Origin of the sequence: Alcanivorax sp. (assembly GCF_017794965.1) — a bacterium.
Classification (GTDB): Bacteria; Pseudomonadota; Gammaproteobacteria; order Pseudomonadales; family Alcanivoracaceae; genus Alcanivorax.
Genome location: NZ_CP051240.1, coordinates 1,315,522 through 1,373,192 on the forward strand (window position 1 = coordinate 1,315,522; position 57,671 = coordinate 1,373,192).

Here is a 57,671-nt window from a genome sequence, read left to right on the forward strand (position 1 = left end):
ACGTCATTGTTGAGGCCACGGAACGACGCTGCCAGCACCGCCCCGATGATGCCCAGCGGTACCACCAGCATCACCGCAAACGGGATGGACCAGCTTTCGTACAGCGCTGCCAGGCACAGGAATACAACCAGCAGTGAAATGATGTACAGGGCTGGAGCCTGATCACCGGACTGACGCTCCTGATAGGACATGCCGGTCCACTCGAAGCTGAAGCCCGGCGGCAGTTGGGTCGCCAGTTCTTCCATGGCGTCCATGGCGTCACCGGTACTGTAGCCGGGGGCGGCATCGCCCTGGATGTTTACCGAGGAGACACCGTTATAACGCTCCAGCTTGGGAGAGCCGTAGGTCCAGTGCCCGGTGGCAAAGGCTGAGAAGGGCACCATTTCGCCCTGGTTGTTGCGCACAAACCAGTCGTCGATGTTCTCCGGCAGCATGCGGTAGGGCGCATCGGCTTGCACATAGACCCGTTTCACCCGGCCACGATCCACGAAATTGTTCACGTAGCTGGAGCCCCAGGCAATCTGCAGGGTGCTGTTGATGTCACTGATGGATAGCCCAAGGGCCTGGGCTTTCTGCTGATCGATGTCGATCTGGTACTGGGGGCTGTCTTCCAGGCCATTGGGGCGCACAGCGGTGAGGCGCGGGTCCTGGCTGGCCATGCCCAGCAGCTGGTTACGGGCATTGATCAGGGCTTCGTGGCCCAGGCCGGCCTGGTCAAGCAGCTGGAAGTCGAAACCACTGGCATTGCCCAGGGCTGGGATGGAGGGCGGGCTGAGGGCAAACATCATGGCTTCCCGGATGGTGGAGAAGTAGCCCATGGCGCGTCCCACCACCTGATTGGCCCCATCTACGGACAGGTCCCGCTCTGACCAGTCTTTCAGGTTCACGAACGCCATGCCGGCATTCTGGCCACGGCCGGTGAAGCTGAAGCCAGCCACGGTGAACAGCCCGTCCACGGCACCGGATTCCTCGTTGAGGTAGTAATCCTCCATCTTCTCCAGCACGTTCACGGTCTGCTCCTGGGTGGAGCCTGCCGGGAGGGTCACCAGGGTGAACAGAATGCCCTGGTCCTCATCGGGCAGGAAGCTGGAAGGCAGGCGCAGGAAACTGAAACCGAGCACACCCACAATCACCACGTAGATGAACAGATAGCGGCCCCGCTTGCCGAGGATCTTCTCCACGCTGCCCTGGTACTTGCGGCTGCTGCGATCGAAGCTGCGATTGAACCAGCCGAAGAAGCCCTTGTTGGTCTGGTGCTCCCCGTCCTTGGCCTTGAGCATGGTGGCGCACAGAGCCGGGGTGAGGATCATGGCCACCAGCACCGACAGCACCATGGCGGACACAATGGTGATGGAGAACTGGCGATAGATGGCACCGGTGGAGCCGGGGAAGAAGGCCATGGGGACGAACACGGCGGACAGCACCAGGGCAATCCCCACCAGGGCACCGGTGATCTGGCCCATGGACTTGCGGGTGGCTTCCTTGGGCGGCAAGCCGTCCTCGTGCATCACCCGCTCCACGTTTTCCACCACCACGATGGCATCATCCACCAGCAAGCCAATGGCCAGCACCATGCCGAACATGGTCAGGGTATTGATGGAGAAACCGAATGCGGCGAGTACCGCGAAGGTACCCAGCAAGACCACTGGCACGGCCAGGGTGGGAATCAGGGTGGCGCGGAAGTTCTGCAGGAACAGGTACATCACCAGGAAGACCAGGATGATGGCCTCAAACAGGGTGTGTACCACTTCTTCAATGGAGATGCTGACAAAGGGCGTGGTGTCGTAGGGAAACACCATTTCCATCTTGTCCGGGAAGAAGGGTTCCAGCTCGGCCAGCCGTGCACGCAGCAGCTCGGCGGTTTCCAGGGCATTGGCGCCGGTGGCCAGGTTAATGGCGATCCCGGCAGCGGGCTTGCCGTTGTAACGGCCGGCAATGTCGTAACTCTGTGCGGCCAGTTCTACCCGTGCTACATCATCCAGAAACACCTGGGAGCCATCCGGGTTGACCTTGAGCAGGATGTTCTTGAACTCTTCGGTATTTTCCAGGCGGGTTTGGGCAATGATGGTGGCGTTGAGCTGCTGGCCTTCCACGGCGGGCGCACCGCCCAGCTGACCACCGGCCACCTGGTTGTTCTGCACCTGAATGGTCTGGACCACATCCTGCGGGGTCAGGTCGAACTTGTTGAGCTTGTTGGGATCCAGCCAGATACGCATGGCGTAGGGGGCGCCAAACAACTGGATCTGGCCAACACCGGCCACCCGGCTGACAGGATCCTGCACATTGGACGCCACATAGTCCGCCAGGTCGGCACGGGTAAGACTGCCATCCTCGGAGGTGAAGCCCACTACCATGAGGAAGGAGTCGGAGCTCTTGGTCACCTGCATGCCCTGCTGTTGCACTTCCTGGGGAAGCAGGGGGGTGGCCAGCTGCAGTTTATTCTGCACCTGTACCTGGGCAATGTCCGGATCGGTACCGGGCGCAAAGGTCAGGCTGATCTGCGCATTACCGAAGGAGTCACTGCTGGAGCTCATGTACATGAGGTTATCGATGCCGTTCATCTGCTGTTCGATAACCTGGGTGACCGAGTCTTCCACGGTCTGTGCAGAGGCGCCCGGGTAGTTACCGGCAATGGTCACGGCAGGTGGCGCCACAGTGGGGTATTGCTCAATGGGCAGGGTGTAAATTGCCAGGGCGCCGGCCATCATCATGATGATGGCGATCACCCAGGCAAAAATGGGGCGGTCAATAAAAAATCGTGCCATGGGAATCCCGCTTCTCTTAAAGCTGCAATGCTGCGTTTATTGGGCTGCGTTGGCGGTGTTGTTGCTGGCGGTGGCCGGTGCTGATTCCTGCGCTGTATTCACCGGGGTGACTGGCATGCCGGGCTGGATGCGCTGCAGGCCATCGACAATCAGGCGGTCGCCGCTGCTGAGGCCACTGCTGATCAGCCACTGGCTTTTTACCGCGCGCTCGGTTTCCACCGGGACTTTCTTCACCATGTTCTCGCTGTCGATCAGCATGGCAAACGCCTGGCCAGTAGGGTCACGGGTAATGCTTTTCTGGGGGACCAGTATGGTGTTGCTGCGCTGACCTTCCGGCAGGCGGCCACGTACGAACATGCCGGGCAACAGGTCGCCGTCCGGGTTCGGAAACAGGGCGCGCAAGGTGACCGAACCGGTGCTTTCATCCACGGCGTATTCGGAGAACTGCAGGGTGCCGGATTCTTCGTAGCGGCTACCATCTTCCAGCAGCAGAGTAATGCGGGCCTGATCTTCACTGACTTGCTCCAGCTCGCCGGCGGCCATGGCCTTGCGCAGCTGACGAAGGTCATTGCTGGACTGGGTCAGATCCACATAGATGGGGTCCAGCTGACGGATAGTGGCGAGTGTTTGTGCCTGATTGGCGGTTACCAGAGCACCGGCGGTGACACTGGAACGGCCGATGCGACCATCAATGGGGGCAGTGATGGTGGCGTAATCCAGGTTGATCTGGGCACTTTGCAGGCTGGCTCGGGCGGCTGCAACGGCGGCCTTGTTCTCATCCAGCTGGGCGAGGGCTTCATCGTATTCCTGCTGGCTCACTGACCGCTTTTCCAGCAGCTGGCGAAAACGTTTCTCACGCAATTCATTGGAATGCAGGGTTGCTTGCGCTCGGGCCAGTTCGGCACGGGCAGTGGCGACGGCAGCACGGTAGGTGCGGTCGTCAATCTGGTAAAGGGGCTGGCCAGCCTTAACTTCCTGACCTTCTTCGAACAGCCGCTCCTTGATGACACCGCTAACCTGGGGCCGGACCTCGGCAATGCGATGTGCAGTGGTACGGCCGGGCAGTTCCCGATCCAGGGTAACCGTTTCGGACTGAACGGTGAGGAAGCCCACTTCCGGGGCTTGCTGCTGCATCTGATCCTGTTGGCCACCACCCTCGCTGCAACCCGCAAGCTGCAAACCGAGGATCACCGCCATGGTGGTAAGAATAAAACCGCTGCGCATAGTTACCTCTATTCCCTGCAATCACGCTACAGCTCGCCACGTTGAGGGGGCGTTAAGGCGGGCCGGCTGGTGTTGTAATAAAAATGAATCGAGTTCATTATAGATACATACATCCCTGAATGTATACAGCTGGCAACGCTTTTAGAACGATTTTTCTGATTGATTCCCACAGGTTCCCCTATGGTTCGGCGTACAAAATCAGAAGCTCTGGAAACCCGGGCCCGGATACTGGATGCCGCCGAACAGGTGTTTCTGCGCAAGGGCGTGCTGTCGGCCTCTCTCAACGATATTGCCAGTGAGGCCGGGGTAACGCGAGGCGCGATCTACTGGCATTTCAAAAATAAGCATGACGTCTTTATGGCCATGGTGGAGCGGGGCAGGTTGCCGTTCGACATGGTGTCAGAGAAGGCGGAGGATCCCCGCGAGCCAGATCCGCTGGGCAAGTTGAGCGAATTCATGGTGTTTATCCTCAGACGGGTGGTCAGTGATCCTGCCCAGCAGCGTCTTGTGGAGATCATGTTCCACAAGTGCGAGTTCAGTGGTGACAATCACAAGCTGTTACTGCTGCAGCGTGACAAGACCCGGGAATCCTGTGCCCGCATCGGCCGGATGCTGGGTAATGCGGTGAAGCGCGGTCAGCTGCCATCCAGACTGGATGTGCATCGCTCTGCGATCTGGCTGCACAGCCAGTTGACCGGCATCATCATGCACTGGCTGCTTGAACGGGATAGCGTGGACCTGGATCGGGAAGCGCCCGGAATTGTTGCCACCTCTCTGTGTTGCCTGCAAACCTCGCCGTATTTGCTGCGCCCTGACACGGTCTGATGCTCCAGGGGCAATACCGTCGGCTCCTGGTTCCTGATACCTGCGCAATCGGTCAACACTCTCCTCCTCATCACGCCTCTACCGGTCTGAAACTGAAACAAAATACAGTCGTTCCAGATTGCGGGATCAACTCAACGGCCGCTTGAGCCGGTGGAATGGCTGCAAACGGGCTGTTGAACTTCCTTCAATACTCAATCGGCATGAAATAATTCGTCATGCGACGGTTTTTTTTGTCAGTCTTTCGTTAAGCAATAAATTGATAAACGTATAAAGGCGCAAAAAAAATGCGGTGCGTCAGGGCCCCCGAGATTACTGGGTTTGTGCCCTGAGATAGATATAAAATTGCGTCTCACGATCTATGGGTGGTAGATAAAACACTGATTTTTATGGATTTATGAATTACAAACGATAACGCGTGGATACCTGCGCACCATCGAACCTGTGCACCCCTGTCAACGAGTATGTACTCCGAAAACAAGAACAGGGTGAAATGATGCGCACAAGAAAACTCCTCACCGCTTCCTCCATGGTCATGCTGCTTCCGCTGCTTTCCGCCTGCGAAGAAGACGCTGATGTATTCAATCCCCCGGATCCGGGACAGGCATTGATTTATACCTACCCTGCCGATGGCATGGTGGATCTTCCCACGGGCAGCAAGATGGTGCTCACGTTCTCTTCGGCGGTGAATGCGTCTGCAATCACCGCGGGCTGTGAACAGGACGGGGATAATTTTTCCGGACCGATCTGTCTGGCAGACAGTGACGGTGAATTGGTAGACCTGTCCTCGGCGGAACTGACCAACCGCAACCGCACGCTGACCTTTTCCATGAAGAATCTTCGTGAAGGGGAAGAGTACCGCCTGTGGTTGTCCAATAGCATTGCCCGCAATGTGATTAACCTGGGCGCCGATGAGCCAGTGATCACGTTCCGTACCCGCCAGTATGCGCCGGTGCCGAATGTGGCGCCGGAAGTCATGGTCATCAACATGGAACAGCCCGAGGTATACCTGCCCGATTCCGGGGTGGAAGGGCGTTTTCCGTTCATGGACTTTGCGCCAGTGCGCCTGACCTTCTCCGAGCCGCTGGTTCAGAGTTCGGTGAAGTACGGCTCTACGGTCAGCCTGGTTCATCTGTTGCGTGATGATCAGGGCGCGCTCACCGGCGAAACCGAGCTGGTAGACGTGAACATGCTGTCCGAGCGTCAGTACATCACCCTGGATCCGAAGGTGGATCTGATCGGGGGCGAGACCTATCAGGTGACCCTGAGCGGCATTCAGGATTTCGATGAAGAGCCGGTGGCAGACGTGACCTATGAGTTTGTGCCGCTGCTCTCCAAGGCGTCCGTGGATGACGAGAACCCGGAAATTCGCCAGCTCATGAAAGCGGATCCTACCCTGGGAGATACCGGTTATCCCTCCATTTCCCGTCTCCATGGCGAGCCACTGAACCAGTTCAATCTGGAAACCGTGGCCCTGGGTACGACCCGTGTGGATACCAAACCGGTGACGCTGGAAGGCTGGCTGGGGCGCCCCTCGCAGTTCCCCGATGCCACGCCAGTGGTGGCCCGCGCCGGCCAGCAGTTGCGCATTACCGGTATCGATCCCATCAAGTTGGGTGGGGAAGTGGATACCAAGATCAGCAGTGGTGACATCATCGGTACCTTCGTAACCGATGTGACCGGCTTCCTCACCAAGAACCCCTATCGTCCCAGGGGGGTGAACCCGGATGACGAATTGGCGCCCTTGCATGTTTACATGGACTTTGATCTGGCCATGCACGCGGAAAATGCCAACGGTAACGGCTCCATCAACCAGAACCTGATGCACATCCGTGCTGTGGGTGTGGTGGATGTGAAAGATGGCGCGTTGACCTTCGAAGTGTTCCGTACCCTGGAGCTGGATCTGTTCAGTGGGGCTACCACGGTGAGTGCAGACTTTGCACTGGGTGTCCGTGCGGATGTGGACTTCCAGTTCGACGAATCCAATGCCGATCCGCTGATTGTGACCGGTGCCTTGCCGGTGGATGGTGAGCCGGCTGCAGACCCGGCGGACAATATCATCATTACCTTCAATGAACCGGTGGATGTGAGCACGCTTCCCGGTATCACCCTGACCAACCTGACTTCTGGCGCAGATGTGCCGATCCTGGTTCGCAGCACAGGTTCTGCCGTGGTCGTGACACCACTGAGTCCCATGGCGCGGGGTGCAGACTTCCAGTTGAATCTGGGCTCCAGCCTGGCCGATATGGGCTTGTACGAGCCGTCGCCACTCATCCTTTCCCCTGACGATGCCACCCTCGGTGATGGCATGCTCAACTTCACCACGGCGAGCTACGAAGCCACCGCCATGCCGGATGCCGCTCCCGTGCTGATTGGCATGTACCCGGGTATTGGTTGTTCCCTGGTTGATACCGAGCTGGAAGAAGGCAAGGCCGGGCGTTGTGACGGCGGCATCAGTGCCGATGAAGCGGCCGAGGATGACACCTACGAGCCGGACTACCTGTACAGCGACTTCCTGTATGACGTGAGTCGTCCCATTGAGATGACGTTCAATCAGCCCATGGATCTGGACTCTCTGGCGCCCGGCACCCTTTCTGCCGATGGCCTGCAGTGTGATACCGGTGCCATCTGCATGGGTGAAAGGGCAGGCGGTAACTGGGAAACCATTCCCCTGTCACTGCAGAAGAATCCCCTGCGTGCCCGTGCCTATCCGGAGCCCAACCGTATCACTGTCGGTGAGCAATACCGCATCGTGATCAACGGTGGCAACGATGCGCCCGGTGTATTCCGCAACGATCTGGGCTACGCCCTGAACACCGATCCGCTGAATGGTATTGGCAACCCGGGTGATGACAGTGACGGCGGTCCCAATGCGGGTGGGCCGAATATTGTTCTGGATGTCACTGCCCAACCGGACAATGGCGCCATCTTCGCTACCGTGCTTACTCGTGATTACACCGACGTGAACGGTAACGGTTACCAGGATGATTCCGAGCTGCCGGCTGAGAAGAACAATGCCACCGCCAACATCAAGGAGTTCGGTGGCCTGGTAACGGACGCGTCGTTGGCCAATGGCGGTACAGCCTATACCTCTGCGGGTCTGCCCATGGCGTTCCTGGAAAAGGAGCCCATCGACCTGAGTTACTTCGGCTTGACGCTGGAGTCCCAGAACGGCGATGAGCGCACCTGGTGTGCGGATGAACGCTTCCGTGATGAGAACGACGAGGTGTACTGCATCACCACTGAGGGCGGCTTCATGATCCCGGTGGAGATCAATCCCGAGATCGTGATGGGGACCAACCTGGTGCTCACCGCTACGGTGGCGGGTGTGGTGCCGCTGGAGCTGGATACCGGGCCTCTGGTGCTCCGCTTCAGCCCCTACTTTGATGAAGACCTGCGCGACAAACCCCTGCGTGGCTATGTGCTGAACGAGGCCGGTGCCGATGAAGTGCAGTTCATTGCCCGTCTGGATGCGCTGATGGATGCCCCGGATGTGGAAATCCTGGGTGGCCTGGGTACCGGCAATGTTCGCAGTGTTCGTCTGAGCTCCTACATTCAGGGCCCGGTGCAGTACCAGCCCAATGGCAAGATTGCGCTGGTGTCGGATAACCGTACTGCCATGTCGGCGGATCTGGTGCTGAACATCAATACCAATTTCCTGGTGGACCAGGGCGTTCTGCCCGGTGTCATTGGAGACCTGTTGGCGCCTGTTACGGATTTGATTACCGAGAACATTCCTGCGCCCGCCACTGCGACTCTGGCACTGGATCCGCGCCAGTTCCGCATCCGGGTGGTGAATTCCCATGCCAAGGCATTGGTGACCACCGCAGAACAATTGAAAGCGGGGGCTGAATAATGAAAACAATGATGCGTTCGCTGCTGATCCCCGGACTGCTTTGTCTGTCCGGCGGCGTGGCTGCAGAGCAGGATTATTACGGACCGGATTATCCGGGTGTCAGTTTCATCCAGAAAATCTTTGGGGAAGACCGTTTGTACTTCCGCGCCGGCGCCATGTACCAGGTGCCGGACGTGGTGACCAAATCCATTACCCTGAAGAATCTGTCCGAAATCGCCGAAGTGGCGGTTGAGCCTGGGCCCCAGGAAGGCGAGGCCTTCAGTGATCCGCTGTTACTGCCTGCCGTGCGGTTAGGCTACAAGCTGCGCTGGACCCTGTGGGGCGGCGGTTGGTCCATCGAAACCGTTGCCGGCCTGCCGCCGACACTGGAGCTCAAGGCCAAGGGGAAACTGGCGGACGTGCCGCTGGTGACCGAGGCCAATGGTATCCCCACCGAGGTGCCTGCGCTGGGTGAAAAAGTGGCAGAAACCAAGGTGGCTCCGCCGCTGTTTACCCTGGTGAAGCAGTTCAATCGTGACAGCCGTCTGCGCCCCTACGTGGGCCTGGGTTGGGTATACCTGTTCAGCTACGACAGCCACGTGACCAACCCGGTGTTGCTGGAGGTGGGTGAGCCGGAGCTGGATATCGAGGACAAGTTTGGCTGGGTGGGCCAGGTGGGTCTGGATTACCGGATCTCTGATTATTGGTGGATTTCCGCAGACTACAAATACATCAGTGTCACTGACGTGACCGCCACACTGGAAAAGGCCTACATCAAGCCGAAAGGCTTGCCGCAATACGACTATGCGGAAGTGGGGGATACCGAGTTTGTGGCGGACCTGAACACCCATGCCTTCCATCTGGGGATAGGTTTTACCTTCTGACCGAGTCCTGTCCGGGAGAACAACGGCGACCGGGAAGTGATTCCCGATCGCCGTTTTTTTATGGTTCATCGCGGCATTGAGGGCATGCTTTACACAAAGTCTGTCCCGCAGGAGCGTCGCTCGCGGCGCGATTCCAGCGCTTTACTGCGCCTTCGGAGAAATCGATCTCTGGTGGGAGATTCAGCTTGCTGAATGAAGAATTTGGTAGCATGCCTTTGTCAACAGCCGCATTCGTCCAGCAAGCTGAACTTCTCACACAAGCAGCAAAGCCTGTTTACCACGGAGGTCGCAGAGATCATTGCGTTAAAACAATGGGTTCCCTCCCAGACCTCTGTGATGAGATCTTTTTTATCCTGCTCTGGAATCGCTCCGCGGCCGAACGCAGCGAAGGAACGCCTGACAAAGCGGCCCCGCAGGGGGGAGCGGAGCGAATAACCGACGCTCCTACGGGAAGGTCCTGGTAGCAGCAACTTACCGTTAATCCGCGTTGAACCTTTTTGTTGGGGGGATGCTGACGAATTCCGCGTTAAAGGACTCAGCCGCACAGGGGCTGAACGATTGCGTCATTGAGTCGCCCGTCACCGGCATGAAATAGTTTCTCTTTGTCGCACCTGCGTTCTCGTTTGTCCGGGTGGCGTGTGCGGTGTTCCTGTTGTTGGTTCCGGAGAGATTCATGACTGCATCCCTGTCCTATCCCATTCCCGACGTTCCGCCTTCCGGCGAGCGTTGCCGGGTTGCTGACGGGGTCTACTGGTTGCGTTTTCCGCTTCCATTCGCGCTGGATCACATCAACCTGTGGTTACTTGAGGACAATGAAGGCTGGACGGTGGTGGACACCGGTCTGGGTGTGCGTCCCAGCCAGAAAATCTGGAAAGGGTTGCTGGCGGACCAACTGGACGGCAGACCGCTGAAGCGAGTGGTCGTGACGCACTATCATCCTGATCACCTGGGGTTGGCCGGTTGGCTGGAGCAGGAAACCGGTGCGCAGGTATGGATCAGCCGTGGCGAGTGGGCGCTGGCCAATACCATTTGCGATTCTCCAGAAGTGGATACCATTGAGCGGTTGCGCAATTTCCTTGGCGGGCATGGCCTCAGTGGCGATGATCTGGACAAGGTGGCCGGCAAGGGCAATGGTTTTCGGCGGGTAGTGCAGCCGTTGCCGTCGAGCCCGGGCTTCCTCTCGGCGGGCGATGCCGTCACGATCAATGGCGAGGGCTGGGACGTGCATGTGGGCTGTGGTCATTCTCCGGAACATATCTGCCTGTATCGCGAAAAGGATCATCTGCTGATCAGCGGCGACCAGGTACTGCCCACCATTTCCAGCAACCTCAATGTCCGTGCCGCAGAGCCGGATATGGATCCGGTCACGGACTTCGTGGACAGCCTCAAGGCACTCAGGGACAACCTGCCTGAGGATACCCTGGTGTTGCCTGCCCATGGCTTGCCATTCCGCGGTCTGCGAGCCCGGGTCGATGCACTGGCTGCGCATCATGAAGAGCAACTGGAGCGTGTGCAGGCCGCCTGCCGCGAGCGTCCGCAATCCGCCTTCGACATGCTTCCAGTACTGTTTGATCGCAAGCTGGATGTTCAGCAGCTGATGTTCGCCATGGGCGAAAGCATCGCCCACCTGAATTGTCTGATGCAGCAGGGCAGGGTACAGCGCGAGCAGGTCGACGGAATCTGGCGGTTCAGGGCATAAGCTACAAGCTACAAGCTACGCTTGGATTAGGAAAATCCAAAAAGTTCCCGGCTTCTGCATTGCTACGAAGCCGCTGTAGGAGCCCAGCTTGCCTGGGCGATCCGAGCTCAAGCGAGGTAAGAATTCCAGAGCCCCGGCTTGAGCTGTAGGAGTTCCCTTCCAGGGGACGAATCTCGCGTAGCGAGGCGACCGAAGGGAGGGATTTCTTTTGAGACCGGCCGAACCTGGAAATGCCTGTTCGAACAGCGTTTCTGGAATCCTTACCTCGCTTGGGCTCGGATCGCGAGCAGGCTCGCTCCCACAGGTTCTTGCAAGGACCTGAGCCAGCGGCATCTCAGTTCCTCGCTGTCGCTCGGTTCGTCCCCTGGAAGGGAACTCCTACAGCACCGATCCTCGCGACATCTGTCTATCAAGCAACACCGCAATAACACCAGTGCTCACAGGATCCGTTTTGGGTTCCTTGGTTGAGCCGCAGACCTAACCTTGCTCTGGCTCCATGCCCACCGTGCCTTTCAACTTTAAACTTTCAACTCCTTCCCCGCCGTGCGTGATTCCCTACGCTTTTTCTGGCATTTTGTTTACCTGATCTTTCCCCTTGCCGTCCGCGGCCTTTTGACCAGGAGACTCCCATGCAGCCTTTTGACTGGCGTGATCCCTTGTTGCTGGAAACCCAGCTCAACGACGATGAGCGCATGATTCGTGACTCGGCGCGGGAGTATTGTCAGAACCGCCTGATGCCACGGATTCTCGAGGCCAATCGCCATGAACGCTTTGATCGCGAGATCATGACGGAGATGGGCGCGCTGGGGTTTCTCGGCCCGACCATTCCTGAGCAGTATGGCGGCGCCGGGGTAAATCATGTGAGTTATGGTCTGGTGGCACGGGAAGTGGAACGGGTGGATTCCAGTTACCGTTCCGCCATGAGTGTGCAGTCTTCGCTGGTGATGCATCCGATCCATGCCTTTGGCAGTGAGTTGGTGCGGATGAAATATCTGCCAAAGCTGGCCAGTGGAGAGTGGGTGGGGTGTTTTGGGCTTACTGAACCTGACCACGGTTCAGACCCGGGGGGCATGACCACCCGGGCCAGCAAAGTGGAAGGCGGTTACCGGTTGAGTGGCACCAAGACCTGGATCACCAATGCCCCCATTGCAGATGTGGCGGTGGTGTGGGCCAAGCTGGAGGGCAAGATTCATGGCTTTGTGGTGGAGCGAGGGATTGAAGGATTCACCACGCCGAAAATTGAAGGCAAGTTTTCCCTGCGCGCTTCCGTCACTGGCCAGATTGTTCTCGACGACTGTTTCGTACCGGAAGAAAACCATCTGGATGTGGAAGGTCTGAAAGGACCCTTCAGTTGTCTGAACAAGGCGCGCTACGGCATCTGCTGGGGCAGCATGGGCGCCGCAGAGTTCTGTTGGCACGCTGCGCGCCAGTACACGCTGGACCGGCATCAGTTTGGTCGTCCTCTGGCTCAGACCCAGCTGATCCAGAAAAAGCTGGCGGACATGCAGACGGAAATCACCCTGGGGTTGCAGGGGGCACTGCAGTTGGGACGGTTGATGGACACTGGCAGCTGGGCGCCGGAAATGGTGTCTCTGATGAAGCGTAACAATTGTGGCAAGGCACTTGATATTGCCCGGCAATCGCGGGACATGCACGGCGGCAATGGCGTCAGCGACGAGTATCATGTGATTCGCCATGTGATGAACCTGGAAGCCGTCAACACGTACGAGGGCGCCCATGATGTGCATGCCCTGATTCTCGGGCGGGCGCAGACGGGATTACAGGCTTTTAGTTAACAGGCCATCATCGATTCACTGGATAAAGGATATTGCAATGCACTTTCCTGAGCACATCGTTACCCGTGGTATTCAGCGCCCGGCGCTGGTGGTGTTGTCGTTGATGGTTGGCCTGCTGTCAGGCGGGTGTAGCGATGGTGCGCCCCAGGCCATGGAGGCGCAGGGTGTGGTCAGTGGCAAGGTGATGTACCGGGAGCGGGTGGCGCTGCCGCCCAATGTGACCGTGACCGTGTTGCTTGCGGATGTGTCACGTGCCGACGCCCCCATGAAAGTCCTTGCCGAGGAACATATCGATAACCCCGGCCAGATGCCTGTGCCGTTCAGCCTGCGTTATCAGCCGGCAGCGGTGACAGCGACTCACCCGTTGGCCTATGCCGTGCGCGCGGAAATTCGCGCAGAGAATGGCAAGCTGCTGTGGACTACGGCTCAACGTTATCCCGTGGATCTGTCCAGTGAGGCTGGGGTAGAGGAGGTCACCGTGATGCTGCAGCGGGTGGCGGAGGCTGGTGACGTCATTCCCGCTCTGTCACCGGCCATGCGGGAGGCCAGAAGCGCGGGTGCGAACTTCTGGGCCATGGGCAATGAACCCGGCTGGCATGCGGCGATTTACCCTGATGAGCGCATCGAGTTTGTGGGGGATTACGGCAATACGCGAATGACGTTCCCGTATGGTGCACCTGAGGTGACAGGGGGGCAGATGCGCTATCAGAGCGCTAATGAGCGTCATCAATTGCAACTGTCGATTACCGAGGCGCGTTGTCAGGACAGTATGAGTGGTCGCGAGTATGACTATTCGGTGACTGTGCAGGTAGATAATGATGAATATAACGGCTGTGGCATGATACTTTGATCAACTGCACTTAGCCGGTTTTTGATAAGATGCTATCTTCTGTGCCTAAACGTGCAGACCACTCATAACAAGGAATTTCCCCATGCTCAGCTATGTTGCCCTTGGGCTACTCATATTTGTCGGGCTGGTGCTGTTCTACGGTGTGATCGTGATCCACGACATTCCCTATGACATTGCCAAGGAACGCAACCACCCCCACCAGGATGCAATCCATGTTGCCGGCTGGGTAAGTCTGTTTACCCTGCATGTACTTTGGCCCTTTCTATGGATCTGGGCCACGCTGTATCGGCCTGATCGGGGGTGGGGTTTTCAGGCGGTCCAAGAGCAGCAGAAAGCGGATGAAGCCCTGTTGAGCAAGTTGCAGGAAACGCTGGATGCCCAGGCTCAGCGTATCAGTGCCCTTGAAGCGAAGCTGGAGGGGCAGGACTGATGGAAACGTTGATTCTTCTCACCTATGCCGCGATCTGTATCTTCATCTTCAAGGTTTTCAAGATTCCCCTGAACAAGTGGACCGTGCCCACCGCCATTCTTGGCGGCATTGTGCTGATTAGCGGCATTATCCTTGGCATGAACTATAACCACCCCTATACCGAGCGGGTGCGTCAGATTTATGTGGTCACGCCCATTGTGTCTGAAGTCCGCGCCCGGGTGCTGGAGGTACCAGTAAAACCCAATACGCCGGTGGAGAAAGGCGATCCGCTGGTGATCCTGGACAGTACCCGGTTTGAAGCCCGGGTGGCCCAGCTGGAGGCTCAGCTGGCCGATACCGGGCAGCTGGCAGAGGGCAATGTGGCCTCGGTGGCGGAAGCCCGTGCCAAAGTCCAGCAGGCCTCCGCAAAGCGTGATCAGGCTGTGCGTACCCTGCGGCGATATCAAGGGGCCCCGGATGCATTCAGCAAACAGCAGATTGATACCCAGACCGAACGTGTGGCAGCGTCCCGCGCTGATCTCAAGGCCGCTGAAGCAGCTCTGGCCAAGGCTGAAACCCAGCTCAGCGGCGCGGTTGACGGAGACGATCCGGCCGTAGCGGCGGTCAAGGCCCAACTGGAAGAGGCCCGTTTCGATCTGGAAAACACCGTTATCCGGGCGCCCATGGACGGTTTTGTGACCCAGCTTGCGGTTCGGCCTGGAATGATGGCGGTGCCTTTGCCCCTCAAGCCGGTGGCCAACTTCATCAATCATGAAGAGCGCCGCTATGTGGGGGCATTCCGTCAGCAGTCATTGTTAAGGCTGGAGCCAGGTGCAGAAGTGGAAATGGCTTTTACGTCTTTGCCCGGGCAGGTCTTTAGCGGCAAACTGGTTGAAGTGCTGCCGACCATCGCGGAAGCGCAACTGGCGGCGGGGCAGGCATTGATCGGTGGCTCGGCTTTTCAAAAGATGGACAACGAAGCCATGGTGATCATTGAACTGGAAGACAATGATCAGGTGCAGACCCTGCCTATGGGGGTGAGTGCCCAGGCCGCGGTCTATACCGAGCACCTGCATCATTTCGCTATCATTCGCCGCATCCTGCTACGCATGATGAGCTGGCAACATTACCTCTATGTGGATCATTGATTCCCGTTGCGGGTAGGTTCGCGGGCGGCCTCTGGCCGCCCGTTTTGTTTTGCCTCCCGGGCTGGCGGGGCAAGCCATTGATAACAGAACCGGCCCAGCGCCAGCCACAGCAGCGCCACGAACAGACTGAAGAAAATGCTGCCGACTTTGTATAGCGACCAGAGCCAGGGCACAAACAGGGCGCCGCTCATGATCATGGCGGTGGTGAAGGCGAGGATCTGGCGTCGCCGGGTGCGGTCTGCCGGTTGGTCTGAACGGGGAGTCATTGCGGGTTCCGTTAGGTCACTCGGGGGCGGTACTTTACCATAGCCTTCCATTTGCAATCGCCAGGAGAGGCCCCATCAACGGTTACCCTGTCCCTGCCGGTCCGGTGGACCGCGAGATCATCATCAACAAGAGCCGCTTTATTACCTGGCTGAGGCCGGTGACGCACCGTGACGAGGCCATGGCCATCGTGGAGCAGGCCCGGACACAGTATCCGGATGCCTCCCATCACTGCTATGCCTACCTGCTGGGTAACCCTGCCTCCGCCCAGGCAGCAATGAACGATGACGGCGAGCCATCCGGCACGGCCGGAAAACCGATTTTCAACGTGATCCAGCACAAGGGCCTGAGTGATGTGCTGGTAGTGGTGATTCGCTACTTTGGGGGCGTGAAGTTGGGGGCTGGCGGGCTGGTTCGGGCCTACGCGGCGGCGGCGGAAGCGGTGCTGTCAGACGTGAAGCGGGTCGAACATGTGCCGCAATTTAGTGCTAGTCTGGTCATGGCTTTTGCGCTTGAGCAGCGCCTGCGCCACTGGGCCGATCAGCATCAGGGACAGGTGATGGATGTGGAATATGGCCAGCAGGTTACCTTGAAAGTGAGCGCGCCCCTGGCGCATTTTGAGGATCTGGAAGCGCTCTGTGCGGCGGAACAGATTGCGATGTCCACTGACTGATCTGCGCTTGGTCGTTGCGGTGCAGACAACCCGTCTTGAGGGTGATGGGGCTTGATTCGGTCAGCAAGCGGGCTCTCCCACAGATTCCAGCGTTAACGGTAACTGTGGGAGAGCCAGCTTGCCGAACGAATGGTGCCTGCTCTGGCCCTTAAAGAGCGGTCGTTGCGAAGATTTCCGCGTTACTCTCACGACACAGGAACAAGCAGAGTGTAAGGAGAGCGTCATGAGTAACAAGTCTGTTATTGATCCCAATCCGGCAACCTTGCCGGCGATTCTTGATTCCCTTCCCGACGACACGCCCATCGTCATGCTCAACTTGCTGCGCTTTCGCGACAAGGCGCAGTACAAGGATGGCGAGGCCAATTACAGTGGCCGTGAGGCCTACCAGAAGTACTCCGAGGTAGCCTTCGGCAAGGTGCAGGGGGTAGGCGGCGAAATGGTCTGGAAAGGCCGGGCACTGGCTGGGGTGATTGCCCCGGAAGGCGAAAAGTGGGACAGCGTGTTGTTGGTTCGCTACCCCAGCAAACAGGCGTTCGCGTCCATGCTGGCAGACCCGGAATACCGGGAAGCCACCAAACACCGCACCGCCGCACTGGAAGAAGCGCGGTTGGTGGCGATGCAGGAGTGACAGGCAGTTAACAGTGAATAGTGAACAGTTAACAGCGGCGCGATAGCACGTTATGTGATCTGAAAGGATGGAGGCCGCGCCCAGAATCTGGACGCGGCCTCATACCTTTAAACACAAAGAAAAAGCCTGATAAAGCTTGACAGGTCATGCTGCTCGTGCAGCCTTCACTGTTCACTGTTCACTGTTCACTGTTCACTGTTCACTGTTCACTGTTCACTGTTCACTGTTCACTGTTCACTGTTCACTGTTGTCGGCGATCTCATTATGACGAACCAACCTATAGGCATCCCCACCCCCAGCGGCCACACCATGCGTGCGCGCTGGTTGCGTCCGGTCACCGCGAATCCGCACAAGGCGGCGGTGATTGCCATCCATGACATTTTTGGCTTCAGCGACGATATCGAGCGTATTGCCCAGCGGCTGGCGGATAACGGTTATCCGGTGTTGGTGCCGGATCTCTATGATCTGCCCAACAGCAAGCCCCTGTGTGTGGTGAAAACCCTGAAAGCCCATGAGATGGGTAAAGGCCAGGCCTTTGAACAACTGGAGGCCTGCCGCCACTGGTTGCTGGATCAGGATGAAGAGCCCGTAGAGCAAGTGGGTGTCATGGGCTTTTGCATGGGAGGACGCTTTGCGGTCCTGTATGCCGCCCAGGCACCCGTACAGGTTGTTGCTCCGTTTTATGGCGGTATCCCCAAAGACCCTGAGGCACTGCGTGGCATCTGCCCGGCGGTGGGGGGCTGGGGACGCACTGACACGATCTATGGTGGGCATGGTGATCGTCTGGCCAGCCATATGGAGGCCCTGGGCGTGCCCCATGACATCAAGACCTACGATAATGTGGGCCACTCCTACATGAATGACCACCAGGGCTTTGTGTTCAAGAAAATGGGCCCGCTGCCGCCAATGCGTTCAAAGTTTGATGCGTCCGCCTCTGAAGACAGCTGGCAACGTGTGCTGGTGTTCTTTGAGAAGGTCTTTTCCGGGGAGATTCAGGCGGGATAATCCGCTACGAGCTACGAGCTACGAGCTATGAGCTATGAGCTATGAGCTATGAGCTATGAGCTATGAGCTACGCTTGGATCAGGAGAACTCAAAAGTTCCCGAGCTTCTGCATTTCTACGAAGCCGCTGGAGGATCAGAGATGCAACTGGCGCCTGTCTTCGTTAGATCCTGTGGGAGCGATCTTGCTCGCGATCCGGGTCTAAGCGAGGGAAGGGATTCCAGAAACGCTTTTCGAACTGCAGGGGGACCAGGGTAAAACCCGACAAATCCCCAGAAAGAATCACCTCCCCTCTGGCTCCTGGCTACACCCTGGTTCCCACACAGAAGTAGAGGAGCCAGGCTCCTCTACGAGAAAGCTTACTCGGCGCTGCACTCTACGGCGGCCCACTTGCCTTCAATGTGGGTTTTCATTGTGTGGTCGTTGCCCTTCATGGTGAGCTCAGAGGTGTAGTGCTTGCTGTTTTGCAGCACCATTTTGCCCGTGATGTGGGTCTGGCTGTTGCTGCCCGGCATCGTGCAATCGGCGCTCCATCGCAGGGTGTTTCCGCTGCTGTCTATCTCTCCATTACTGCAGTTATCCTCTTCCCAGCTTTTGCGCAGAGAGGCTTCCAGGTCCCCGGCTTCTTCAGCGGTGACACAATCTTCCTGTACCTGATTGCGCATTTGTTCAGGGACGCCCGGCGCGTCCAGTTCGATGGACAGTTTCCACTGTCCGGGTGCCAGTTCGGCGGACTGAGCCAGTGGGGAGAGCAGCAGCAGGGAAGAAAATACCAGCAGGGCAGATTTCATGATGCATCCTTTCATTGTTGTGAAGGGCGGGTCTGAGGTCAGGCCGTGCGTTTACTGGGCGGAAATTCGCACAGGTCGGCAATAAGGCACTGGCTGCATTTGGGTTTGCGGGCAGTGCAGACATAGCGGCCGTGCAGAATCAGCCAGTGGTGAGCATCGCGCAGAAACTCTTCGGGTACCAGTCGAACCAGCCGTTTTTCGACTTCCAGCACATTTTTACCCGGGGCGATGCGGGTGCGGTTGGAAACGCGGAAGATATGGGTGTCCACTGCCATGGTGGGGTAGCCATAGGCGGTGTTGAGCACCACATTGGCGGTCTTGCGGCCCACGCCTGGCAGGGCTTCCAGCTCTTCGCGGGTACGCGGCACCTGGCTGTCATGTTGATCAATCAGCATCTTGCACAGCTGGATGATGTTTTCGGCCTTGGAATTGAACAGCCCAATGGTCTTGATGTACTGCTTGAGGCCGTCCAGCCCCAGGGCATAGATGGCCTCGGGGGTATTGGCCACCGGGTACAGCTTGGCGGTGGCCTTGTTGACCCCCACATCCGTTGCCTGGGCAGACAGCACCACGGCCACCAGTAATTCGAAGTCCGAGCTGTATTCCAGTTCCGTGGTGGGGTGGGGGTTCTGGTCCCGCAGACGGGTGAAGATTTCAGTGCGTTTCTCGCGATTCATGGTCATGTCCTGAGTTCGCGAGGAGTATAACGGATCTGGAATGTGGGATCAGGGGGGGGGACAGGGGCAAGTTACAAGTTTCAAGTTACAACGCGGATGAGTGTCTTTACCTTTCCTGGGGCTGGATGTCGCGCACCATGCTTGAAGCGCGGGCAGGGCCTGGAAAATTCCCATGGCTTTGCCCGCGCCTTGCAACTTGTAGCTTGAAGCTTGCTTCTTTCTACTGCTGGGCCGTGACCACCTGGCCTTCCTCAATGCGCAGGCGTTCACCGGGCTTCTTGTCCATGCGGATAGTCTCTTCGTTATCGTTGAAGACATAGGTGACGTCATAGCCTTCGGTACGGCTCCGGCTTTCCATGACGGTGTTGCAGCGTTGCTCTGTGGTGGTAGAGGTGTTCTTTTGCTGCATGCCTTTCTGAATCTGGTTGCCCGCAATACCGCCGGCAATTGCACCACCAGCGGTGGCTGCGTCCTTGCCACTGCCGCCACCAAACTGATGGCCGATGACACCACCAATCACCGCGCCCACAACGCTACCGGTGACCCGATGCTGATCCTTTACTGGTTGCTGGCGCGTCACGGCCACGTCCTGGCAAGTTTCACGGGGTTCTTCCCAGCGTTTTACTACCGGCTCCACCTTGGTCACGGTGGCGTAACCGGACGAGGCCGGTGTCATCACCTGCCAGGCGCCGTAACCTGCGCCGGCAACGGCAACTGCACCGGCAAGACTGAGTGTGGCAATCGCTATGCTTTTCATTGCAAGACTCCTGTTATCCGTTATTAGCCGGTTTGAGTACTCAGGCGTGGTCTTGGTTCTGGTCAGGATGCAAAAGAATGTTAACCACGGTGTTTAACAGGACTGGATGAAGCTGGAGGCATGACGCTGGGCGCTAAAACCGGCTACAACCAGAGCCTGTGCGGGAGGAGATGACAATGTGCAATTTTGTTTCCAGAAAACGGATCGGGTTAAATGGCAGGGTTTTAAGGAGCCTCTGAATAACTCCTTGCGTACTCAGCGTGGCCTGAAGCGTGCAGCAGTTGTGTCTTGTCTCGAAGGGAAGGGTGGTTCCCTTTTCAAGAGGCAAGGCGCAGCTGATGGGCGCTTCAGGCCGCGCCCTCCGGGTCTTCCAGGCTGATCCACATTCGTTGTTGCACTTTCTCGACAGGCAACCAGCATGCCTTCAAAAGTGCGCCTAGACTGTGAATCAGCCTGAAAGACTGAGCATGCAAGGAGTTATTCAGAGGCTCCTTGCCAGCCTTTCTGATCTCCAGGGGAGAATCCATTGGTGTCACAACAAGACCAGCAGCTGGAAGCGGAGTATTTTCATCTTACCAACCTGATTGATTCGTTCGACCAGAAATCCCTGACTATCAAGGCCTGGAGCGTGACCCTGGCGGGGATTCTTGCCGGTTCCGGGGCATTTTTTGATCGTCCGGGCATGCTCTGGGTGGGGGTATTTGGCAGCCTGATGTTCTGGCTGGTCGAGGGCCACTGGAAGGCATTTCAGGCGGCACACTATGCGCGTATAGAAAAGATCGAGGCGCACTTTCGTGGTGAAGTAGATGAGATCGCGCCGTTCCAGACGGCCTTTAGTTGGGAAAAAAGCCGCCGCGCCGGTGGCACCCGGGAACTGATCCGGATTCTCGGCATGCGCCATGTCTTTCTACCCCATGGGTTGATGGCGGTGGCGTTACTGGTGGCGGGGGCTGTGCTGTAAGAGTGTTGCTGCATGAGCCTGTCTGCTGGCGATGCTGAGAGCAGTTGAAAGTTTAAAGTTGAAAGTTCAAAAGCGCGAAGGTGTGCCGTGCCAGTGTTGGACTCATGGCTCCGCGCTTCCTGGGTCAGGCGGGTTTGATTTTAAGCGTTACAGGCGCGGGCAGGGCTTGCCTGTTGGCAGTGCTTCGGCCCGCGCTTTTCAACTTTGAACTTTAAACTTTTAACTCACCTTGCCTGTCGTCCGCACCCGGCGACTTACTTTCGGCTCATCGCTGGCCTTCGCCTTCTGGATTTCTTTCAGGCGCTTGTCGATCACGTTCTTGCCGGCAATGATCAGGCCCAGTCCCAGGAAGGCGCCGGGGGGCAGGATGGCGAGCAGGAAGCCACCATAGTTCTCGATCACGTTGAGCTGCCAGTTCGCGGCCATGGGGCCGAATAGCAGTTGCATGTTGGTGAACAGAGTGCCCTGGCCCACCAGCTCCCGCATGCCGCCGAGGATCAGCAGGATCACCAGAAAGCCCACCCCCATCATGAAACCGTCCACGGCGGAGGGAAGAATGGGGTTCTTGCTGGCGAAGGCGTCGGCGCGGCCGAGTACGGTACAGTTGGTCACGATCAGCGGAATGAAGATGCCGAGGATCTCGTACAGCTCAAAGGTGAACGCCTGCATCAGCATCTCGATCACCGTGGTCATGGCCGCGATGATCATCACGAAGGCGGGCAGGCGCACGGCATCGGTGACGTAGTTACGGATCAGGGACACGCACACGTTGGAGCCCACCAGTACCACCAGGGTCGCCAGACCCAGCCCCAGGGCGTTGACCACGGTACCGGTGACCGCGAGTAGCGGGCACAGGCCAAGAATCTGTACGGTGGCCGGGTTGTTGTTCCACAGCCCATCCATACTGATTTTCTTGTAGTTCACATCACTCATCACAGACCTCCGCCGCAACGGTTTCGGCTTCTGCTGCAAACAGGCTGTCGCGGTTGGCGTCGAAATATTGCAGGGCACGATGTACCGCGCCGACCACGGCACGGGGGGTAATGGTGGCGCCGGTGAAGCTGTCGAACTCACCACCGTCTTTCTTCACCGCCCAGCCCGCGTCGTCAGGGTTACCCAGTGCGCGGCCATCGAAGCTGTAAATCCAGTCGGATTTTTTGGTCTCGATACTGTCACCCAGTCCGGGTGTTTCATTGTGCGGTGGCACAACGCGTACCCCGCTGATGGTGCCTTCGGCATTCACGCCAACGATCAGGGCAATGTTGCCACCGTAGCCATCCGGCGCGGTGGCTTCCAGTACTGCGCCACTGGGCTCGCCGCCGAGCCGGGCGCGATAGATATGCTGCTCGCTGCGTCCCAGCAGGGGCGCATTGACCGTAATGCGGTCGCCCAGCAGGTCATTGTCGTGCTGGTTGTGGGGCATGACTTCATTGAGGGAGCGCATCAATGCCTGCTGGCGGTTGCACTCTACCTTGCCAATGGTCAGTTCATTGGTAATGGCCAGGGCCGCTGCAGTGCCAATGGCAAACAGACTGAGGATGACCGCATTCCGGGTGATGGCGTAACGCATCATGATCAGGCGCCTCCCGTGCCACGGTTGGCCTTGTCATGGCCGTAGGTGCGCGGTTGGGTGTAGTAATCGATAAAGGGCGCGCTAAGGTTGAGCAGTAGTACCGAAAACGCCACGGCATCCGGGTAGCCGCCGAAGCTGCGAATCACCCAGATCAGCACCCCGATCAGCAGCGCATAGACCAGACGGCCCATGCGGCTGGTGGCCGCGCTGACCGGGTCGGTGGCGATAAAGAAGGCGCCGAGCATGGCTCCGCCCGACAACAAGTGGAACAGCGGGTCGGCAAAACGGACCGGATCAATCTGCCAGGCGATAAAGGCGGGCAGGGCAAGTCCGGCCAGGAAGCCGGCAGGAATGTGCCAGGTAATGATCTTGCGGCTGATCAGGTAGAGGCCGCCCAGCAGGAACGCCAGGTTGACCCATTCCCAGCCTTGCCCCGCCATATCGCCGTGGAGGATGCCATGGCTAGCCAGTTCGGATTCATTACCGGCCCAGGTGCGGAAGGTATCCAGAGGGGTGGCGCCGCTGAGGCCGTCCACCGGCAACTGGCCGGCAAACAACTGCAGGCTTTGCGCAAGGGAAGGTGCTTCACCAGGCGCGATCCACTGGGTCATGGCTACCGGGAAAGAAATCAGCAGCAGCACATAGCCGACCATGGCCGGGTTGAACGGGTTCATGCCCAGCCCGCCATAGAGCTGCTTGGCAACAATGATGGCAAAGCCCACGCCCACCAGGGTCAGCCACCAGGGGGCGGTGGGCGGCAGGGCCAGGCCCAGCAGCACGGCGGTGAGGACGGCGCTGTAGTCTTTCAGATAGAAGGCCACGTTGCGGCCACGGGCCTTCAGAAACAGCCCTTCGCAGACCAGCGCCACCACCACGGCCCAGAGCACATTGATCACGGTGCCCCAGCCGAATTGCCAGGTCAGCACGGCCAGCCCTGGCAGGGTGGCGTAGATCACCTGACGCATGAAGGCGCCAGTGTTGTTCTTCACCGAAGCATGGGGCGAAGTGGAGGTAATCAGGCTCATTGGCACACTCCGTGCGCAATATTCGCATAGGGGGTACAGGCCCGCGTCAGGCGTCCGGCGTCCAGCATCAGGCGTTCACTCATTCCACCAACCCCTGTTCTTCCACGGCCTGCTTGAGAGCCTTGCGGGCAATCTGGGCTTCTGCCTCCAGAGCCTTGAGCTCTGACTGCAGCGCTTCCAGAGCGTCTTCTCCACTGCTGCTGGCCAGCTTCTCCAGCTCGAGTTTCTTGTCCGCCAGGGCGCTTTCTGCGCGGGCAGCTTCCAGCTTGAGGGTCTTGAGATCCTTGCCGGTGTGGGCGCGGATATCCGCCTTGGCTTCTTCGATCAGGGCGTCCAGGGCATCGCGGGCGATATCCGCCTTGTTCTTGAGCTTGTCCACTTTCAATTGCATGGCGTTGAGCTCATCGGCGGAGACTTCTTCCTTGCGTTCGGCCCGTTCAAAGGCCGCATGGGCTTCCTTGTACTGTTTGTGGGCCATGTTATACGCAGTCTTCAGCCCTTTAAGGCGCTTCTGCCGTTTAGCGGCGGCTTGCGGATCCACGGCCGCCAGAGATTGCGGGGCCGTGGCCTCAGGCACCTTGGGCGTGTCGGTGGGGACCGGCGGAGCCTTGGACGCAGCGGGGGCCGAAGCCTTGGCTTCACGCAGCTCTGCTTTCCAGTGATCCGCATCGGCTTTCAAGGTATCCGCTTCGGCACGCAATGCCGCGGCATTGTCGGCGCCGCTTTCTTCCGCTTCTTTGGCAGCCTTGACCGCGGCCTTGTAAGCAGAAGACACCTCGCCAACCTTCTGTTTCAGTTCGGCCAGAGGATCAGCAGGCGCTGCTGCGGGAGCCGGTGCCGGGGCCGCCGGTGCATTGGCCTTGGCATCACGCAGTTCGGCCTTGAGTTTGTCCGCGGCGGCTTTCAGTTCATCCGCCTTGGCGCGCAGCTCGGCAGCATTGTCATCGCCGTTGGCGTCCGCTTCCTTGGCGGCTTTCACCGCGGCCTTATAGGCGGAGGAGGCATCGCCTACCTGCTTCTTCAATTCTGCTACCGGGTCGGCCTGCGGTGCTGCAGGGGCGGCGGCCGGCGCATTGGCCTTGGCGTCGCGCAGTTCGGCCTTGAGCTTGTCAGCGCTGGCTTTCAGTTCATCCGCTTTGGCACGAAGTTCAGTGGCATTGTCCGCGCCGTTGGCTTCCGCTTCCTTGGCCGCTTTGACGGCGGTCTTGTAGGCGGAAGACGCATCGCCCACCTGTTTCTTCAGCTTGCCGACAATGTCTTCTACCGGGGCGGAAGCAGGGGCTGCGTTGCCTGCGTCTCGTACCGCCGCTTTAGCCTTGTCGGCAATTTCCTTGAGTCGATCCGCCTCGGCTTTCAGTTCGGCGGTGTTTGCTGCGCCTTCCGCATCGGCGGCCTTGGCAGCTTTCACTGCGGCCTTGTAGGCCTTGGAGGCTTCCAGCGAGGCCTGCTTGAGCGCCGCGGTATCCACTGACGGCGCGGCTGCCGCTTCCTTTTTCTTGCGGTTGGCTTCCAGGCGGGCCTGGCGACGGGCTTCCTTCTCGGCCTTTTCAGCGTCGATACGAGCCTGACGGGCTTCAAAGCGCTGGCGTGCCTTGTCTGCCTTGAGCTGATCCGCCGCCTGCTGGCGCACCGCCCCCTTGGCATAGCGGTAGTACTGTACCAGCGGAATATGGCTGGGGCAGACATAGGCGCAGGCGCCACACTCGATACAATCCATCAGGTTGTGGTGCTGGGCCTTTTCCAGATCGTCATTCTTTGCATGCCAGTAGAGCTGTTGAGGCAGCAGGTTGGCGGGGCACACTTCGGCACAGGAACCACAGCGGATACAGGGCTGTTCCGGCGGAGGCTCGGGTAACTCTTGTGCGGTGGCCGCAATAATGCAGTTGGTGGTTTTTACCAGTGGCACACCCGGGTTGTGCAGGGTGAAGCCCATCATCGGGCCGCCCATGACCAATCGTCCCAGGTTGCTGGCGTCCACGCCGCCGTGATGCAGCAGGTCGCTGACAGGTGTGCCAATCAGCACGGCATAATTGCCGGGCCTGGCCACCCCTTCGCCGGTGAGCGTGGTGATGCGCTCAATCAGGGGCTCGCCATCCACGACAGCACGCTTGATGGCATAGGCCGTGCCCACGTTCTGGCAGACCACGCCGACCTGGGCGGGTAGTTGGCCGCTTTTTACTTCCTTGCCGGTGACCAGCTGAATCAGCTGTTTCTCACCGCCGGAGGGGTACTTGGTGGGTACCACCCGGATTTCAATGTCACACCCCTTGCAAGCCTGTTTGATGGCCTTGATGGCTTCGGGTTTGTTGTCCTCGATACCCAGCAGAGTGCGGCGCGGATTGAGCAGGTACTGGAGGATATGGATCCCGGTGATAATCTCGGCTGCACGTTCGCGCATCAGGCGATCATCGGCAGTGATATAGGGCTCGCATTCCACCGCATTGATGACCAGCTCTTCCACCCGTTGGTGGTCGCCCAGATTGACCTTGATGCTGGTGGGGAAGCCGGCGCCGCCCATGCCGGCAATGCCTGCATGGCGAATGGTGTCCACCAGCTCGCCAGGGCTCAGTTCGGTGTAGTCCTGAATACCGCTGTGGGCAATCCACTCATCCTTGCCATCCGTGTCGAGCACGATGCACAGGGCATCCATACCGGAAGGGTGCTGGATGGGGCGCAGACCGATTGCGCTGACGGTGCCGGAGGTAGGGGCATGGATAGCCGCACTCACCGCGCCGGCGGGCTCGGCGATCATCTGCCCCTTGAGAACCCGGTCACCGGGTTCTACCAGCGGTTTGGCCGGGGCACCAATATGCATGTTCAGCGGCAGCACCAGCTGAGCGGGCAGGGGGCCGGCGGTAATCTCGGTGCCGTTGGACAGATGTTTTCTCTCTGGCGGATGAATGCCACCGTGGAAATCATTAACCATCGCCGGACGCCTGACGCCTAACGCCAGACGCGCAAACACAGAACGTAGATTGCGGGTTTTGGTTTCCTGAGCCTGGCTCATGGCAGCAGTCTCCATGCAGGCAGGGGGATTGCGGTATTGCGCCGTGGCAGCGTCAGGCGTCTCATAAATTCACTACCTCGATGCGGCTGTCCGGGCGCTGGCCGATGCCCGCCGGGCGGTCCCAGCCCCAGGTTTGCAGGGTCGGTTTCACCGGCACGATATCGATACAGTCCACCGGACAGGGTTCCACGCACAGGTCACAGCCGGTGCACTCATCCACGATCACGGTGTGCATCAGTTTGGCGGCGCCGACGATGGCATCCACCGGGCAGGCCTGGATGCACTTGGTGCAGCCAATACACTCGTCTTCCCGGATGTAGGCGACTTTGGCCACGTCTGCGTCTTCGCTGCCATCATCATCCAGGGTCAGCTCGTCACGGCCGAGCAGGCCGGTGAGCGCATCCACAGTATCCTGGCCACCGGGCGGGCAGCGGTTGTGTTCTTCGCCTTCGGCAATGGCTTCCGCATAGGGGCGACAGCCAGGATGGCCACACTGGCCGCACTGGGTTTGTGGCAGCAGGCTGTCGATCTGGTCAACGATGGGATCGCCTTCCACTTTGAACTTTTCAGAGGCAAAACCCAGGATGGCGCCGAACACGGCAGCCAGACCAAGCAGCGCGGCAACGGCAATCAGTACGGCAGTCATGGGCATGCTCCGCATGCAGCCGGATGCCGGACGCCGGACGCCTGACGCAAAGAATCCGTGCGTGTCAGCTGAGGCACGAGGGTTGGCATAAGGCTCCGAGCCAGCATCAGGCGTCTGGCATCCAGCGTCTGGCGTAAATTCATAGCTTGATCAGCCCCGAGAATCCCATGAAGGCCAGTGACATCAGGCCGGCAGTGATCAAGCCGATGCTCGGGCCGCGGAAGGCTTCGGGGACATCGGCGACCGCAATGCGCTCACGCATGGCGGCAAACAGGACCAGCACCAGGGAGAAGCCCAGGGCCGCGCCGAAGCCATAGGTCAGTGATGACATGAAAGTGGCATCTTCCTGGCGTACGTTAAGCAGGGCCACACCGAGCACCGCGCAGTTGGAGGTGATCAGTGGCAGGAAGACACCCAGCACCCGGTAGAGCAGGGGGCTGGCTTTCTTGACGAACATTTCGGTGAACTGCACCGACACTGCAATCACCAGAATGAAGCTGATAGTGCGAAGATATTCCAGCTCGAACGGCACCAGAATATAGGCCCACGTCAGGTAGGCCAGCACTGAAGACAGGGTCAGCACGAAGGTGGTGGCCAGCGACATGCCCATGGCGGTTTCGATCTTGTTCGAGACCCCCATGAACGGACACAGCCCAAGGAACTGGACCAGAACAAAGTTGTTAACCAGCACAGCGCTGATCAAAATCAGGACGTATTCGGTCATCTCACCTTTGCTCGCGGGATAAACGCGGTGAAGAAAATTGCCGTTCTTGAGGCCAGGCGCCAGGTAAATTCAAGCGCAAACAATAGCTTAACGGATTTTCAGGGGCGCATAGTATGCGCGAGCCCCCTTCCAGGCTCAAGAATGATAATGCATAAGCTTAGCGTTTTGGCCCGGGGGACCACATTGACCCCAGACACCCGCGTGCTGTGCATTTTGCCACCGGGCGGTTCGTGGATGCTTGCGCTCGCCGGTGCAATCCAGTATCCAGAGAGGTTCCCAAGAAGAAGCGCTCCGGTCCAATAATCACCGGCGCAGTAGCCAGGAGAACACCCCGTGACAGATTTGCCCCGCGACTTTGACCGAGATGGATTGCTGGAATATTCCGTGGTGTTCACGGATCGGTCGTTGAATCACATGTCTCGGCAATTCCAGCAGGTAATGCGGGATATCTCGGAGAATCTGAAAAAGGTCTACAACGCCGCTACCGTGACGGTGGTCCCTGGCGGAGGCAGTTTCGGCATGGAAGCGGTTGCACGCCAGTTTGCGACCGACCAGCACTGCCTGGTGATCCGCAACGGTTTCTTCAGCTTCCGCTGGAGCCAGATATTCGACATGGGCAAGATTCCTGCCTCGGAGACCGTGCTCAAGGCACGTCCTGTGGATGACAGCCCCAATGCCCCTTTTGCGCCAGCCCCTATTGATGAGGTGGTTGCCACCATCAAGGCAGAAAAACCGGCGGTGGTGTTTGCGCCCCATGTGGAAACCGCATCCGGGATTATCCTGCCGGATGCCTACCTGAAACAGGTAGCTGAGGCGGTTCATAGTGTGGGCGGGCTGTTCGTTCTGGATTGCATTGCGTCCGGGACCATTTGGGTGGATATGAAGTCCATTGGTGTGGATGTGTTGATCAGCGCACCGCAAAAGGGGTGGAGTTCTTCGCCCTGCAGTGCTCTGGTCATGATGAGTGAGGCCGCTGACCAGCGCCTGCAGGAAACCACTTCCACCAGTTTTGCTGCCGACCTGCGCAAATGGCGGGATATCATGGTGGCCTATGAAAACGGCGGCCATGCCTACCATGCCACCATGCCCACCGATGCCCTGCGCGGTTTCCGCGATACCATGCTGGAAACACTGCGCGAAGGGCTCACCGCGGTGAAGGAGCGCCAGTGGAAATTGGGTATGGCGGTGCGTGATCTGCTCGCAGAAAAGGGGTTTGTCAGTGTGGCGGCATCTGGCTATGAGGCGCCGGGTGTGGTGGTCTCCTACACCTCGGATGATGCCATTAAGAGCGGTGCCGCGTTCATCAAGCTGGGCATGCAGACCGCCGGCGGGGTGCCGCTGATGTGCGATGAGCCAGCGGACTTCAAGACCTTCCGCCTTGGGCTGTTTGGCCTGGACAAGCTTGGCGATGTGGATGCCGCGGTGGGGCGCTTGCGTAATGCCCTGGAGCAGCTTTGAGTCAGTTGGCAGTGGATAATTAGTTGACAGCGAAAAGCCGTAAAACCGCTCCTGAAGGGGAGGTTGTCATCTTGCTTCATGGCCTGGCCCGTACTGCCCGTGCCATGAAAAAGATGGAAAAGGCCCTGGGGGATGCGGGGTATCTGGTCGTCAATCAGGGGTATCCGTCCACCCGCCATTCGATTCCCGAGCTGGCAGCGCAGACCCTGCCCAAAGCCCTGGCCCGTTGCCCGGAACATGGACCAATCCATTTCGTCACCCATTCCATGGGCGGCATTCTGCTGCGCCAGTACCTCAGTCAGCATCCGCTGTCGCGCATGGGCCGGGCGGTCATGCTCGGGCCGCCCAATCAAGGCAGTGAAGCGGTGGACCGTCTGCGCGAGTGGCGCCCCTTTCAATGGTTTAACGGGCCTGCCGGCGGCCAGATGGGAACCGGTCCGGACAGCCTGCCCGTCCAGCTTGGACCGGTGAATTTTCCCCTCGGCGTGATTGCGGGTAACCGGACGATCAACCTGCTGCTCTCCACCTTGCTGCCGGGGCCCAACGACGGCAAGGTCACCGTGGAGAGAACCCGGGTGGCTGGCATGCAAGACCACTGTGTGCTCCCCGTGACGCACCCGTTCATGATGCAGGACAAGCGGGTGATCGAGCAGGTGAAGGTGTTTCTGGCCACCGGCGCGTTTGCCTGACTGGAAGAACGGTGTGACATGAGAGGCTGAGTGAGCCACTGGACGGCGCTGTAGGGGGTGCAATGATGTTGAATATTGTCGACAGGGAGGAGGATAACGCCTTCCTGCGCCGAAAGAAGAAGTCGGTAAGAAACCGCTTCAAACTCACCCAGGCCGGTACTATTGAAGCTGCCAATCTGCTCTGCGCCTGGCTGGCGGTCATCGGCCGTACCGGGGAGGCCCGCGACATTCTGCGTGACTATGCGGAGCATATCCCCCTGGAGAAATCCCGCTGGGAACGTGCTGAGGCAGCCTGTAAAGCCATGCTGTTACTGGCCTGGCTTGAAAAGCGTCATGGCAACCGGGCGGAGAGCGAACGGCTCAGCCAATGGGCACTCACCCAGTGGCTGATCACAGGCTCGCGTAGTGAGGACAAGAAGGCCCTGTTCTGGCGTCAGGTGGAGGGGTTCAACATGGTCACCGAGATGATCGAATTCTGCGAGATGAAGCATAACGACATCTGCGTGGTGTATGCGGAGCACTTTCTCGAGTTCCTTTACTTCGAACAGCTCGGCGAACACTTCGACTCATTCTCCGAGACCGACCAGTTGATGCTGACCTCAATATTGAATGAGAACATCCGGGTGCTGGAGGCAGAGGTGATGGCCTGAGTGTACAAGGCCGGAAGCCTGTAATATGCATTTGCGGCATGATCATTCGGCGGTGTCATTGTGGTAGAGTAGCCGAACATTCCCAGCGGGCTCCCACCATGCTTGTGTATCTTCTTGTCGCTTGCGACGGTCTGGATGAAAAGCAGGAAAAAAAACTCAAACGTGCCATTCCTGATGTGCAGACGGCCTTGCAGGCGTTTGTGGCCGAGAATGCGTCGGCCACGCTGATCGAGGACTGCGAGAGCGATGCGCTGGCAGACTGGCAGTTGGGTATCAGCCAGCCAATCAGCAAAAAGGCCGACCTCAAGCCACTGGTGACATTGTTCAATGAGCTTGCCACGAAACACGGTTTTGATTGCGAGGCGGGCTCAATCGAAGGTGGTGAGCGAGACCCTGTCAGCTATTTCGGCAAACATGAAGGGCAGGGGGATGCGTTTCTGATTGCGGCTTATCTGGGGCTGTAATCGCCGTGCTGGCCAGCAGTACCTGCTACGCCAGGACGCTGCCAGCTGACGTTGATGTCTGAACCGGGGAATCGCAATGAACAGGAAAGACATTCTTCTCTGCTGGGGCTATGCCGTTATCGCCATGGTGGCGTTGGTCGCCACCTGGAGCAATAACATTGCCTTCGCCCTGGAGACGGGCAGCCTGTCGCTGCTGGCCTTTATCGAGGCGCTGTATGTGAACCCTGCGGCAGCATCGATCGCCAACGATATCCTCCTGCTCTGCGTTTCCGCGTTTATCTTCATGGTGCACGAAGCTCGCCGGGTAGGGGTACGTCATGTATGGGTGTACATCCTGCTGTCCGGGATGATTGCCATCGCAGTGATGTTTCCGTTATTCCTGATTGCCCGTCAGCGAGCCATCGCAGCCGCACGTCGCCTTTCATAGGCGGCGTAACGCCGTCCCTTCTCCCCGGTGCCACCTGCCTGATTCTGAATCCCTGTTCTGTAAGACATGGCTTACAGACAGCGGCCACCCGTTAGCAGAGAATGAATGCAATTCGACGCTGTTCCTGCAGATTCCCTGCTGGCAAGGCGGGAAGCAGAACAACGTACAAAAACGGGATTTCATGGTGCTTCGCCATGAAGGAATAATGAGAACGCTGATGAATTCACTCCACGCTGCGCTGGTTGATGCCGCCCATGAAGCGGCAAAACGTCCCGCCTTCTACCACACCCTGATGCACGCTGATGTCTTTGTGATTGGTCATACGGATCAGCCGACGGGGGAGGGGCACCGCACCCTCGAGGCGGGCGATAATCTGTCCCTGGTCAACTGGGAAAAGGCAGATGGCACGCCTGTCATTCCCTTCTTCACCCATCTTGAAGCGCTGCAATGTGCTGTCGACAGCGAGACCCGTTACCTGGCGCTGCCGGCCCGTAATTTGTTTGAAATGACCCGTGGCGCCACCTTGTTCCTCAACCCCAAATCTGACTACGGAAAGGAATTCCTGCCCCACGAAATCGAGGCCTTGCTGGAGACGGGAATGAATCAGAGGGCTGACAGCCGAACGGTAGAAAAGGAGACCCGGGTGATGCTGGGTCAGCCCGCCGAGTATCCACAACAGATGGTTTCGGCGTTGAAGCAGCTTTTGGGCATGCACCCGGGCGTGATCGCCGCCTACCTCTGTCTGATGCACTACCCGGACAGTGAGGAAGCACCGGTTCTACTGGTGGGGTTTGAAGGTGTGGATCTTGAACAGGCCATGCGTGAAGCGGGCTCTGTGGTGGCCGATACTGCGCCAGACGGGCAGCCGGTGGACTTCGTGTTGGTGGATGAAAGCACTAGCGGATTGAGTGCATACCTTCGCGGCACAGAGCCGTTCTACAGCTGGGCAGAACAGTCCAGGGGAAGTGCGCAGTAAGGGCATTGACGGGAGAAGGAGGCGGTTGATGGGTGCCTGGGGAACAGGGAATTTCGACAATGACGATGCTGCAGACTGGTTGTGCGTGGTGGCCGAATCCCGAGGTGTGGGGGTGCTTCTTTCTCCGCTTGCTGTGGTCATCAATGAACCGGTCTACCTGGAGGCACCAGAATGCAGTCAGGCACTTGCCGCCAGTGAGATCATTGCACAGGCGCTGGCAAGGGATACCCGCCCGTTACCTGAAGCAATACAGCAGTGGTTGGCCAGAAAACCGGGCCTGTTCGGCAAGCGCCCGCGTATTGAAGTCCAGCATGGTGCCGTGGCCATGAAGGCCGTACAGCGGATTATTGCGGATTCAGAGCTGAAGGCCCTGTGGCAGGACACGGAGGAATATCCGCAGTGGAACGCGTTGCAGCAGGGCCTGCTTGAGCGACTGGCGAAGGTGGCATATTAGCCTGTAAATTGCGGGCGTTATGAACTTTGAGCGCTTTGAGGGTTCCAGGAGTGCAGTGTGAGCGTCAAAGCCGACCAGACATTTCTGCCAAGCCTTGAATGGCGCCGCTGCGGCAAGAAATCCAGCTGACGGAGAGCAAGGGTATGAACGCCAGGGTACTGTTTCTTTCTCATGGTGGTGGCCCGCTGCCGCTACTGGGCGACCCGGGCCATGCCCGGATGGTGACTTGCCTGGAATCGATTGCCAGTATGCTGCCTCGCCCTGACGCGATTGTGGTAGTCAGTGCCCACTGGGAGGCGCCCGTGGCCACAGTGACCACCGGGGCGACGCCATCCCTGATCTATGATTACTACGGTTTTCCTGAGTCGGCCTACCGCATTACGTACCCCTGCACGGGCAATCCGCCGCTGGCTCAAACGCTTCTTGATTTGCTGAAAGCAGGTAATGTCCCTGCGCAGGGCGATGAAGAACGCGGCTTTGACCACGGCTTGTTTGTGCCGCTGAAGATCCTGTATCCGCAGGCGGATATTCCCTGTGTGCAGTTGTCCCTGCGTGGCGATCTGGATGCCGAGGCTCATGTGCGTATGGGCGAGGCCCTGGCGCCTTTACTCGAACAAAACTTGCTGGTGATCGGTTCCGGTTTCTCATTCCACAACATGCGTGCTTTCTTCGGCGAGCGTACCGCAGAGGCGGAGCGGCTGAACCAGCAGTTCGAGGACTGGCTGGATGAAACCTGTACCGGGGCCTTGTCGGCATTTGAGCGGCGGCAGCGTCTGGTGCAATGGTCTCAGGCACCGGGGGCGCGTTTCTGCCATCCCCGTGAGGAGCACCTGCTACCCCTTCATGTGTGCTGCGGGATGACGGGCAGGGCGGCTAGCGAGTCGTTCCGTCTGGATATCCTTGAGCGGCACGCCAGCATGTACCTGTGGTAGCCAGGAAACCTCTGCATCACGCCTCGCCTGCTCAGCGAGGCCTGCGCAAAGAAGGCTCCCTAGTGGTCCAGGTCGTAATGGGGCTGGCGTCTGTGCGATGCCTGTTCCTCGTTCATGGATTGCTGGGAATCCTGCCGGCTGTGCAACGCTGCTTCCGAGGCTCGCAGCCTTTCGGCCTGCCGCTGGCTTTCCCTGAGGGTATGAGCCAGATCCGCATTCACCAAGGCCGTGTTCACGGCAATAGCAATGGTTTCACTGGCCTGCTGCAGGAAGCCGGCGGCCTCGTCCGGAAGAGGCCCCGACGCGGCAATCTCCACCACGCCATACACCTTTTCATTCCATAACAGCGGTGTGACCAGCAGGGTGCCCGGGCGAGTTCGCAGGCTGCCTGTGCTGATCATCAGGTAGTCTGCGGGCAGGTTGCGCAGGGTCATTTGCCGGCGGTCCACGACGCACTGTCCCGCGATGCCTTCGCCGGCCATGATGGGGTGGACACGGTGCTCCAGGTCGGCAATGCCATAGCTGGCCCGGCACTGGAGCTCCCCGTCACGGTAGGTATAGAGGGTACCAATGTGGGCCTTGAACGTGTTGCAAAGATACCGGAGCACCTGTTCGCAGAGCGCATCGGTATTCTTGACTCCCTGAAGCACGCTGCTTAATTCAGACAGGCGAGTCTGGGTGCGGTGTTCCTTTGCCATGGCTTCGTTTTTTTCCACCAGGCCAAGACGCATTCCTTCGAGGGTGAGCAACAGGTCGCCGATCTCGTTGCCGGGAATCTGTTCTATGGGCGTCTCAAGGTCGCCTTCACGCAGTCGCTGTGCCTGGCCTTGTGCGTGACTGAAATGCCGATTGAGTTGGCGTATAACCAGGCCCAGCGATGTGAGCATCAAACACATGATGGTGATCACCGACAGGGTGCTTTGAACACGGGCGTCGTTGAGGCGGCCTTGCAGGTGCTGATTCAGTTGTTGTGCCAGAGCAGTAAAACGTTGTTCTGCCTGGTTGGCTGCTGCATTGAGTTTTCCAGTGAGTCCCGTGCCGCTGTTAAGACCAATCTCCCGCTGCAGCTGGGCCATGGTGTTGAAGCTGTCTGTATAGGCGCGCAGGGATTGCTGGGTAGCGGCCAGGACCCGGTTGTCCAGATCGGACATGAACATCTTGCCGCGCAGTGTGGACAGGGCCACCATGAATTGGTTGATGAAACGTTCATCCCGATAGAGCAGAAAATCCTTTTCGTGCTGGCGCAGGCTGAGCAGTGATACGGCCAGCTCAGGGTGTGGCGCGACCACCTGACTGACCCGGGCGGCGGCTGCGTTCAGATCGCCGGCGTGGCCCATCTGACGGTCCAGACCGATTTCTACCTGCTTGGTGACGACGGCTTCGAAATCCGCTTTGACCTGCTGGAAGTGTTGTCCCGCGGCTTCCATGTCTGCTACAGGAAAGCCGGCTTGCTCCAGCCCCTGTATCAGCTGCTGATGTTGTTGCTCCAATCGCTTGAAGCCCTGCCTGAAGCTGTCGGCATGTTGCATTTGCCGTGAGCTGGCAAAGTCATCCATCTGTTGTCGGAGGTTCTGGAGCTGACGGCTCAGGTCAACGGTCATGGATTGCAGTGCTGTGTCTTCCGTGATGCGTCGCTGGTAATGCTGATCCAGTATCCAGATCAACGCCAACGCGGCAGCCATTCCTGCTGCCAGCAGCCACAAACCCTGCTTGATGGACAAGCGAATAGGGCGTGCGCTGTGCATGGGGATGTCCCGTAAGTAAAAAATTGCATTTTAAGGCGTTTGTGTGACGGTTGGATTACGGTTTTGTAGAACGAGGAGGGTAGCTGTGAGCTGACAGCTACAAGCTACAAGCTACAAGCTACAAGCTTGTCCGATTGGAATAAGAAAGGCTGAAAAGTTCCCGGCTTTTATACGAAGCCGCTGTAGGAACGTAGCGTAGCGGAGTAACGCACGCAGTGCGGCCCCGAAGGGGTGAGCGGAGCGAGTAACTTGCCTGCTCGCGATCCGAGCCTAAGCGAGGTAAGGATTCCAGAAAGGCTGTTCGAATGGTGCTGACGTTTCTCCACCCCCCCAACACCAGTAGATTCACCAAGAACCCACAGCGCTCACCAAGACAGGAAATGGTTATTCTCGGTGAACTCTGTGACCTCTGTGGTGAAAGAGGGGTTGGTTTCGGCTTTTAGCGTCAGGCGTCAGGCATCCAGCGTCTAGCAGCCGCGAAGCGGCAAAGATCAGGCCGCGCTTTTTTGGCCGGGGGCGGCGTACTCGCTGGCATCGGTGGTGTATTCGGCGTGGCCGTATTCCACCAGCAGGTTCTTGATACGTTTGACCAAAATCCGGTCGGCAATCTTGTTGGCGATGGGGATGTCCTGCAAGACCCGGAACGCGGTGAGTCGCGGCAACACGAAGAAGTTGCCGATGGTGAAGAGGGCATAGTCGAGCAGGTGCGGCTCCACGCCCATTTCCTTCGCCTTGGACTTGTCCTTGCGGCCCAGAAACGCCTCAGTAAAGAACACTTTGGAGTAGCTGCGCTCCACCATGTTGTGCACCTTGCTGAGCAGGGTTTTGTCCTTGGGACGGTAAACCGACATGGTGGCACGGGTGAGACCACCACAGGTGTCGTTGTCATAGCCTTCGCGCAGGGTGCCGGAGTAGGTCAGCATAGTGTCGATAATGTCCTGGGCATCGGCAGGGAGCAGGTCTTCGGGTAGCCCGAGCAGGAAGCATTGGTAGCGGGACAGCTCGACAATGGCCCTTTCGTTAGCCGTGAATTTGGTACGCCCCTTGCGCATGGCCTTGAAGGCGGTGAGATAGGCCGGCATGGTGCCGGCGGGCATCTGGTCCACTTGAGGAATCGGAATGCCATAGACTGCGGGGTCCCAGGGGCCCCCCTTGTCCGGGGTGGAGCGCTTGAGAATATTGAAGCGCACCATGGAATGCATCAGCCTGACCATGGCCGCCGCCTTGAAGCCAGGCCCGAAACGTTCCAGTGCACCGGGCAGCGTAGCGGTGGTGAAGAAGCTCGAAGTCTCGTTAATCCGCTGGTTCACGGACTCGTTGCCCAAGGTGCCTGTGATGGCCATGGGCAAGCCGGAGTACTTGTTCATGAAGGTGGCGACAAAAGCGCCGCGGATCACCCAGGGGGCCAGGTTTGCCATCTGGTTGCGGCTAAGGCGTGCACCCTCACGCACCAGATCCATATCTACCCAGTCCGGAGTGGTTTCCATGGCCGTGATGAAATCAACCAGTTCCTGCGGAGCCTCTTCCACCGCATCCAGACCTTCGTCGCAGGCCTGCTTGAGCATCCCGATCAGACCGCGGAAACCGTATTGTGGCATCAGGGCGGCATAGGCGTCGGCCACAGTATCCCCGAGCAACGTGTAGGCGCGGGCACGCTCTACCTTTTCCTTGTCTTCAAGGATGCCCGGGCGATATTTACCGGCAAACTTGCTTGGCAGCGTACTGCGGACATTAATGTCATCAGTAAAGCGTTCCGGGGTGGCATCGAAATCGATGTCGCCATACAGGGACGGAATATGGGTCTTCTGAGCACGCACCTTTTCCCACAGTGCATCCAGTGATTTGGACATGTCGACCTCGTCGTTAATGCGGGTATTTAGGGTAATACATAGCGTTTACCCTTGGGCCGGACAAGAGCCGAAACTGACGCTATGGGAACTGGCGGGTTTTTGGCGCGGAATGACTCAGAAAAGGAAACACGGGGGGGGAGAATGTCGAGCTACAAGCTACGCCTGATTCGATAGCAAGCCCCGGAAAAGTTCCCAGGCGTTTGCATTTCTACAAAGCCGCTGTAGGAGCGAGCCTGCTCGCGATCCGAGCCTAAGCGAGGTAAGGATTCCAGAGACGCTGTTCGAATCGCGAGTTGGCTTGCAAACGAAGCATTCCCAACCTCGGTCAAAACTACTCCGTGTGCAGAGCAACCCTGAAGGTCAGGGGGCCCCCTCGGTGCAGTTTCCCGGTTTGCGTGCCGCGTGTTGCGTGAAGCGTGATGCAGCCGCAGAGCGGCATAAAAAAATGCCCGGAGCGTGACCCCGGGCATTATTGATTTTCGAAACTCGAAACTCGCGACTATCCCTGCTCCTCCATGGCCGCCTTGTACAGCGACTTGCGCGGTTCGGCGAAGACTTTGCGCAGCATGGGCTCGAAATACTCCAGCGGCAGGATCTCGGCTTCTCGTTGAAACGCCGGGGCATCGTATTTGCTGACAAACTCTACGGTCTGCGCAAAGTGCGGATGATCCTTGTAGTTGTCCCGCAGGTTGCGGTCCATGCCCAGGTAGTGGAAGAAATAATACCCCTGGAATATGGCGTGGTGCTTGACCATCCAGTGGTTGGCTTCGCTCACGAAGGGCTCCAGCAACACGGCGGCCACGTCAGCGTGGTTGTAGGTGCCCAGGGTATCGCCGATATCATGGAGCAGGGCGCAGACCACATATTCATCGTCCTTGCCATCACGGTGGGCGAGGGTGGCTGTCTGCAGGCAGTGCTGGAAACGGTCGATCTGGAAGCCGCCAAAGTCGCCCTGTAGCAGGCGCAGGTGATCCATGATGCGGTCGGCCAGGCCATGGCGGAACTCGCCGAAACTGTCGGCAATGATTTTCCAGTCTTCGGCGGTGCCATCTTTCATGTGCTGAAACTCAGCACGGGGTTGGCTCATATCATTCATGCTTGCTCTCCCGAAGCAATATTATTGGTATCAATCAGTCAGCGTAACCAGGATTTACCCGATCCAGCTTGCGCAGCAGTCCCGGCCAGGCCAGTTGCCCCCCCATGCCCTTGGTGACCTGCTCTGCCTGTTGCTTGATGGTGTCCACAATGCCCTCCGGAATCGGTGTCAGGGCACGGTTACCCGCCAGGGAGGCTACCTGGATTTCGCAGGCGCGCTGCAGAATGAACATGTTCAGGAAGGTGTCTGCCACGGTGCTGCCCACGGTCAGCAGGCCATGGTTGCGAAGGATCATGAAACTGGTATCGCCCAGATCCGCCTGCAGGCGAGCCTTCTCGTCCTCACGCAGGGCCACGCCTTCATAATCGTGGTAGGAGAGGTTGGAAAGTGGGAACAGGCTTTGCTGTGACAGTGCCAGCAGACCGTCCTGCTGGGCCGAGACTGCCACTCCTTCAGTGGTGTGGGTATGCATGACGCAGAGTGCATCTTCCCGAACCGCATGAACGGCACTGTGAATGGTGAAACCCGCCGGATTGATATCAAAGTCATCAGGGTCAATCTTGTTGCCGTCCTGATCCACCCTCACCAGGCTGGATGCGGTGATCTCATCGAACATCATGCCAAAGGGGTTGATCAGGAAATGATGCTCTTCACCGGGCAGCCGGGCCGACAGGTGAGTAAAGATGAGCTCGTCCCAGCCGTACAGGGCCACCAGTCGATAAGCCGCTGCCAGATCGACGCGCAGTTGCCATTCTTCTGCGCTGACCCGATGCTGACGTGAGGGAATGCTGCTTGGATCCAGTTGCACCTTGCTGTTCATGATGGGCTCTCCGTGATTGTCGTTTTATTGGTATGTCATGGAGTGTAGGCCTGCTTTTCCTGAAAAGACTGTCAAATAGTTTACAATTGTCCAATGATTGATATTGCTGAGGTGTTACGGGGCTGTCCCCTGTTTGCCGGGTTTCCCCAGGCGGCGATTGCCCAAGCCGTGCCCCATGCGCGAGTACGCTCTTTTCGGCGCAATGAGGCTGTCTATGAAAAGGGGGAGCCGCAGGTCTGGCTGTGTGTGATTGCCAGCGGCATGGTACGGATCCACTCCATGAATGCGGAGGGCCGTGAAGCCTTGCTGATTGTGCTGGATCAGGGGGCATGGGTGGGTGATGCCGTGTTTGCGCCCGGTGTGGACCGGGTCTATGGCGCCACGGCTCATACTGCCGCCGAGATTGTGGAATTGCCCGGGGATTTCTTCCGTGACCTGATGGCGCGCTACCCGGAATGCTATCCGGTGATTCTTGACTGCATTAGTCGGCGTTTATGGTCTGCCATGACCCTCATTGAAGAAGATGCCTTGCGTGGCACCCTGGCGCGAATCGGCAGGCGTCTGTTGTTTCTGTGTGATATCCAGCGCGGTGACAAGCCGAGGGCTGATGGGCCTGTCACCATTGCCCTGACTCGGGAGCACATTGCCAACATGATGGGCATGACCCGGCAGGGGGTTCACAAGACCCTCAAACAATTTGAAGCAGAGGGACTCATTGAACTGGGTTACCGCTGCATAACCGTTCCTGATGAAAGTGCGCTGATGAACTTTCTGGAGCACGCCCAGGATTAAGAGTGGGAGGCTTAGCTGTTTATCCCGGTTTGTGTCTGAATGCGCCTAGCTTCAGGGTTTGCAATGGTGGGCTGGGTAATAGCTAAAAAGACTGGCGCTGTTTCAGAGTAATGTCCCAAAACTAATACTTATGGCTATAAAAATACGCCAATAAAACTATTTTTATACTCCATCAGTTAATACCTTTGGCTATTTTTAATTAAAAAAAACCTGTTGTTTTCCCTTCCATATAGCTAAACCGTTATCGAAAAATGTTGACAGTGCTTAAGTTAAATTCATTAGACGTTTTGTGTCACATTTTAACGAAAACACCGTAGAACCGCGTATTTCTGATCATTAGCATTTCACCTAATCGTTAGGGCTAAGAAAATATTCTTAACGTCCATGGGCGGTCATCAGGGAGGTGCTGTCTCAATTGGCATAAGGAGAATAATCAGGAATAAAAAATGTGTTCTATATATAAAACCCTAGTTTTCATTTTTACCCTTAATGTTATTGGCTGTGGCGGATCGGATACACCTTCGGCGGTAGCCAGCCCGGAAAAAACAGGAAACTACTACGAAGACGCCTCGGACAGCAGTAAGGGGGCCGGGGGCGATAGCGCCCCGGAGACAGGCAGCAGCCAGGTGACCCAGGACAATACGGAAACAGAGGTGGCCGTTGAGCCCCCGAAAAACCTCAAGGAATCGTTTGTTCCTTCATTTTCTACCAGTGTGCATCAGTATGAGGACGGCAAGGTCGGCAAGAAGACCATTTACACCGATGAACTGCTGACCTTCCCGGAAACCGACTTTTTCTATTTCAAGGACGGTTATCTTGTCTATGACCTGACCCGGGAAGGAAAGTCCAAGAAACGTTCCGAGTTGCGTCAGTACCCCGAATGGAGTGTGGCAAATGAGAATTCCATGAAGGGAACGTTGCGGCTGGGGGGTTCGCCGCTCAACGAATACACCTGGATGCAGCTGCATCGCAAGGAGTACTACTCGGTGAAACCCCCGCTGCGATTGACCTGGGCCAAGTCCCAATCCATCGGCGGCAAGGTCTACAACGATTACCTGATCGCGGTTTTCTACCACGAAGAAAGTGGCTACAAGAAAGTACCGCTCATGCCGCGCCCTGAGGGTGACATGGTGGCCGAGCTGCGTGCCTACAATCACCAGGTTTTCATCACCATTAACGACAATCTGCTGCATGTAGAGAACGTAGCGGGGTGGAGTGGTTACAACTGCTACTTCAAGGCAGGGCTCTATCTGTCTGGCAGCGCTGCTGCTGAAGGGCAGGCAAAAGTGGGTATGTCCAGCCTCATGTTTGACATTGAAGGCTGACAGACCCGATCCAACTGGCGGGTAAAGAAAGGGTGCATCGCGGATTTGCGGGAATGGCTCGCAGCAAGTCGATTCCGTAGGCGCGTCGGTTATTCGCTCCGCTCACCCCTGCGGGGCCGCTCTGACACGCGTTCCTTCGCTGCCCTCGGTCGCGGCGCGATTTCAGACTCAGCGGTCCCTGCAGCCTCTCTGCTAAAACTGGCTTTGTTGCTTGTGTGGGAAGTTCAGCTTGCTGAACGAATGCTGCTGTAGGTCTGGGCACGCTACCAGAACCTTCGTTCAGCAAGCTGAATCTCCCACCAGACAGCGATTTCACCCGGGCGAAGTTAAGCGCTGGAATCGCGCCGCGAGCGACGCTTGTATGTTTGAATGCCTCTCCTGCAATGATGCAGGACTTGCCGGGGTGGAGGGACCAACGACGCATCTGACCTCAGGGTACAGACGGTAGGAGACTTGGCCCCACCCCGCACCTATTCATACGCCGATAAAGAATCCATCGGCTGAGTTGCACCTCAGACCGACGATACCAGCAAGCCAGCGTTTAGGTGCGCCCCGACAAGCATGTGTAACCTAGCTCAAGGGGCAGTTCAGTGGCAATGCAAGTAGCAAGATCTATCGTCGGCATCGACGTCGCCAAGGCCGAGTTGGTCATTCATTTCCAGGGCCAGACGTTCACCATCGAGAACACCCCCAAAGCCATTAAACACTGGCTCAAGAGCCTGCCATGCTCCTGTGAGATCGCCATTGAGGCCACAGGGACTTACCACATGGCAGTCATCGAGTTGGCCCATGCCAAAGGGCACCACATTTACGTCATTGATGCTTCACGTCTCAGCAGCTACCGCAAGGGAACAGGCGGCCGAGCTAAAACAGACGCCTCTGACGCCCAGCTGCTTGCCCGCCATCTGCAGAGAGAGAAGGAGGATCTGCGCCGTTGGAGCCCGCCGCCCAAGGCGTATCGAACACTGCAGACACTGCTACGCCGCCGCGCGGCGCTGATCAAGGCGCGAACCATGATCCAACAGAGCCTGGGTGGCGAAAAGATTCTCAAGGCGAGCCTGACAAGGCTGATCTCACAGATCAACAGTCTGGATACACTAATCCAGAAGCATCTTCGCAACACCGTAAGAGAGGCAGGGCTCTGCGATCAGGTACAACGCTGCAAATCTCTGGAAGGTGTGGGCGATCTGACGGCTTACGCCTTGGTCATGGCCTTCCTGCGAGGAGACTTCCGCAACAGCGACGCCTTCGTCGCCTTCCTGGGGATGGATGTCCATGTAAAGGACTCCGGCACCAGAACGGGAAAACGCAAGCTGACCAAAAAAGGCGACTCAGAGACCCGCAGACTGCTTTACTGTGCGGCCATGGCCGCTCGTAAAAGCGCCCGCTGGGCGGGTGTCTACCAAGGTTATCTCGACCGTGGCCTGGCGAAAACGCAGGCCCTGGTCATCCTCGCACGTAAGCTGGTCCGTATCGCCTTCGCGCTGATGAAGAGCCGTACTGACTACGTATCTATGCCTGCCTCATAAAAGGGGTGGACAACATAGAATCTCCTACGGGAAGGCCTCGGTAGCAGCAACGTCCCGCTAACCCGCGATGAACCAGATAAAGGCGCAGGGCAAACCTGCCCCTTTTGGGGGTCATAGCGGATATGAGGGAATGCCTCACAACAAAGTTCGTTACGCAGCAGCGCCGCCTGCGCTCTCCTGCGGGAAAACCTCAATATCTGCAGATCCGTCTCAACCCTTTCCCATCGATGTTCCCCCAAAAACCAATGCATCTTTTTTTTGTTCTCTGGGAATGATTCTCACAGACGGTTATTAAAAGTGTGAATCATGGAAGGTAGGTTGTATGTAACAAGTGCACACTGGCGCCACTTCAAACCTGTACCGTGAGATCGTCTTATGAACACCCGGCTTATCAAACGTAGGCAAGCCAAATTCTGGATTACCAAACTGTGGAGCACCAAACTGTGGATTGTGCCCGCGCTGGCATTCATTTTTTCAGCTCCCCCGGTGTCGGCCAGTTTGCTCGGTGAGGCCCTGTCCAACAGTGAACTCCAGTATGAAGTGGGGGATGAAAAGGTGTGGAAGGTGTTGCCGCCGGAAAAACTCCATACAGATCCGCAGACTCAATACTACTACCGGCATGCCGATTATCAGGTGTTCGAGGTAGAGCGGAATGGCAAGTACAAGGTGCGATCCGAATTGCGCCAGTTCCCTGAATGGTCCGTTTCCGGATGGCGGCAGATGGATGCGAATGTGCGACTACTGGAAACCGAGCTGGATGAAGTAACCTGGATGCAGTTGCACCGCAAGAGCAAGGGCTCGGTGACACCGCCGCTGAGGCTGACGCTGGATCGGCGCCGTGAACACAACGGGGGGGTGTATGAGGATTATCTGTTCGCTGTGATCTATCACGAGAAAAGTGGTTACAAACGGGTTCCTCTGGGTCCCCGGCCAGAGGGTGATTTCAGGGCTACGATCAGGGTCAACAACTACCAGGTGATGATCGGCCTCGACGGTGCCCTGGTGCATGTGGAAAACGTATCTGACTGGGAGAAATACAAATGCTACTTCAAGGTAGGTCTGTACGCTTCCGGCGGCGACGCTGACTATGGTGAGGCCAGGATGGGGCTCAAGCAACTGACCTATGAAAGTCAGTAGATCGGTTCTCCAGGTCCCCGGCTGACAAGGAGGTCACGCGGGGCTGAGCGGAGCGATAATCCGCGATAAACCAAAAAAATGCCGCCAGGCCTTGGGCCATGGCGGCATTATGATTGCCGTTCGCAGCCGGAGCTGGGCTAGCGGACTTCCATGCCGGGTTTGGCTCCGCTGTCGGGGCTGAGAATATGGATATCGTCTCCGCCGGGACCGGCTGCCAGAACCATACCCTCGGACACGCCGAACTTCATTTTGCGGGGGGCAAGGTTGGCCACCAGTACCACCAGCTTGCCTTCCAGCTCTTCGGGCTGGTAGCGAGCCTTGATTCCGGCAAAGACATTTCTTTCCCCCAGCTCGCCTACATCCAGTGTGAGCTGAAGCAGCTTGTCTGCGCCCTCCACATGGGCCGCCCTGGCTACCCGGGCAACCCGTAGCTTGACCTTCAGGAAGTCATCAATGCTGATGGTGTCGTCCTCGGGCGAAGCTTTAGCTTTCTTGGCATCGGCGGCATTGCTGCTCTCGTCCTTGGCTGGTGCAGGGGCGGCGGACCTGGAGTCTTCGAGCATGGCGTCGATCTGCTTCATGTCGATACGACCCAGCAGCGGTTTGAACTTGGCGATCTCGTGACCCAGCAGCAGGCTATCTGCATCCGCCCAGTTGAGCGGATCGACCTGCAGGAAAGCCTCGGCGCGTTCCGCCAGCGCGGGGAGTACCGGTTTCAGGTAGATCACCAGCAGTCGGAAGACGTTGATGGCGGTACTGCAGATGGCCAGCACCTCCTGCTCCTTGCCATCCTCCTTGGCCAGTGACCAGGGGGCTTTCTCGGCAATATAGCCATTGGCATGGTCAGCGAGGGCCATGATTTCACGCATGGCCTTGCCGAATTCCCGTTGTTCGTAGAATTCGGCAATGCGAGGGGCCGCTTCCTGGACTTCACGCACCAGCAGTGGATTGTCCAGCTCGGTGCTCAGTGTGCCGCCGAACTTCTTCACGAAGTTGCCGGTACGGCTGGCGATATTGACCAGTTTGCCCACCAGATCGGAATTCACCCGTTGGGCGAAGTCTTCCAGGTTCAGGTCAAAGTCGTCTACCCGGCTGGACAGCTTGGCAGCGAAGTAATAGCGCAGGTATTCCGGGCTGAGATGGTCCAGGTAGGTGCGGGCCTTGATGAATGTGCCCCGTGACTTGGACATTTTGGCACCGTTCACGGTGACGAAGCCGTGGCTGTAGATGGCCGTGGGCTTGCGCAGGCCGGCGCCGTCCAGCATGGCGGGCCAGAAAAGACCGTGAAAGTTGATGATATCCTTGCCGATGAAGTGGTAGAGCTCGGCGTTGGAATCCTTGCCCCAGTAATCGTCGAAATTCAGGCCTTCGCGCTCACAGTAGTTCTGGAAGCTGGCCATGTAACCGATGGGCGCATCCAGCCAGACATAGAAATACTTGCCCGGGTAGCCGGGGATTTCGAAACCGAAGTAGGGGGCCTCACGGGAGATGTCCCAGGGTTGCAGGTCTTCGATCCACTCCTGCAGTTTATTGGCGACCTGCTCCTGCAAGGCGCCGGAGCGTGTCCACTCCCGCAGTAGCGGCTCGAATTTCGGCAAATCGAAGAACAGCTGGGTGGTTTCTTTCTCCACCGGGGTGGCACCACTGACGGCGGAATAAGGGTCAATCAGCTCTGCCGGGGAGTAGGTGGCTCCGCAGACTTCGCAGTTGTCACCGTACTGGTCTTCAGCCTTGCACTTGGGGCAGGAGCCCTTGACGAAGCGATCGGCCAGGAACATGCCTTTCTGGGGATCGTACAGCTGAGTGATCTGCTTCTCGACAATGTAGCCCGCATCCTTGTTACGCTGGAACACCATTTCGGACAGCGCCCGGTTCTCCGGGCTGTGGGTGCTGTAATAGTTGTCGAAGCGGATCTGGAAATCAGCAAAATCCTGCTCATGGTCGGCTTTGACCTGGGCGATCTGTTGTTCCGGTGTGACACCGTTCTCTTCGGCCTTGAGCATAATGGCCGTGCCATGTGCATCATCGGCACAGACATAGGTACACTGCTCACCGCGGAGCTTCTGGAAGCGAACCCAGATGTCCGTCTGGATGTATTCGAGCAGGTGGCCCAGGTGGATGGGGCCATTGGCGTAGGGCAGGGCGCTGGTCACCAGAATCTTGCGTGGCGTGTCACTCATGAGAACGGGATCGTTTTTCCGGCAAAAGGGCCGCCTATGATACGGGGACCGCGGTGGTATTTCATCCCATCTGAGCGGTCATCCGGGAATGGCTGCCGCTGGTAGAACGCTGGCGTACTTTTTCCGTCAAGACTGGTATGAATCCGGCTGGCGGTCCGGTGCTAGCCGGGACAATAAACCAAACAATCCGCTTAAAGGTGCAGGGGAAACAGGGGTATGACGCTTCGATCACGGATACGCTGGTTGCTCATCGTGGCAGCCGCCAGTTGTGTGGCACTGGTATCCGTTGCCCTTTATCAGGTCAATCAGACCTTTCTGAACCGCCTCCACGAGCAAACCGCCAGCCGTGAACTGCAAAAGGTGGAGTCTGCCTTTCTCGATCAGTTGTCTGTGATGCGGGTCCGCGCCGCCGACTGGACCCAGCAGCCGGACAAGCCGCCCCTGGCCCTCGATGGGGTAGGGCATCTGGATATGCTGATGGCGCTGAAGAATGACCGCATCGATTGGCAACAGGGGGCGCAATCCCTGCTGTCGGGGGGCGTGGCCCAGCAACTGGCCAGCCAGTTTGCGCAAAGCTGTTCACCGATCTGGGGTGTGGTGCGTGTGGATGGACGGGCCCTGTTGTTCATCACCGCCGTTGAAAACCGGTGCGAGGCCTACCTGCTGGGAGTGTGGCTGGACAGTAACTGGATGAGTTACCTCTCTGACCGGGTAGGCCATGCACTCTATGTGCGGGATGTGCCTGCAGGTGCCAAACCGGTACGGGGGTTGTCTGCAGAGACGGAGGAAGGGCTGATTGGTCGCTTTCCGCTGCCGGATTACCTGGGGGGGGCGCCCCTTGAGGTGGTGGTAGAGCTGCCTCAGGACGGTATGGGCGCCATGTTTTCGGCGGTGGCGGCCATGATTCTGATCATGGTGATACTCACCGGGTTAACCGTGTTGCTGGTGAATATGCGGATTCAGACCATGCTCTTTGGCCGTTTGAAACTGGTGCATAACGCGGTGCGATCCATTGCCCGGGGCGGACCGCTGGACCAGCGCCTGCCAGTACTCAGCGACGATGAAATCGGTGAACTGGCCCAGGATTTCAACAGCATGGTGGACAGCATCGAGAGTGCCCAGAACCAGCTGGCGGAAGCACGCAGGCAGGCGGAAAGTGCCAGCAAGACCAAAAGCCAGTTTCTGGCCAACATGAGCCATGAAATCCGCACTCCCATGACCGCCATACTCGGATATACCGAGTTGCTGCGAGGCGGTTCGCTCTCCAGGGAGGAGCAGCGCCGCTACCTCACTATCATCCAGCACAACGGTGACGCACTGCTGGCACTGATCAATGATGTACTGGACCTTTCGCGCATCGAAGCGGGCCAGGTGAGTAATGAGCAGCGCGTCTTTTCTCCCCAGGAACTGCTCGATGAAGTGGTGGACAGTCTGCAGCTTCGGGCCCGTGAGAAAGGCCTGCGGCTCGGGCTCTCCCTGTCCGGGACGTTGCCTGCCACAGTGTGCGGCGACGTGTTTCGGCTGCGCCAGATACTCATGAATCTGGCGGGCAACGCGGTGAAGTTCACCGAGCATGGCCATGTCAATGTGCAGGCGGGTTGGGACGAATCCACGCAGAGCCTTCAGGTTCAGGTCGAGGATACCGGCATCGGAATCAGTGAAACCCAGTTGAAAAGCATCTTCCAACCGTTTTCCCAGGCCGATGCTTCCCACTCGCGCCGCTATGCCGGGACCGGGTTGGGGCTGAGCATTGCCCGGGAGTTGGCCAGGGCGCAGGGCGGCGATATCACCGTAAACAGCCGGGAAGGTTGTGGCAGCTGCTTTGATCTGGTGCTGCCGCTGGTGGTGGCCAGTGCCATCCCCTCGCATCAGCAGCCCTCAAGAAGTCGGGCTTATGAGGAAGGGAGCCTGGAAGGGCGGGTGCTGTTGGCAGAAGACAATCCGGTCAATCGCATGTTTGTGCACAAGGTGCTTGAGAATGCGGGATTGACGGTGGTGGAAGCGGAAAATGGCAAGGAAGCGTGTCAGGAACACGCGGACAACCCGGACTTCGATCTGATTGTGCTGGACATGCAGATGCCGGAAATGGACGGTTACCAGGCTGTGGCGGAACTGCGTGACCGGGGCTTTGAAGGGCCGGTGCTGGCCCTCACCGCCAACGTGCTGGCGCTGGATCGCCAGCGTTGTCTCGATGCTGGCTGCGATGAGTTCCTGGGCAAGCCGGTCAGGATCCATGAACTGATCCAGGTCTGTTCCCGTCTGCTGCGTCAGTCGGAAGCGTCTTTTGATCTGGAAAGCTGAGCGCGCTTGATGGCTTCGCTGACCTGTTGCTGGGCAACGGGCTTGCTCAGATAGTCATCCATGCCTGCATCGCGGGCTTTTTGCACGTAATCCCCGGTGGCGTGGGCGGAAAGCCCGATGATCCAGCAATGGGGCTGGCTGGTTTCGCCGGCTTCCATCTCGCGGATGGCGGTGGTGGACTGGTAGCCGTCCATCACCGGCATTTCGCAATCCATGAAACAAATATCCCAGTATGCAGGTTGCTCGCTGATCAGCTGGAAGGCCTGCTCACCGTTGGTTACCAGCGTGGGCTGGATGCCCAGGGATTTGAGGATGCTTTCGATCACCAGCTGGTTGACGGCGTTGTCTTCAGCCACGATTACATTCAGCCGGTTGGCCTTGTCCAGCACCACGGTCTTCTCCGCGATCATGCTGTCGTAGCCGGACTCATCCTTGCCGGTCACCAGACTGCGCTTCAGGGATTGGCAGGAGAGCGGGGTTTCGATTAGCAGCAGGTCTTCCGGTAGCTGATCACTCAACGGGGTACCAGTGGGGTGCAGCAGTACCATGGTCGGAGAGTGGAAACGGTCACGAAGGCGTTGCACCAGCGATTCAGAGGCCATCACATTGTGTTCGGCAATCACAAAATCTACCGGCTGATCTGCCAGGGCGGGATCCATTGCTGATTCCGCATCCCTGAATTCGCGGGTTTTGGCTCCCCAGCGGCTGAGCAGCTGGGACAGGCTGAGTAGCTGTGCCGGCGTGCTGGAGATGACCACCGCAGTGCGATTTTTGAGAACGGGTCTGACGGTGCTCCCGGCTACCTTGACGGGCAGTGCCAGCCAGAAGGTCGCCCCCCTGCCCAGCGAGCTGCTCACGCCGATGTCGCCACCCAGCAAATCGGTGAGACGCTTACAGATCACCAGTCCCAACCCTGCGCCTTTCTGGTCGCCGCTGTGGCGCACTTCGCTGACCGCGTCAAACAGCCTTGCCTGCTGGCCTTCGTCCAGTCCGGTGCCGGTATCCACCACTTCGATCATCAGCACACATTGATTGTTGTTGTTGACTGGCTGCTTGAGTGTCACGTGCAGGGAGACACTGCCCCGTTCAGTGAATTTGAAGGCATTGCTGAGCAGGTTGGTGAGAATCTGTTTAAGACGGATCGGGTCAGTACGGATCACATCCGGCACCCGGCTGTCGATGTGAATGTATAACGGGACCTGTTTCTCGGTTGAACGCAGGGCGAACAGCCGCGCGCAGTCGTCGACAATGCTTTCCAGGGCGGTGTCCTGAAAATCCAGTTCCAGCTTGCCGGATTCAATCCGGGAATAATCAAGAATATCGTTGATCACGGTCAGCAGGGACTGGGTGGACTGGTAGATCGTGCTGACATACTGCGCCTGTTGCTGTGAAAGCGCGGTGCGTCGTAACAGGTCCGTCATGCCCATGATGCCGTTCATTGGGGTACGGATTTCATGGCTCATGGTAGCCAGGAATTCACTTTTTGCTTGGTTGCGGGCACCGGCCTTGAAGGCTTCCATTTCAGCGATGGCGCGATCACGTATGGAATCGGAATGGGCTTCCTTGAGCCGGTTGATGCGACGGGCCAGGGCCAGCGACAGCACCACCACTTCCACAAATACCCCGACCTGCAGCAGGTTTTCCGTCAGCACGTTTCGAGGCACCAGGCCATATTTGTTCAGGGCCATGGAGGCGGCGCCGACAATGAAGCACACCCAGGCGATGGTGAAAATGCGAGCATCCGGATCGCCGGACCGGGAACGAATCAAGCCGATCAGCAGAATACTGAAGTCCATCACCAGAATCGCTATGACTGAAATCGGGATCAGGAATTCACGACTGGTGAAGGGCGCGGCCAGGAACAGGACCGTGCCGGTGAGCACCAGGCCACGGAGCCACAGGGCAAGACGTGGGGCTTTTTCCTGCAGAGAAAGGAAATGCAGGGTAAACAGCGATGGCAGCAACACCAGCAACGGCAGAAGGAAATGGATGACGTGGCTGCTGACCAGTGGTGAGTGAGGCCACAGATAGCGCTGGGCATAACCTTGGTAAACGGCAAGAAACAGAGTGATGGCCACTGACCAGCACACATACAGAAGGTAGACCTTCTCCCTCACCGAGAAGAACAGGGAGAGGTTATAAAGAATCATCACCAGCATGCCGCCAAAGAACACGCCTTGAATCAGGGTGCGATTCAGGAACTGTGATTCAAAGGCGTCCTTGCTCATCAACGTCACAGGTAGCTGAATGCTGTGAGCGGAGCTCAGGCGGACAAAAAAGTCACTGTCGATGCCCGATGGCAGGGTGGTGGGGAAAGCCGGGGTCGGATATTCCGCTGTGCGTACGCTGAAATCCCTGTCCATGCCGGCCTGATGATGGGAAACAATAGAGCCGCCGGCATCCAGTTGATAGACGTCCACCTCGCCCAACATGGCGTAATCGATTCGCAGGATCCAGTTCTGCACTAGCGGATTGAGGTTGCGGACGGTGAAATGAAACCAGCAGTGGTCAGAGGTAAAGCCAAGATTGGGGGGGCTTGAGCCGGCGTTTAGCCACTCTGATGTGTCCAGCTGGCGTACTGCTGTGATGTCCAGGCTCTGATCAGGGGGGGTACAGAGATAGGTCACCCCCTTCAGGGGATGGAGTATCTGTTGATCTTCGCCAATAATCTGCATATCCGTGGCGTGTGCCTGGACCACGGAGGTCAATGCATGCAGAAAAAGAGCCACAACCAGTAATAAACCGAATCGCACGTCCTTGGGCACTGTCGTATTCCTGAATAAAGGTGGGGCGCCTTTCGGTGTTATGGAATTTTATCCCCTTGCATGAATGCTAGCAGTGTGGACCCGGGGGCTCAATTAGGGGGAATGAATGTCTCGGAAGGTAAATCCTTTTGCGGTGGGGCCGATTCTTGGCGAAGCCGGGCCGACCCATGCACGCCTGTTCGGTGCTTTGCCGGAAAATACCATCAAGGCCGGCAATAAATATTGCTGGGGACGAGTGCGCTGGCGAGAGTACGCCACGGACGACTGGTCTCCCGCAAGGGCCTTCCGGGTGAATGGCAACTTTGATGGAAGTGGGGTGGTGGTCCTCAATGATCTCAAGCCGGGAACCCGTTACCAGTTTCAGGCAGGTTGGCTTAATGATGACACAGAGATGGCACTGGACTGGCAGGCGGTTGAGCCGGGTGAATTCATGACTGACCAGCCAGACGCCGAACAGACCCGGTTTCTGTTCGGGTCCTGTTGTTACCGGTTTGTGGGACTGGATGGCAAGATCCAGGACGACCGGGCAGACAAGATCTTTGCCGAAATGCATGCACTGGGGCAGAAGGAAGAGGCGGAATTTGTCCTTTTTGGTGGCGATCAGGTCTACGCCGATTCCATGCATAGCCTTGGTGCTGCACAAACCCACAGCGATTTTTTCAGCCTGTATCGGGAAAGTTTTTCCCAGCCCCATCTGGCCCGATTGCTACGCCATACCAGTTGCTACATGATCCTGGATGATCACGAAATCGAGAATAACTGGCCTGCCCGGGCAGATGCCGACCGCTGGACCAGCAAATATCCCGCTGCCATCAAGGCCTACCAGATTTATCAGGCCTCCCACTCGCCGGCGTCGCCGCTGAACCGAGCCGGTACCTGGCTGGATCGGGATCCGGACAGGTTCTGGTATACCTTCTCACGGGGGCCAGCGGACTTCTTCGTGATGGATGTGCGCACCGAGCGGGTGCTGAGCCGCTGGCCCTGGCAGCGGCGGATGATTAGCGAGCAGCAGGAGGCCGCCTTTGCCCAGTGGCTGAATACGGATCCGGAGCGGGTCAAGGTGGTGGTCAGCTCGGTGGTCATGTTTCCGGAGCAGCGCCGTCCTTTTCATGGCCGGGATGCGTGGGAAGGGTTTCGCCATCAACGCCAGCGGCTGTTGCAGGCCATGTCGGCCAGTGACAGCCAGAAACTGGTGGTGCTCAGTGGCGACGTGCACGCCTCCCTGTACGCCAATCTCACGCTCCGCGGCGGCAAGCAGGTGCATAGCTGGACCTGCTCGGGTCTGTTCTGGCCCACTGCCTTGATGGCGTTCCGGTGGTATCGGCCGATGATGCGGGTTCCCGGCCTGCTATATGGCGGTTGGGGAAAACCGCTGGGGCAGGTGAATGTGCCGGGAGCGGTGTTCAGCGACAACGCCTTCTCCATGGTGTCCTTTGATGAAAATGGCGCCCGATTTGCCCTTTATGATCGCCGTCGACGCCCGGTGGAGGGGGCCAGTCGCGAGATTTGTTGGTAAACCGAAAGGCTGTTTTCCTGGGCCTGTCTACGAGCGGGGAGGCGGGACATTCATTTGGGGTAGGCGAGGGCGTCGCTTGCGTATGGCAGATATCCTACAAAATCTGAGGCAAATAACGACTTATAGCGGAGTCCGCGTTTCCCTAAAGTTGATCTCGCAAGGACGCGATGGAACACGGATGTTCGATTTCGGCCCGGTACAGCCCGCCCGCCAGACCCCAAACTGGCGGGCGTTTCTTTTTGGTCGCTTCTCGATCGCACCAGACGCCACGCAACCTGCAATACGCCAGCCCGGGGAAACCGCACCGTGAGGGGCACTTGCATATCGCGGTTGGGAACGGCTTCGTTTGCAAGCAAACGCCCACATCAGGATCAAAAAAAGGTTCATCGCGGATTAGCGGGAAAGCAGATTGGTCAGACGTCTGAAGTCGGACGTCTGACGCAAAAGACAGAAAACCGGCAGCCCCCAAGCTCTTGCGCAATGCACCTGCCACTACGCTCACAAGCACTGCAAACCCGCAATGCTGTTCACTTAAGCTCAAGGTCTCTGTGGGAGCGTGCTTGCACGCGAATGGCGCGCTCTGAAATAAAGGCTTCGCGTGCGAGCACGCTCCCACAAAAAACCAAAATCACGACCTAAATGAACAGCATGACTGCAAACCCGGGGTTTGATTTGGGCGTCAGACTTCTGACGTCCGACCTTCGACCAGGCCGCTTAACTTTCCCTCAAATCCGCGAAGAGCCTAAAAAAAACGTCGTCCAATGTGGATTCGCCAAGCCGCGATGATCCTCTTTTTGCCTCTTCGGGTCGTAGCCGTGATAATGCGCCGGATTCACACCGGAGCTCACCATGTCTGAACACAGCGAAGATCGCGACGTCCTCAAAGCCAAGCTTAACCAGGAAACCGCCAAGGCCAGCTGGGCTGAGCTGCAGCCTTTTTTTGCCCGGGGGCAAACCATCTATGTGGCCCCGGGGCTCGATCTTGTGGAAGTGGCCCTGGCCTTTTCCGAAGACAATGCGGCACAGATCTCCCTGTGGCGTGAAAAAGGGCAGGTGGATAAAGTGGCCGATGAGCAGGCCGGGCACTGGTATGAGGCAGACCAGACCCTGTGGAGCGTGGTTGTCATGCCCTGGGTACTGGTGCAACCCGAACAGGTCCAGTAGGCGGCCTTGACCGCTTGCTAAAACGGCCATGTTTCCTGTCTGGGGGGTGACCTGCTAACCGCTGTTCCGCGTTGACAGGCGACAACCGTAGACGGTCGCGCGGCCAACATCTTCTCTTCCGCTGGCGCGGTTGGACCCTTGCAACACGCTACCGGTCCAACCCGGCGCAGCCCTCTCAGCGTCTTTCCCTGAGCCCCTCTTCCCCGATGAAATCCAGGCTTTGCTGAGCGTGCATGAGCCTGGGGTGGTATTGGCGTGCGGCTCCGGTATAGAGTGAATTTTAGGGAGCCAAAATCTGGCTCTACCAGGACCTGCCGACAGGTCATGCGGCAGGCAGGGCACTGACGCCGGAGGAAAGGATGCAGGACGACATCGCCCAACGCCAGACGCTGATGCTGGCCCAGCTGGAACGCATGCTGGCCGAGCAGATCGATGCAGAAGAGCAGCCCCTGTTCCGAAATTTTCTGGCCAGTTATTTTGAAATGGCCAGTCACGCTTCCCTGAATGCCCGCACCCCGGAACAGTTGTTCCGGCTGGCCCATGATCACTGGCAACTGGCCTGTCAGCGGGACCAGGAATTACTCCTTGAAATATGCCCTCCGGCACGCAGTGGCGAGCTGGCCTGTCTTCGCACGGTGACCACGGATATTCCTTTCCTGATGGATTCCGTGTCCATGGCGGTGCGTGATGCTGACACCGCCATCGACTGGGCCATTCACCCGGTGTTACGCATCCGCCGCAATGAGCAGGGGCAGATCACTCATGTGGACGGAGTGGGGGATGGCGAGCATCCGGCAGAATCCCTCATCTATCTGGAATTCGAACCGCTGACCAGTGACCGGGACTATGCGGCGTTACGAGAGCAGTTGACGCTGGTGCTGGACGAGCTGCGGGTGGTGGTCAGCGATTATCACCCCATGCTGGATAACCTCCACGCCACGGGTGAGAATCTTTCCCGTGACTATCCGGACCGTGATCAGGACGAGCTCCAGGAAGCGCTGGCGTTTATCGACTGGCTTCAGCATGAACACTTCACCTTTCTCGGCTACGCCCGTTCCCATGCTCACAGCGACGGTGAAGTGACCCGGTTACAGCTGGATAATGACGCCGGCCTGGGGCTGGCGCGCACCGGTAGCCGCTATGCCGATGCGGATCAATTCATCGCGCCCCATGAAGAAATGGCCAAGTACATTACCCATGGCAGGCTGGTGGTCGTGACCAAGGCGAATATGCGTTCGTCGATTCATCACCCCCATTATATGGATGTGATCTCCATCAAACGCTTGGCGGAAGACGGTAGCGTGGAGGGTACGGACCGTTACATCGGCCTGTTCTCCCTGGATGCCTATATCAACCGCCCCCGTGATATCCCCCTGATTCGTCGCAAGGTCAATCATGTACTGGAGCGCTCCCGTCTTCCGGAGCGTTCCCATTCCGGCAAGCATCTGCGCGATATCATTTATCAGCTACCCCGCGATGAGTTGTTCCAGTGCAGTGAGGATGAACTGTTTCATATGTGCATGGGCATCCGGGCCCTGCGTGACCGGGATCACTTGCGGTTGTTTCTGCGCCGCGACCGTTATGGCCGGTTCTACTCCTGCATGGTGTATCTGAGCCGCGAACGTTTTTCCCGTGAGCTGCGGGACAAGGTGACCGATGAATTGATGCGCCTGTGCAATGGCGTGTCCGTGGAACGAACCGTGGACTTTCTGCGCGAGGGGCTGGCCAGAATTCACTGCATCATCCGCATTCCCCAGGGTACCCAGCTCGGCATGACAGAAGGGCAGGTGGAGGAACGCCTGTTGGTGGTTACCCGGTCATGGGCTGATCAATTGCGTGCCATTCTCCGGGAAGAAGGGGAGGAGGGTGCGGCCCTGGCCATGCGCTATGGGGATGCCTTCCCGCTGGGATACCAGGAGCACTCCAGCCCCATGGAAGCGGCGGCAGATATTCACTATCTGGCGCAGCTATCCTCCAGTCAGCCGGTCCTTCCCAGTCTGTCTGTGACCGAGGAAGACAGCGCTGCCTGCCCTACCTATTTACGCCTGTTCAGTCTGGGGCATCCGCTGGGGCTGTCCGATATCCTGCCGTTGCTGGAAAACTTCGGCCTGCGAGTGGTCAGCCAGGAACCCACCCGGTTGAGTCTTCGTGATGGACAGGACCAGTGGGTGCAATCCTTCTCGGTTCGGGTCAGTGGTGACTGTGCGCTGGGACCGGTGCAGCAGAAACGGTTTTTTGAAGATGCCTTTCTGGCTTGCTGGCAGGGCCGGACCGAGAATGACGGCCTGCACAGGCTGGTATTGCTGGCCGGGCTGAATACCCGGCAGATTGTCTGTCTGCGCGTGCTAACCCGCTATCTGGTGCAGACCGAGTTGCCGTTCTCCCAGAGTTACATGGAGCAGTTGCTGGCGGACCATGCGGCAATTGCGCGTTTGCTGGTGAAGCTGTTTGAAAACCGCTTTGACCCTTCGGTTGATGACGCGCGTCGGCAGAAGGAGGGGGTATCGCTGGCTCAGGCTCTGGATCATGAGCTGGACCAGGTGGCGTCGCTGGATGGTGACCGGGTGCTGCGTGCTTTCCTGAGTGTGGTTCGCGCCGGTCTGAGAACCAATTTTTATCAGCGCAATGAGGAGGGCAAGGAGAAAACCTATGTCAGCCTCAAGCTGGACCCGACCCGGGTGGCAGAACTACCGCCGCCGCTACCCATGTTTGAGACGTTTGTGTATTCACCGCAAATGGAAGGGATCCATTTGCGAGGCGGTCCGGTGGCACGGGGTGGTCTGCGCTGGTCGGACCGGCGCGAGGATTTTCGCACGGAAGTACTGGGGCTGGTGAAGGCGCAGATGGTGAAGAATGCGATCATCGTCCCGGTGGGCGCCAAGGGCGGCTTCGTGGTCAAACAGGGCAATCCGTTGAACCGTGAAGAGTGGCAGGAGCAGGGGGTGGCCTGTTATCAGCAGTTCATTCGCGGTCTGCTGGACATTACCGATAACCGTGAAGAGGACACGGTGGTTGCGCCCCCCTCGGTGGTACGTCATGACAGCGATGATCCCTATCTGGTAGTGGCCGCGGACAAGGGCACTGCCACCTTCTCCGATATCGCCAATGGCCTGGCAGATGAATACGGATTCTGGCTGGGGGATGCGTTTGCTTCGGGTGGAAGTGTGGGGTACGACCACAAAAAAATGGGGATTACCGCCCGGGGGGCCTGGGAAAGTGTAAAGCGGCACTTCCGGGAGA

46 protein-coding genes (2 of these 46 only partly in view) are annotated in these 57,671 nt (G+C 58.1%); 28 read left to right on the forward strand and 18 right to left on the reverse strand.

Annotation, left to right across the window (positions count from 1 at the left end; genetic code table 11):
* Together HF945_RS05860 and HF945_RS05865 are read right to left on the reverse strand one after the other, a co-directional pair.
* Positions 1-2,765: the 5' portion of an efflux RND transporter permease subunit gene (locus HF945_RS05860; RefSeq protein ID WP_290524811.1), read on the reverse strand. Its footprint begins 352 nt before the window's first position; the window shows 2,765 of its 3,117 coding nt (coding positions 1-2,765); its start codon is at positions 2,763-2,765; its stop codon lies off the left edge, out of view.
* Between the two features lie 36 nt (positions 2,766-2,801).
* On the reverse strand, positions 2,802-3,989 hold the full coding sequence (locus HF945_RS05865; protein ID WP_290524812.1) for an efflux RND transporter periplasmic adaptor subunit: 1,188 nt from the start codon (positions 3,987-3,989) through the stop codon (positions 2,802-2,804).
* 180 nt (positions 3,990-4,169) lie between these two features.
* Between HF945_RS05865 and HF945_RS05870 the strand changes: the two genes are divergently transcribed.
* From HF945_RS05870 to HF945_RS05905, 8 genes are all read left to right on the forward strand, one after another.
* Complete coding sequence (locus HF945_RS05870) at positions 4,170-4,814, forward strand: TetR family transcriptional regulator (protein ID WP_290524813.1); 645 nt, start codon at positions 4,170-4,172, stop codon at positions 4,812-4,814.
* A 490-nt stretch (positions 4,815-5,304) separates the two neighbouring features.
* The gene (locus HF945_RS05875; RefSeq protein WP_290524814.1) at positions 5,305-8,667 is read left to right on the forward strand and encodes an Ig-like domain-containing protein; all 3,363 of its coding nucleotides are present in this window, start codon (positions 5,305-5,307) and stop codon (positions 8,665-8,667) included.
* Positions 8,667-9,530, forward strand: a complete 864-nt coding sequence (locus HF945_RS05880; RefSeq protein ID WP_290524815.1) for an OmpW family outer membrane protein — start codon at positions 8,667-8,669, stop codon at positions 9,528-9,530. The genes HF945_RS05875 and HF945_RS05880 overlap by 1 nt, the downstream gene beginning before the upstream one ends.
* A 673-nt stretch (positions 9,531-10,203) precedes the next feature.
* Positions 10,204-11,229: an MBL fold metallo-hydrolase gene (locus HF945_RS05885; RefSeq protein WP_290524816.1), complete on the forward strand. Its 1,026-nt coding sequence runs from the start codon at positions 10,204-10,206 to the stop codon at positions 11,227-11,229.
* A 629-nt stretch (positions 11,230-11,858) separates the two neighbouring features.
* Positions 11,859-13,025 carry an acyl-CoA dehydrogenase gene (locus HF945_RS05890; RefSeq protein WP_290524817.1) on the forward strand — a complete coding sequence of 389 codons (1,167 nt, stop codon included), beginning with the start codon at positions 11,859-11,861 and terminating at the stop codon, positions 13,023-13,025.
* Positions 13,026-13,062: 37 nt separating this feature from the next.
* Positions 13,063-13,875: a YbaY family lipoprotein gene (locus tag HF945_RS05895; RefSeq protein WP_290524818.1), complete on the forward strand. Its 813-nt coding sequence runs from the start codon at positions 13,063-13,065 to the stop codon at positions 13,873-13,875.
* An 82-nt stretch (positions 13,876-13,957) separates the two neighbouring features.
* Positions 13,958-14,305, forward strand: a complete 348-nt coding sequence (locus HF945_RS17375; protein WP_366492683.1) for a DUF3302 domain-containing protein — start codon at positions 13,958-13,960, stop codon at positions 14,303-14,305.
* Positions 14,305-15,432, forward strand: coding sequence for an HlyD family secretion protein (locus HF945_RS05905; RefSeq protein ID WP_290524819.1), 1,128 nt, complete (start codon positions 14,305-14,307; stop codon positions 15,430-15,432). The genes HF945_RS17375 and HF945_RS05905 overlap by 1 nt, the downstream gene beginning before the upstream one ends.
* On the opposite strand, the gene HF945_RS05910 is transcribed toward HF945_RS05905, so the two are convergent.
* Positions 15,426-15,698 (reverse strand): hypothetical protein, encoded by a 273-nt coding sequence (locus tag HF945_RS05910; RefSeq protein WP_290524820.1) that lies wholly within the window; start codon positions 15,696-15,698, stop codon positions 15,426-15,428. The genes HF945_RS05905 and HF945_RS05910 overlap by 7 nt on opposite strands.
* A gap of 104 nt (positions 15,699-15,802) precedes the next feature.
* On the opposite strand from HF945_RS05910, the gene HF945_RS05915 reads away from it, so the two are divergent.
* The 3 genes from HF945_RS05915 to HF945_RS05925 all read left to right on the forward strand — a co-directional run bounded on the left by HF945_RS05915 (position 15,803) and on the right by HF945_RS05925 (position 18,002).
* Positions 15,803-16,369 carry a YigZ family protein gene (locus HF945_RS05915; protein ID WP_290524821.1) on the forward strand — a complete coding sequence of 189 codons (567 nt, stop codon included), beginning with the start codon at positions 15,803-15,805 and terminating at the stop codon, positions 16,367-16,369.
* A 223-nt stretch (positions 16,370-16,592) separates the two neighbouring features.
* Positions 16,593-16,997, forward strand: a complete 405-nt coding sequence (locus HF945_RS05920; RefSeq protein ID WP_290524822.1) for a DUF1330 domain-containing protein — start codon at positions 16,593-16,595, stop codon at positions 16,995-16,997.
* A gap of 264 nt (positions 16,998-17,261) precedes the next feature.
* Positions 17,262-18,002, forward strand: coding sequence for a dienelactone hydrolase family protein (locus HF945_RS05925; RefSeq protein WP_290524823.1), 741 nt, complete (start codon positions 17,262-17,264; stop codon positions 18,000-18,002).
* 357 nt (positions 18,003-18,359) lie between these two features.
* On the opposite strand, the gene HF945_RS05930 is transcribed toward HF945_RS05925, so the two are convergent.
* The 3 genes from HF945_RS05930 to HF945_RS05940 all read right to left on the reverse strand — a co-directional run bounded on the left by HF945_RS05930 (position 18,360) and on the right by HF945_RS05940 (position 20,225).
* Complete coding sequence (locus tag HF945_RS05930) at positions 18,360-18,791, reverse strand: DUF3617 family protein (RefSeq protein ID WP_290524824.1); 432 nt, start codon at positions 18,789-18,791, stop codon at positions 18,360-18,362.
* 38 nt (positions 18,792-18,829) lie between these two features.
* Complete coding sequence (nth, locus tag HF945_RS05935; RefSeq protein ID WP_290524825.1) at positions 18,830-19,468, reverse strand: endonuclease III; 639 nt, start codon at positions 19,466-19,468, stop codon at positions 18,830-18,832.
* Between the two features lie 220 nt (positions 19,469-19,688).
* Positions 19,689-20,225 (reverse strand): glycine zipper 2TM domain-containing protein, encoded by a 537-nt coding sequence (locus HF945_RS05940; protein ID WP_290524826.1) that lies wholly within the window; start codon positions 20,223-20,225, stop codon positions 19,689-19,691.
* 529 nt (positions 20,226-20,754) lie between these two features.
* Here HF945_RS05940 and HF945_RS05945 point away from each other — a divergent pair.
* Positions 20,755-21,186 carry a hypothetical protein gene (locus HF945_RS05945; RefSeq protein ID WP_290524827.1) on the forward strand — a complete coding sequence of 144 codons (432 nt, stop codon included), beginning with the start codon at positions 20,755-20,757 and terminating at the stop codon, positions 21,184-21,186.
* A 219-nt stretch (positions 21,187-21,405) separates the two neighbouring features.
* Here the strand turns inward: HF945_RS05945 and HF945_RS05950 are convergent, their stop codons facing one another.
* From HF945_RS05950 to rsxA, 6 genes are all read right to left on the reverse strand, one after another.
* Positions 21,406-22,119, reverse strand: coding sequence for an electron transport complex subunit E (locus tag HF945_RS05950; protein WP_290524828.1), 714 nt, complete (start codon positions 22,117-22,119; stop codon positions 21,406-21,408).
* Positions 22,112-22,759 carry an electron transport complex subunit RsxG gene (rsxG, locus tag HF945_RS05955; RefSeq protein ID WP_290524829.1) on the reverse strand — a complete coding sequence of 216 codons (648 nt, stop codon included), beginning with the start codon at positions 22,757-22,759 and terminating at the stop codon, positions 22,112-22,114. The genes HF945_RS05950 and rsxG overlap by 8 nt, the downstream gene beginning before the upstream one ends.
* Before the next feature lie 2 nt (positions 22,760-22,761).
* Positions 22,762-23,784, reverse strand: coding sequence for an electron transport complex subunit RsxD (rsxD, locus tag HF945_RS05960; RefSeq protein WP_290524830.1), 1,023 nt, complete (start codon positions 23,782-23,784; stop codon positions 22,762-22,764).
* A 79-nt stretch (positions 23,785-23,863) separates the two neighbouring features.
* Positions 23,864-26,791: an electron transport complex subunit RsxC gene (gene rsxC, locus HF945_RS05965; RefSeq protein ID WP_290524831.1), complete on the reverse strand. Its 2,928-nt coding sequence runs from the start codon at positions 26,789-26,791 to the stop codon at positions 23,864-23,866.
* A gap of 61 nt (positions 26,792-26,852) precedes the next feature.
* Entirely contained in the window at positions 26,853-27,437 is a 585-nt protein-coding gene (rsxB, locus tag HF945_RS05970) for an electron transport complex subunit RsxB (protein WP_290524832.1), read from the reverse strand.
* Positions 27,438-27,576: 139 nt separating this feature from the next.
* Positions 27,577-28,161: an electron transport complex subunit RsxA gene (gene rsxA, locus HF945_RS05975; RefSeq protein WP_290524833.1), complete on the reverse strand. Its 585-nt coding sequence runs from the start codon at positions 28,159-28,161 to the stop codon at positions 27,577-27,579.
* Between the two features lie 333 nt (positions 28,162-28,494).
* Between rsxA and HF945_RS05980 the strand changes: the two genes are divergently transcribed.
* From HF945_RS05980 to HF945_RS06015, 8 genes are all read left to right on the forward strand, one after another.
* Positions 28,495-29,619, forward strand: coding sequence for an aminotransferase class V-fold PLP-dependent enzyme (locus HF945_RS05980; protein ID WP_290524834.1), 1,125 nt, complete (start codon positions 28,495-28,497; stop codon positions 29,617-29,619).
* 23 nt (positions 29,620-29,642) lie between these two features.
* Complete coding sequence (locus HF945_RS05985; protein ID WP_290524835.1) at positions 29,643-30,308, forward strand: alpha/beta fold hydrolase; 666 nt, start codon at positions 29,643-29,645, stop codon at positions 30,306-30,308.
* A 62-nt stretch (positions 30,309-30,370) separates the two neighbouring features.
* Positions 30,371-30,958 (forward strand): hypothetical protein, encoded by a 588-nt coding sequence (locus HF945_RS05990; protein ID WP_290524836.1) that lies wholly within the window; start codon positions 30,371-30,373, stop codon positions 30,956-30,958.
* 98 nt (positions 30,959-31,056) lie between these two features.
* Positions 31,057-31,422, forward strand: a complete 366-nt coding sequence (locus tag HF945_RS05995; RefSeq protein WP_290524837.1) for a hypothetical protein — start codon at positions 31,057-31,059, stop codon at positions 31,420-31,422.
* A gap of 76 nt (positions 31,423-31,498) precedes the next feature.
* Complete coding sequence (locus HF945_RS06000) at positions 31,499-31,849, forward strand: DUF2834 domain-containing protein (RefSeq protein WP_290524838.1); 351 nt, start codon at positions 31,499-31,501, stop codon at positions 31,847-31,849.
* Positions 31,850-32,066: 217 nt separating this feature from the next.
* A complete protein-coding gene (locus HF945_RS06005; protein WP_290524839.1) occupies positions 32,067-32,825 on the forward strand; it encodes an enhanced serine sensitivity protein SseB C-terminal domain-containing protein in 759 nt (252 codons plus the stop codon).
* Between the two features lie 28 nt (positions 32,826-32,853).
* Complete coding sequence (locus tag HF945_RS06010) at positions 32,854-33,279, forward strand: DUF4259 domain-containing protein (RefSeq protein ID WP_290524840.1); 426 nt, start codon at positions 32,854-32,856, stop codon at positions 33,277-33,279.
* Between the two features lie 143 nt (positions 33,280-33,422).
* A complete protein-coding gene (locus HF945_RS06015) occupies positions 33,423-34,211 on the forward strand; it encodes a class III extradiol ring-cleavage dioxygenase (RefSeq protein WP_290524841.1) in 789 nt (262 codons plus the stop codon).
* 59 nt (positions 34,212-34,270) lie between these two features.
* Here the strand turns inward: HF945_RS06015 and HF945_RS06020 are convergent, their stop codons facing one another.
* The 4 genes from HF945_RS06020 to HF945_RS06035 all read right to left on the reverse strand — a co-directional run bounded on the left by HF945_RS06020 (position 34,271) and on the right by HF945_RS06035 (position 39,722).
* The gene (locus HF945_RS06020; protein ID WP_290524842.1) at positions 34,271-35,956 is read right to left on the reverse strand and encodes a GAF domain-containing protein; all 1,686 of its coding nucleotides are present in this window, start codon (positions 35,954-35,956) and stop codon (positions 34,271-34,273) included.
* A 491-nt stretch (positions 35,957-36,447) separates the two neighbouring features.
* On the reverse strand, positions 36,448-37,806 hold the full coding sequence (locus HF945_RS06025) for an oxygenase MpaB family protein (protein WP_290524843.1): 1,359 nt from the start codon (positions 37,804-37,806) through the stop codon (positions 36,448-36,450).
* 499 nt (positions 37,807-38,305) lie between these two features.
* A complete protein-coding gene (locus tag HF945_RS06030; RefSeq protein WP_290524844.1) occupies positions 38,306-38,902 on the reverse strand; it encodes an HD domain-containing protein in 597 nt (198 codons plus the stop codon).
* A 34-nt stretch (positions 38,903-38,936) separates the two neighbouring features.
* Positions 38,937-39,722, reverse strand: coding sequence for a class II aldolase/adducin family protein (locus HF945_RS06035; RefSeq protein ID WP_290524845.1), 786 nt, complete (start codon positions 39,720-39,722; stop codon positions 38,937-38,939).
* A 93-nt stretch (positions 39,723-39,815) separates the two neighbouring features.
* Here HF945_RS06035 and HF945_RS06040 point away from each other — a divergent pair, with 93 nt between their 5' ends.
* The 4 genes from HF945_RS06040 to HF945_RS06055 all read left to right on the forward strand — a co-directional run bounded on the left by HF945_RS06040 (position 39,816) and on the right by HF945_RS06055 (position 44,505).
* A complete protein-coding gene (locus HF945_RS06040) occupies positions 39,816-40,514 on the forward strand; it encodes a Crp/Fnr family transcriptional regulator (RefSeq protein WP_290524846.1) in 699 nt (232 codons plus the stop codon).
* 446 nt (positions 40,515-40,960) lie between these two features.
* Positions 40,961-41,839, forward strand: coding sequence for a polysaccharide lyase family 7 protein (locus tag HF945_RS06045; RefSeq protein WP_290524847.1), 879 nt, complete (start codon positions 40,961-40,963; stop codon positions 41,837-41,839).
* A gap of 596 nt (positions 41,840-42,435) precedes the next feature.
* Positions 42,436-43,368: an IS110 family transposase gene (locus tag HF945_RS06050; RefSeq protein ID WP_290525365.1), complete on the forward strand. Its 933-nt coding sequence runs from the start codon at positions 42,436-42,438 to the stop codon at positions 43,366-43,368.
* A 375-nt stretch (positions 43,369-43,743) separates the two neighbouring features.
* Positions 43,744-44,505, forward strand: coding sequence for a polysaccharide lyase family 7 protein (locus tag HF945_RS06055; RefSeq protein WP_290524848.1), 762 nt, complete (start codon positions 43,744-43,746; stop codon positions 44,503-44,505).
* Positions 44,506-44,642: 137 nt separating this feature from the next.
* On the opposite strand, the gene metG is transcribed toward HF945_RS06055, so the two are convergent.
* On the reverse strand, positions 44,643-46,685 hold the full coding sequence (gene metG, locus HF945_RS06060; RefSeq protein WP_290524849.1) for a methionine--tRNA ligase: 2,043 nt from the start codon (positions 46,683-46,685) through the stop codon (positions 44,643-44,645).
* A gap of 216 nt (positions 46,686-46,901) precedes the next feature.
* Here metG and HF945_RS06065 point away from each other — a divergent pair, with 216 nt between their 5' ends.
* Positions 46,902-48,986 carry an ATP-binding protein gene (locus HF945_RS06065; RefSeq protein WP_290524850.1) on the forward strand — a complete coding sequence of 695 codons (2,085 nt, stop codon included), beginning with the start codon at positions 46,902-46,904 and terminating at the stop codon, positions 48,984-48,986.
* On the opposite strand, the gene HF945_RS06070 is transcribed toward HF945_RS06065, so the two are convergent.
* Positions 48,953-51,751, reverse strand: a complete 2,799-nt coding sequence (locus tag HF945_RS06070; protein WP_290524851.1) for a hybrid sensor histidine kinase/response regulator — start codon at positions 51,749-51,751, stop codon at positions 48,953-48,955. The two genes, HF945_RS06065 and HF945_RS06070, sit on opposite strands and share 34 nt — an antisense overlap.
* Before the next feature lie 106 nt (positions 51,752-51,857).
* Between HF945_RS06070 and HF945_RS06075 the strand changes: the two genes are divergently transcribed.
* The 3 genes from HF945_RS06075 to HF945_RS06085 form a co-directional block, all read left to right on the forward strand.
* Complete coding sequence (locus HF945_RS06075; RefSeq protein WP_290524852.1) at positions 51,858-53,267, forward strand: alkaline phosphatase D family protein; 1,410 nt, start codon at positions 51,858-51,860, stop codon at positions 53,265-53,267.
* An 849-nt stretch (positions 53,268-54,116) separates the two neighbouring features.
* Positions 54,117-54,431 carry a DUF2288 domain-containing protein gene (locus HF945_RS06080; protein WP_290524853.1) on the forward strand — a complete coding sequence of 105 codons (315 nt, stop codon included), beginning with the start codon at positions 54,117-54,119 and terminating at the stop codon, positions 54,429-54,431.
* Between the two features lie 359 nt (positions 54,432-54,790).
* Positions 54,791-57,671 carry the 5' portion of an NAD-glutamate dehydrogenase gene (locus HF945_RS06085; protein WP_290524854.1) on the forward strand. The gene runs 1,919 nt beyond the window's last position, so only the first 2,881 of its 4,800 coding nucleotides appear in the window; its start codon is at positions 54,791-54,793; the stop codon falls past the right edge of the window.

Excerpts from the sequence above, each read along its gene's own strand:
- HF945_RS05920 (WP_290524822.1), top strand. The coding sequence starts at position 16,593 with ATGAGTAACAAGTCTGTTATTGATCCCAATCCGGCAACCTTGCCGGCG.
- rsxA (WP_290524833.1), bottom strand. The coding sequence starts at position 28,161 with ATGACCGAATACGTCCTGATTTTGATCAGCGCTGTGCTGGTTAACAAC.
- HF945_RS17375 (WP_366492683.1), top strand. The coding sequence starts at position 13,958 with ATGCTCAGCTATGTTGCCCTTGGGCTACTCATATTTGTCGGGCTGGTG.
- HF945_RS05870 (WP_290524813.1), top strand. The coding sequence starts at position 4,170 with ATGGTTCGGCGTACAAAATCAGAAGCTCTGGAAACCCGGGCCCGGATA.
- HF945_RS05995 (WP_290524837.1), top strand. The coding sequence starts at position 31,057 with ATGCTTGTGTATCTTCTTGTCGCTTGCGACGGTCTGGATGAAAAGCAG.
- HF945_RS06025 (WP_290524843.1), bottom strand. The coding sequence starts at position 37,806 with ATGTCCAAATCACTGGATGCACTGTGGGAAAAGGTGCGTGCTCAGAAG.
- rsxD (WP_290524830.1), bottom strand. The coding sequence starts at position 23,784 with ATGAGCCTGATTACCTCCACTTCGCCCCATGCTTCGGTGAAGAACAAC.
- rsxC (WP_290524831.1), bottom strand. The coding sequence starts at position 26,791 with ATGAGCCAGGCTCAGGAAACCAAAACCCGCAATCTACGTTCTGTGTTT.
- HF945_RS05905 (WP_290524819.1), top strand. The coding sequence starts at position 14,305 with ATGGAAACGTTGATTCTTCTCACCTATGCCGCGATCTGTATCTTCATC.
- HF945_RS06050 (WP_290525365.1), top strand. The coding sequence starts at position 42,436 with ATGCAAGTAGCAAGATCTATCGTCGGCATCGACGTCGCCAAGGCCGAG.
- HF945_RS06015 (WP_290524841.1), top strand. The coding sequence starts at position 33,423 with ATGAACGCCAGGGTACTGTTTCTTTCTCATGGTGGTGGCCCGCTGCCG.
- HF945_RS06045 (WP_290524847.1), top strand. The coding sequence starts at position 40,961 with ATGTGTTCTATATATAAAACCCTAGTTTTCATTTTTACCCTTAATGTT.
- HF945_RS05940 (WP_290524826.1), bottom strand. The coding sequence starts at position 20,225 with ATGAAAAGCATAGCGATTGCCACACTCAGTCTTGCCGGTGCAGTTGCC.
- HF945_RS05895 (WP_290524818.1), top strand. The coding sequence starts at position 13,063 with ATGCACTTTCCTGAGCACATCGTTACCCGTGGTATTCAGCGCCCGGCG.
- nth (WP_290524825.1), bottom strand. The coding sequence starts at position 19,468 with ATGAATCGCGAGAAACGCACTGAAATCTTCACCCGTCTGCGGGACCAG.
- HF945_RS06040 (WP_290524846.1), top strand. The coding sequence starts at position 39,816 with ATGATTGATATTGCTGAGGTGTTACGGGGCTGTCCCCTGTTTGCCGGG.
- HF945_RS05910 (WP_290524820.1), bottom strand. The coding sequence starts at position 15,698 with ATGACTCCCCGTTCAGACCAACCGGCAGACCGCACCCGGCGACGCCAG.
- HF945_RS05950 (WP_290524828.1), bottom strand. The coding sequence starts at position 22,119 with ATGAGTGATGTGAACTACAAGAAAATCAGTATGGATGGGCTGTGGAAC.
- HF945_RS06035 (WP_290524845.1), bottom strand. The coding sequence starts at position 39,722 with ATGAACAGCAAGGTGCAACTGGATCCAAGCAGCATTCCCTCACGTCAG.
- HF945_RS05880 (WP_290524815.1), top strand. The coding sequence starts at position 8,667 with ATGAAAACAATGATGCGTTCGCTGCTGATCCCCGGACTGCTTTGTCTG.
- HF945_RS05925 (WP_290524823.1), top strand. The coding sequence starts at position 17,262 with ATGACGAACCAACCTATAGGCATCCCCACCCCCAGCGGCCACACCATG.
- rsxB (WP_290524832.1), bottom strand. The coding sequence starts at position 27,437 with ATGACTGCCGTACTGATTGCCGTTGCCGCGCTGCTTGGTCTGGCTGCC.
- HF945_RS06075 (WP_290524852.1), top strand. The coding sequence starts at position 51,858 with ATGTCTCGGAAGGTAAATCCTTTTGCGGTGGGGCCGATTCTTGGCGAA.
- HF945_RS05990 (WP_290524836.1), top strand. The coding sequence starts at position 30,371 with ATGATGTTGAATATTGTCGACAGGGAGGAGGATAACGCCTTCCTGCGC.
- HF945_RS05890 (WP_290524817.1), top strand. The coding sequence starts at position 11,859 with ATGCAGCCTTTTGACTGGCGTGATCCCTTGTTGCTGGAAACCCAGCTC.
- HF945_RS05865 (WP_290524812.1), bottom strand. The coding sequence starts at position 3,989 with ATGCGCAGCGGTTTTATTCTTACCACCATGGCGGTGATCCTCGGTTTG.
- HF945_RS06065 (WP_290524850.1), top strand. The coding sequence starts at position 46,902 with ATGACGCTTCGATCACGGATACGCTGGTTGCTCATCGTGGCAGCCGCC.
- HF945_RS05930 (WP_290524824.1), bottom strand. The coding sequence starts at position 18,791 with ATGAAATCTGCCCTGCTGGTATTTTCTTCCCTGCTGCTGCTCTCCCCA.
- HF945_RS05875 (WP_290524814.1), top strand. The coding sequence starts at position 5,305 with ATGATGCGCACAAGAAAACTCCTCACCGCTTCCTCCATGGTCATGCTG.
- HF945_RS06000 (WP_290524838.1), top strand. The coding sequence starts at position 31,499 with ATGAACAGGAAAGACATTCTTCTCTGCTGGGGCTATGCCGTTATCGCC.
- HF945_RS06055 (WP_290524848.1), top strand. The coding sequence starts at position 43,744 with ATGAACACCCGGCTTATCAAACGTAGGCAAGCCAAATTCTGGATTACC.
- HF945_RS05885 (WP_290524816.1), top strand. The coding sequence starts at position 10,204 with ATGACTGCATCCCTGTCCTATCCCATTCCCGACGTTCCGCCTTCCGGC.
- HF945_RS06030 (WP_290524844.1), bottom strand. The coding sequence starts at position 38,902 with ATGAATGATATGAGCCAACCCCGTGCTGAGTTTCAGCACATGAAAGAT.
- metG (WP_290524849.1), bottom strand. The coding sequence starts at position 46,685 with ATGAGTGACACGCCACGCAAGATTCTGGTGACCAGCGCCCTGCCCTAC.
- HF945_RS06020 (WP_290524842.1), bottom strand. The coding sequence starts at position 35,956 with ATGCACAGCGCACGCCCTATTCGCTTGTCCATCAAGCAGGGTTTGTGG.
- HF945_RS06010 (WP_290524840.1), top strand. The coding sequence starts at position 32,854 with ATGGGTGCCTGGGGAACAGGGAATTTCGACAATGACGATGCTGCAGAC.
- HF945_RS06080 (WP_290524853.1), top strand. The coding sequence starts at position 54,117 with ATGTCTGAACACAGCGAAGATCGCGACGTCCTCAAAGCCAAGCTTAAC.
- rsxG (WP_290524829.1), bottom strand. The coding sequence starts at position 22,759 with ATGATGCGTTACGCCATCACCCGGAATGCGGTCATCCTCAGTCTGTTT.
- HF945_RS06005 (WP_290524839.1), top strand. The coding sequence starts at position 32,067 with ATGAATTCACTCCACGCTGCGCTGGTTGATGCCGCCCATGAAGCGGCA.